The organism is Undibacterium hunanense, from assembly GCF_014284335.1.
Lineage (GTDB): Bacteria > Pseudomonadota > Gammaproteobacteria > Burkholderiales > Burkholderiaceae_D > Undibacterium > Undibacterium hunanense.
This window is the reverse complement of the sequence record NZ_JACOGF010000008.1, coordinates 230686-286849: the sequence shown is the minus strand read 5'-3', so window position 1 is coordinate 286849 and position 56164 is coordinate 230686. Positions and strand designations below refer to the sequence as shown.

Below are 56164 nucleotides of genomic sequence, written 5' to 3'. Positions count from 1 at the left end.
TTGGTCGGTGCATAATTTGACCATCGCCAACAGGAGACAGCCGTGACCATAGCTACCACTAACCGTGCAAGTACCGCCACCAAGGCAAACAGCGCTAGCCATCACGATGGCAGTATCGGCGGCGTCGGTTCACTGATCCGTGAATGGCGCACCCTGCGTAAATTAAGCCAGATGGATCTGGCGCTGGATATCGACATCTCGCCACGGCATTTAAGCTTTGTCGAAACCGGGCGGTCCATACCCGGCGCTGACTTGCTGATGCAGATTGCAGCGCAACTGGATGTGCCCTTGCGTACCCGCAATACCTGGCTGCTGGCGGCTGGTTATGCGCCCCGTTATAGCGAGCAGGGGCTGGATTCGGCACGCATGGCGCAAGCCAGGGCAGCGGTGCAGCGTCTGCTGGATACGCATGACCCTTACCCAGGCGTGGCGTTGGACAGGCACTGGAATGTGGTCTTGCATAACCAGGCCGCCGCTGCGCTGATGGCTTTGCTGCCTGCCTCTTTAAGCGCACAGCCGATGAACATGTTCCGCGCCAGCCTGCATCCACAGGGTTTTGCCGCTTACACCCAGAATTTTGATGAATGGGGCAGCTACCTGCTGCAAGTCTTGCAAAGGCTGATGTTGAACGCCCGCGATGAAAGCATTGTCGCCCTGGTGGAAGAAATCAATACCTACCCAAACGTACAGGCCCTGAAACAATCAGCGCCTGGTAGTGCCATGGCGGCAGCTACAGAGCCAGCCTTGCTGGTACCCTGTGTGCTGGATTTGCACGGCCAGCAATTGTCCCTGTTCACCACCCTGACCACCTTCGGCAGCCCGCGTGACATTACCCTGCATGAACTGTGTGTGGAATTGTTTTATCCGTCTGACATGCAGACGGAGGCATTTTTGAAAGGGCGGGTTTGACAATATCGCCTGCATGGTCTGATGCGGTAAAAACTTTGTTATGATGCTTTTTCTGACTTCATTTGTGAGGAAAAACCATCATGTATAAACTGTACGGTCTGTGCCAGTCCGGCAATGCCTATAAAGTCGCTTTGTTGCTGCAAGCCCTGAACCAGCCGTGGCAGCCTGAATTTGTGGATTTCATGAATGGTGTTTCGCGTGAAGTAACATGGCGTGAAAACAGTAATGAAATGGGGGAGGTGCCGATACTGGAAGATGGTGATTTGCGTCTGACACAATCTGGCGTCATCCTGACTTATCTGGCCGATAAACATGGTGCCTATGGCGGCACGACAGCAGAAGAAAAGCGCGACATCCTGCGCTGGATCTTGTTTGATAACCATAAGTTCACCAGCTATTTTGCCAGCTACCGCTTCATGAAAGCCTTTGGTCCGACGGCGCCAGATACGAATGTCATGGCCTGGTTGCGCCCGCGTATCGACAATGCCTTCCATATTGTTGACAAACATTTGGCCAGCCGGCCCTATATGGTCGGTGACAGTCCGACGATTGCGGATATGTCCCTGTGTGCTTATTTGTTCTTCCCGGAAGAAGAATCAGGCTACCCTGTTGCCGGTCGTTTTAATCACATCAGTGCCTGGCTGGACAGGCTGCGCACATTGCCGGGCTGGGCTGATCCGTATGCCTTATTGCCGGGTGAACGCATTTTGCCTAAATGGTAAATTGCTGACGTTGGTGGCGTGCACAGATCAACTGGCGCGCCACCAGTTTTGCTTCATGGCTGAACAATGACTAGACCAAATCTCAAACATGTTGGACTGAAAGCAGGGGGGCTTGCAGTAGTGCTGGCATGTGTCTGCCCCTTGCTGATGGCAAACCCGGCGGAATCAGCCAATGCACCCCCAAAAGAGGTGCGAATGATACCGAACGTCAAGCCAGTCAGTTCTTTCAATTTTCTGGAAGTGAAAGAACTGGCGGCACGCGGCTATCTGAACGAACAACTGATGATGGCAGAGATGTACGAGACCGGGCGCGGCGTGAGGCAAGACGATGCCGAAGCCTTCAAGTGGATACTGAAAGCAGCACAGCAACGCCATGCGCCATCGCAGAATACAGTCGGCGTCAAATATGCAATGGGTACAGGCACGCCACAAGACATGGTCAAAGCCTATATGTGGTTCACTTTGGGTGCTATGGGCGGTGAGATGTCTTCAATTGAAAATCGTTTCATTGCTGGCAGGCTGTTAAAGCAAGAACAGAAAACACAGGCTGAAACCATGGCGGTTAGCTGTTGGAACAGCAGTTTCAAGAATTGTCCCTGATTACTCATGATTGCCCCTGATTGCCCATGATTCATATTGGCCCGTCCTGTGTTGGCTTCACCGGAGATACGATGAATAAAATAATCAAGCCAGCTTCCATCCTCTTGATGACGGTGCTGGCTGCGTTGATTCAGCCCAGCCTCACCTGGGCAGCAGGCAACGGTAATGAGCCGGCTGCAAAAAAACAGCAGGCCTGGACCCTGGCTGAACTGAAAACCGAGGCAGCTAAAGGAAATGCCTGGGCGCAGAATGATCTGGGGTACCGGTATTCTGTGGGGGACGGGCTGAAAAAGGATGAGGTCGAAGCGCTCAATTGGTATCAAAAAGCAGCACTGCAAGGCTATGTCACCGCGCAATTCAATATCGGCACCATGTTTGAAAAAGGACGTGGCGTGCCGCAGGATTACCTGCAAGCTGTCAAATGGTATCGCCTTGCTGCATCCCAGGGTCATGCTGGCGCGCAGACCAATCTTGGCGTCATGTTTGTGAATGGCACCGGCGTGCCGCAAGACTATGCCGAAGGCATTAAATGGTATCGCCAGGCTGCCGCCAAGGGACAGCCGGTTGCGATGTATAACCTGGCGACCCTGTATGAATCCGGTAAAGGTATCAAACAGGATTTGAAGGAAGCTTTCAACCTGTACCTGCAGGTCGCCGAAAAAGGTGATGATGATGCTCAGTTTTCTGCTGGCCTGATGCTGGACAAGGGCCGTGGCGTGAATCGTGATGATGCCGCTGCCGTGAAATGGTATCAACTGGCGGCAGATCAGGGCAATACCAATGCCCAGACCAATCTGGGTACCATGTATGAGCATGGCCGCAGCGTAAAGAAAGATTATGCAACGGCGATGAGCTGGTACGCAAAATCGGCTGCACAAGGTGCTTCCAGTGGCCAGGTGGGTGTGGGATGGATGCATGAAAACGGTTTTGGTGTGCCGCAAAATTATGCCGAAGCCATCAAATGGTACCGGCTTGCTGTGGCCCAGGGCAATGCCGGTGGGCAGACGAATCTTGGTTATATGTATTCAACCGGCAGAGGGCTGCCGCTGGATGCAGCAGAAGCGGCCAGATTGTACCGCATGGCGGCAGAGCAGGGCGATGCGCAGGGGCAGAACAACCTTGGGTCAAAATATGACAAGGGCCAGGGCGTGGCGCAGGATTTCATGCGTTCATACATGTGGTTCAAGCTGGCGATGGAAGGTGGTAACACCGATGCTGCCAATAACCTGCCTATTGTGAAACAGAAGATGACACAGAATCAGATTGCCCGAGCCGATATCATGGCGGTGGACTGCCGCAAGCGTGACTTCAAGGGGTGTTGAGTGGAGGCTTGATGGCCAGGGATATTGCTCCGGCTTTCTATAGCTTCATCCGCCGTTCCTGCATTGTTGCAAGGAACGGCGAATTGTTGATGACATACAGTATGCCAGGCCAGATTATTACTTGCCTGCTACAACTGTGACGCATGCTGAATAAGGTGAGCAAGCTTTATCAACTTTGATTCGTCAGCTTGAATTTATTACCTTTAATTCACCATCTTTTACTCACCAGCTTTAACTCATATGCCAGCCATGGCTGACGGTAATGGATTGCCCGGTCAGCGCGTTGGAACCGAATGATGCCAGGAACAGCGCTGTCTGTGCCACGTCTTGCACGGTGGTGAATTCGCCATCGACGGTTTCTTTCAACATGACGTTTTTAATGACTTCGGCTTCTGATATACCCAGTTCTTTTGCCTGTTCCGGGATTTGCTTGTCCACCAGCGGGGTACGGACAAAGCCGGGGCAAATGACGTTGGCGCGGATATTGTCTTTGGCACCTTCTTTGGCGACCACTTTGGCCAGGCCGATCAAGCCGTGTTTGGCGGTGACGTAGGGGGCTTTCAACGGCGATGCTTCGTGTGAATGCACTGAACCCATGTAGATGATGGCACCGCCCTTGCCGCCCGCTATCATCGCGCGCATGCAGGCACGGGTAGTGAGGAAGGCACCGTCAAGGTGGATGGCGGTGAGTTTTTTCCAGTTATCCAGGCTTAAATCAACGATGGGGCTGATGATCTGTATGCCGGCGTTGCTGATGAGGATGTCCACGCTGCCATAGGCAGCAACGGCGTCTGCAACGCCTTTATCGACCTGGGCTTCGTCGGTGACATTCATGGCTACAGCCATGGCAGTGCCGCCAGACTGTTCAATTTCTTTGGCGGTGGCGGTGGCTGCTTCCAGCGCCATGTCGGCGATAACGATTTTGGCGCCTTGCTTGGCGTATTCGATGGCGATTTCTTTACCTATGCCGCTGGCGGCACCGGTGATCAGGGCAACTTTGTCTTTGAGTAACATGATGTTTCCTTTATGGATGAGAATCAGGTTTTACTGATTATTTGTTTGCCAAATAGTCGTACACAACGCTGCCATAAGGCAATGTCAGGTCGGCCAGAATATGAACTGCAGAAAGTACTTCACGCACCGGCAAGGCTGACACCGGGGCCAGTGCATGGGGAAACAGATCAAGTGCGCCGGGGCCACCCCAGGCACCCTTGATGGTGATGTCGGTCAGGTTGTATTGCACCAGCTCGCAGATGCGCGGTGTGCCATCCACATGCGGGATAATTTTAAGCAGGAAACTGGGTGTGGCCATGCTGGCTTTGACCTTATCTGTATCAAGCGTAGTATGTTTAAAGCCCATGGTGCCGGTTGCCACACGGATGTCGCTGTAATCCAGGCTGCCCACCAGCGTGTCTTTGTGTACCCGCAATTCGGGTTCGCCCAGTTTTTTAGGAAAGCCCCACAACTCGCGCCCGGCTGCAATCGGTGGGTGATCATTCAGGTACATGCTGTGTACATAACCACCGGCAATCCCATCCAGGGTGACAGGTATCACCTGGCCTGATTCACAATAATGGCCAAAGCCGGTCGAGTCAGGCATGTTGATGAACTCAAACTTGACCACCGGCTCTGTCATTTGCAGCGGTGCGGGAATGACTTTTCTTAATAAATCGGGGTCGGTGCGATAGGTGATGATCAGGTATTCGCGATCAGTGAAACGATAAGGCCCCGGTGGAAAAGCCGAATTGGTATAGGGCATGGCAAAGGCATTGTTGCGGATATCATCTTCTGTCATAACTCGTCCTGTTCTGCTGGAAGTTTGTGAATAACTGGCGGATGGGCACTAATAGGGGTTGGTCTGCACGGGCTGGGGAATCGTTGACCTCATGATTGTCTGGCTGCGCCTTTGTTCAATGGGCGTATCGGAACATGCATAGTAACTGAAGCTTGATTTATTTGTATTTCAGCTTTGTTACAAAGTGTTTGAATGTCGTGTGGTGCGATGGTTAATCTACAGATATTCAGGCGCTTGACCACCAAAATATTCCGGCTTACACTGGTTTCTGATACACGTCATCGTTGCGTCTGGATTGTGTCTGGATTGAGTCTGAATTGTTTCCTCAATGATGTCGTGAAGCGATAAAAACCCGTCAGTTACTGACGGGTTTTTTTATTTTCTGCTTTTGTTTTCCTTGCTGTTTTCTTCTGCAATTTCTGCATCTTCTGCATCTTTCTCTTGGTTTTACCTGCGCCTTGTCGTCGTTGGCAAAGCTTTTTTTTAAACCTGTTTTTCCAATTTTCTTAAAGGAATAAAAATGAAAAACGATCATTTTTTGGCTGCCCTGGGCAGTGTCGTTTTGTTGGCTGCCAGCTTGCTGTTGGCACCCCATGCCAGCGCTGCGGGTTGGAATCTGACTGATCTGGGTGCCTTTGCCGGTGGCTCCAGCAATGCCCGTGGCCTGACACCGGATGGGCGCGTGGCTGGTTTTTCACTGGAAGCCGATGGGCAGCCGTATCCGTTTTTAAGTAGCGGCGGGCAGATCGTCAAAGTGGGCAGCGGTATGGGTGCTACTGTGACGGTGAATGCGCAGGGGCAATCTGCCGGGGCGATATTGGGGGCTGACGGCAGTATGCATGTGGGGCTGTTTGTCGGTCAGACATCCACCGATCTGGGCAGTATTGATGGCGGCATCAATGTTGTATCCCGCATCAACAACAATACGCAAGTGGTGGGATACACCATTCTGGCGAATTACGATGAACGCGCTTTTGTCGCGACCACAAATGGCATCGTGAATCTGGGCACGCTGGGTGGGCGTTTTAGCCGGGCGATTGCCATCAACGGATCGGGCGTCATTACGGGTTATTCCACCACCAGCCCTACGAATAATCTGAATCGCTGTTTTGTGTCGTATGGTAATGGTCTGGTGAATATCGGTTCGCTGGCTTTGACAGGCAGTTGTCTGCCATCCGCTATCAATGATGCAGGACAGATCGTTGGTACGGCCTATAACGGTACTGCATCTCATGCGTTTTTGTATGACGGCTATCAGTTTCACGACCTCGGTACGCTGGGTGGTAACACCAGTGCCGCCAATGGCGTCAACCAACTGGGGCAGGTAGTGGGGCAGGCGCAAACAGCAAGTGGTGACATACGCGCCTTTTTGTATTCAGCAGGCCATATGACGAACCTGGGTTCGCCACGCGCAACGGGTGGTGTCAGCTCTGCCTATGCTGTCAATGGCAGTGGCCAGGCAATTGGTTATTACACTGTTCCGGGTGACAGCACTCGTCGCCCACTTTTGTTCAGCAATGGCAACGTCATCGAATTGAATACATTGTTGCCAGCGCTGACGGAAGTGGATGGCACTTTTATTTACCTCAACGATGCAGGACAAATCGCCGGCACAGGTAAAATCAACGGCGCACGACATGCATTTTTGTTGACGCCTGTTCCTTGAAGTGTATCGTTGGTCGGATGAAAATTTTGAAAATAATGTTGGAAGAAATTTTTTAAATAATTGTTTATAAAATGCTTGTCCGTCAAAATATTCCGACTTACACTGAATTCTGATACACGTAATAGCTGCGCCTAATTTAGATTAGAACTTGAGCCTGCCGAATTTTTTTGGTGGGCTTTTTTTTGTGTCTATTTTTAAATTGATGCAGATACATATTCAAAACCCCGTTGCTAACCCAACGGGGTTTTTCTTTTTAGGATAATCATGGCAACTCCGGTTTCGGTTTGTATAGAAATAGATGAAGACGGCAATATCAGCGTCGGCACACAGGATTCGGCTTCTGTGGATTCAAGTCTGTCTTCGTCTTCACCAGCAATGGGTATGGGAACAGATGCGTCATCTGCTGAGAATGATACTGACGGCACGTCCGGTATGCAGCCGGCAGACAGCATAGACCAGGCTCTGGCCGTGGCGCGTGAACTGTTGCGTAATGCTGCGCAAGCGGGGGCTGCCACTATCGGTGGTGAACCCGGTGGCGAAGGAGCGCAGGATGCGGCGGATGCAGCATTCAAATCACGTCGTGGCGACAAGGCGGGGTTTTGATGATGACGGAAGATGTTGAAGCAATGAATGAAAAAACTGTAAATGAAAAAACTGTAAAGCCGTCCAGCACAGATGTCATTGAAATGTCGGGTGATTTAATGGGGGCAGTGGCGCTGGCCTATGGTTCACCGGTGGATTTTGATGGCGTCACCATCAGTGTATTGCGTGAACCTGGCAGTAACCGCCTGCTGGCCCTGATTGTCAGCCCGGTGGACATGCATGGTGATGAACCGTTTGCCAGGTATCAGGTACATCCTGATCATGTGGCGAAGGCACGCCAGCGTTCGCTGATAGTGCCGGGCTGATTGTAAGCATGATTGTAAGCGTGACAAAGGGGAGGGTGCGAAGATGACTATGCCCGATGAAGAAAATAAGGCCAACAAAAAACGCAGCATCGACTGGGAATCCGTCGAACGTGATTATCGTGCCGGTGTGTTGTCCATACGCGAAATTGCCAGACTGAACAGTATTTCTGATGGTGCCATCCGCAAGAAAGCTACGGCCCAGTTGTGGGAACGTGACCTGACACAAAAAGTGCAGGAGCAGGCCAGGGCAGAACTGGTGCGGAGCGAATTAGGATACGGTGAAGAGCACATACCAACTGCGCCCAGCGAAAGGCAGATCGTTGAAACAGCCGCTGCCACGGTGGTGCAGGTGGTGCGTGAACACCGTGCCCGCATACGGCAGGGCCATGCGCTGGTGGAATTGCTGACGCAACAGTTGCTGGATGTGGCCGGGCGGCGCGATGAATTTGAGCAAGACATCGAAGTCGATTGCGCCGACGACAAAACCGGCACCCGCCAAAGCCGTTTGCTCAAGGCGGTGTCTTTATCCACCCATGCGGCCTTGGCAGTCAGCCTGGCGACTGCCACCAAGACCTGGATAGGGCTGGAACGCCAGGCATTCAATTTGCGCGAACTGGCACCGGCAGAAGATGAAATACCGGCAATGACGGATGCGCAACGCCGTGCCCGCCTGGCAGCTTTGCAGGAAAAATTATATGGCCTTGAGCAAGGATGAAGAACTGGAATTAATCGCGCTGCTGGAGCAGGAACAGGCGGCGCGGGCTGTAGATGACCTGGCGGTGTATGCCACCATGACGCTGGATGTGACACCAGCACGTCATCATGCCTTGTTGATCGCAGAACTGGAAGCAGTGGAACGCGGCGAGCTCGATATGCTGATCGTGACCATGCCGCCCGGTTCGGCCAAATCGACGTATGGCAGTGTGGTATTTCCCGCCTGGTATCTCGGGCGGCACCCGGAACGCTGTGTGATTGCTGCGTCGCATACGGTAGAACTGGCCGAACGTTTTGGCCGGCGTGTGCGCAATCTGTTTGGCAGCAACGCCCATGCACGGGCTTTTCCCAAGAGTGGTTTATCGGCACATAGCACCGCCGCCGGGCGCTGGGATACGGCGCAGGGCGGTGAGTATTTTGCGGCAGGCGTGGGCGGATCAGTGACTGGTCGCCGCGCTGACCTGGCGATCATTGATGATCCGGTCAAGAGCCGCGAAGATGCTGATAGTCCGACCATACGGGAAAAGCAGTGGGCATGGTGGCGTGATGACATGAGCACACGCCTGAAGCCGGGTGCCGCCACGGTACTGATCATGACGCGCTGGCATGAAGATGATCTGGCTGGCCGCATGATCGCTGATTTGAAACAGGCAGGGCAGCGCGTGAAAGTGCTGTCATTGCCGATGGAAGCACGGGAAGACGATGCCCTGGGCCGCGCCATTGGCGAACCTCTGTGGCCAGAATGGTTCACACCGCAGATGCTGGAAAACGCCAAGCGTGAACCCCGTACCTGGTCGGCCCTGTACCAGCAGGAACCGCGTCCGGTCGGTGGTGGCGAATTCAAGAATGAATGGCTACTGTATTACCAGCGCCAGCCTGCCACCAGCAACAAGGTGATCTTGGTGGACCCGGCCAGCGGCAAAAGCCGCACACGCGGTGATTTTACGTCGATGTGGGTAGTGGGGCGCGGCGCCGATGGCAATGATTATGTGCTGGACGGTGTGCGTGACCGCCTCAATCTGACGGAACGCACGGAAGCCTTGTTCACGCTGGTACGCCGCCATCGCCCTGCTGCGGTCGGCTATGAACAATACGGCCTGCAATCGGATATCGAACATATCCGCATCGAGCAGGAAAGACAGCAATACCGTTTCCGCATCCTGGAACTGGGTGGTGCGACAAAAAAGGAAGACCGCATACGGCGCCTGATCCCATCTTTCCAGCAAGGCCGTCTGTGGCTGCCCGCCAGCATGAAACGTCAGATGGCCAACGGCCAACTGCGCGACATCATGGGTGATTTTCGCAATGAATACGCCGCCTTCCCGGTCGGTGCCCACGACGATGCCCTGGATTGCCTGGCCCGCAAGGAAGAACCAGCCATACGCAAATTTCTACTCGCCCCGCGCGAGGAAGATGAATTCGAGGACGAAGCTTTTGTGCCTCTGGATTCGGAGTTTAATTATTGAGCAGATAGCATGTCGCTGTCTGCTCGCCTTTTAAGGAGTAAGACATGGCAAGCGTTAATCCCCAATTTTCTCGCGATATCGGTACCCGTGATGCCAGTGTCGTTTTGTTGAGCTGGGCCCTGAGTACGGCGAATGTCGATGGTTTGCCGTTTGAAATGCCGGAATGGGCCGACCGCACCTGGCAGGCGGTGGGTAGCTGGGGCGGTGCGACGTTAAGCCTGCAGGGCAGCAATGACGGCAGCAACTGGTTCGTGCTGTCGAATGCGGCTGGTGGTACTGCTGCCACGTTGTCTGCCAATGGCGGTCTGGCCAGCATCGAGTTGCCGCGTTATGTGCGGCCCAACCTGACTACACCCGGTAGCGGGGCGACGGTGACGGTGAGTCTGTGCGCACGTCGTGCCACGCCTTTGAGGAATTGACATGGCCCAGCATATACCAGTCAGAAAAGGCGGCGGAGGGCCGCGCCCACGTAGTTGGCAATGAATGTGGTGAAGACGATGAAAATAAAAAATCAGACTATGAATGCGGGCCAGGCTTTGCCTGAAGGGGCGCAGGTCCGTGCTGCTCGAAGTGGTAAAAAGAATGCGCAAAAACTTATTGACGACGATAGTGGTGATGGTGGCGATGCTGAAACCGGCGAAGAATTTGAAGACGAGCTAAGCGAAGCTCGTCTGTCGCGACTGGCGGCGTTTTCTTCTACCCTGCGCGCCATGCGCAATACGGCAATAGAAGCGCGCCGCCAGATGGGTATAGAAGAGCAGTGGCAGGAAGACGAAGACCATTACGAAGCGATAGACGACGCCAACCGTACGACATCTGCACGTATCAAGCCATATGACTTTGGTGGCACCGGCACCGGTGCGACACGTGCGCCAGATGCCAAGGCGACGCGCAGCACGGTCTTTGTACCGTTGACTCGGCCTTATGTGGATATGGCATCGGCCCTGATTTCTGATTTGTACCTGCCAACCGATGACCGGAACTGGGATGGTGAGCCGACACCGGTGCCGGATCTGGTGAAGCAGGCGAAAGACATGACGCCACTGATGCAGGCAGCGCAGCAGATGCAGTTGGGGCAGGATGGACAACATGGACAGCAGGGTCTGGATGGACAGGCAGGACAGAGCGGAGCAGCAATGCCCGCTTCCATGCTGGCACGTTTGCGTAATCTGTTTGTGAAACCTGGAGGGATGCAAGCTGCACAAACTGCTGCAACAGCAGATCCTGCAGCGGATATGACCGTCGCTGCACAATCAGCTGTACCAGCAGCAACCAACCCCATGCCAGGTGCCGGGATGATGCGGGGTGCACCTGCGGACATGGGCGTGCCTGGACTACCGGCAACACCAGCAGTAACACCGGCACCGCAGACCGTCGGCGAACTGGCTCAGCAAGAAATTGATGCCGCGAATGATGCCTGGAAAAAAGCCCGTACCCGTATCGACGACTGGCTGACCGCCTGTGCTTATAACGCAGAAATGCGCAAGGTGATCAAGGACATGGCGCGTATCGGTGTCGGCATTATGAAGGGGCCGTTTCCAAAAGCGAAATCTGCCAAGGCGGTGGTCAGGACGGACCAGGGCTATGCCATTGAGATACAGGAAACCGTGATACCGGCATCGCGCCGTGTGGACCCCTGGCGCTTTTACCCGGACCCGGCGTGCGGCGAAGATATTAACAACGGTAGTTATGTCTTCGAGCAAGACTTTATCACACGCAGCAAATTACGCGATCTGGTAAAGCTGGACAGCTATATCCCGGCGCAGATTACGCGTTGTCTGGAAGAAGGCCCCATCAGCGCCACTCACGGTGCCCGCAAGAGTGCTGCTGAACAGCAGGCGGATTCTGACCTGTTCGAGATCTGGTATTTTGAAGGTCAGGTGGAATGGCAGGACATGGCCGACGCCGGTTGTGAAGTGGACGGCGAAGCGGGCGATGTTTTCCATTCAGTGGTGACGATGGTAAATGACCATGTGATCAAGGCAGCACTGTCGCATCTGGACAGTGAAGAATTTACCTATGACGTGACGGTATGGCAGCGTAAATCCGGTTTGTGGATAGGTGACGGCGTAGCACGTCAGGGCCGTACAGCGCAGCGTGGTTTAAATGCAGCGGTGCGTAACCTGATGGATAATGCAGGCCGTTCTGCCAGGCCACATACGGTGATCAACCGCAAGGCGGTGGTGCAGGGCAATGACCCTTACACCTGGTACACACGGGGTGATGCGGATATTTCGCAGGTGGCGCATGCGATGATGTTTTTTAATGTGCCCAGCATGCAGGGTGAGTTGATGAACATCATCCAGTATTTTTCCAAGATGTTTGAAGACGCTACGGGTTTGCCAATGATGATGCAGGGCCAGCAAGGGGCTGCACCAGAAACCGTGGGCGGCATGCAATTGCTGATGAATAATGCCAGCATCGTCCCGCGTGACATTGTGCGGCGTATTGATGACTGCATTACTGAACCGCATATCGGCCGTTATTATGAATACCTGATGATCCACGGTGAAGACGATAGCGAAAAAGGAGATTTCAGTATTCATGCGCGTGGCTCCAGTGCCTTGATGGAAAGGGCAGCGCAAGACCAGTTTCTGGTGCAGATTGCTGCCTTTGCCACCAACCCGGCCTTTGGGTTGGACCCGGAACTTTTCATCGAAGAATTGCTGAAATCCAAGCGCATCAATCCGCAACGACTGAAGCTGAGTGACGCCAAAAAGCAGGAAATGGCAGGCCGTCAACCGCCAGAAGATGCCCGCATTACCGCTGCCAAGATCATGGCGCAGGCTGGTCTTGCCAAGGTGCAGGCACAGGCGCAGGCGAATGGCCAATTGCAGATGGCGCAGTCGCAGGCTGAGTTGCAGCGCATTGCGCAAGAAGCAGGCCATCAGCAACAATTATTGCGTACCGGTGGCAGCACGCCACAAATGGCCAATGCCAGCGCCCGTATCGAGCAGGAACGCATACGCGCGCAGACCGCACAGATGGTGGAAACATCACGTGCCAATGCCGAAATGGCACGCGCCGATAAGGAAATGCTGATCGCGCAACAGAATGGCGAATATGAAATGCGCAAGCTGGAATTGCAGCGCGAGATCGCTTTGCTGGATTATGCCAACAAGGAAAAAATCAGTCTTAACGACGCCAGGACGATGCTGGCCAAGTCGGCCATGGATAACCAGACCAAGCGCGAACTGGCAGCGGCTGAAATACAGTTGGCAAAGAATGAGGGTTTGCAGAATCGCTTGTTAAGCCTGCATACCCATCATACCAGCCTGGTACGTGATGAAATCAGTACGCCGGATACGCCATAGGATCAATCTATGAATGAAGAAGATTTTCAACTCAATAATGAAGAGCGGCACAGCCCGGTGTGGGCGCGCTTGCGCGAGCATCTGGAGCAGCGCCTGCAAAGCCTGCGTCAGCGCAATGATACCGATCTGACGCTGGAACAGACGGCAAAGCTGCGTGGCCGTATTGCAGATACACAGTATGTATTAAGTCTGGGAATCGCTAATCGCGATGTACCGGAACCATTGGCAGACCGCGACGAGTAATCGTTGCCCTGTCTGTAGTCTGACCCGCATTAGTGGACTCTTACTGGTCACGTATGCGGGTTTTGTTTTTTGGAGAAGAAAAATGAGCGGTGAAATCGAACAGGGTGGGCCAGCAGAGCAGCCAGTCCAGAGTCATCAGGATGCTGGCCGCAGTGCAGATAGCGGCAGCGGTAATACTGTTGGCGGTGGCGGCGAAGCCGCAGCAGCGGCAGCCGCTTTTGACCGGGCGCGCAGCGAAACATCCGTCGCAACAAAGGCAGAGCTGGATAAGGATGTCATTGCCGGGCAGGCCGAAGCGCAGGCAGCGCCAAGGATGCTGGCCGGTTTGACAGAACAGCAGATTGCCGGTTTGCTGGGTGAGATACCAAAGTACCGCAAGCAGATTGATCATCTGGCCGGTAACAACGGCAAGTTGAATGCGGCGATACAGCGTCTACAGCAAGAGGTGCCGCGCGGTCAGGCTGTCACGGTGAATGATGAAGATCTGGCAGAAATGCGCGAAATCTTTCCAGAACTGGCAGATCTGACCAAGGGGGCGCTCAACAAGATTCTGGGCAAACTCAATACACGCGGTACCGGGCCAGGGAATGGTTCAGAGGGGGATTCAGCAAATGGCAAGACCAAAACTGCAAGCCGCACACCGGACGACTATGTCGCTCTGGCTAAAAAGGCTGCAATGGAAGTCGCGTCGTCGGAACGGGTGAATACTCACGTTGAATTATTGCATGGCTTGAATCCTGGCTGGGATCAGATTATCGGCTTGCCGGATGCCGATGGTCGTCTGCCACAGACGGATTATCGCCGCTGGCTGGCAGCTCAGCCTATGGCTTACCAGACCAGGATGCACAACTCGAATAATGCGTTTGAGATCGGTGCTTCGATCAAGGCTTATCAGCAAGCCAGGGACGCTTTCGCCAAAAAATCGCAGCAAAACAAGAGCCGTCTTGCCAATGCCATGCAGCCGCAAGGCCAGGTGGCGGCACGCGGTGTCATTTCTGAACAATCTGCTGCCGACAAAGCTTTTCAGGCACGTCGGCAGCGCTAGGAGTTAATTTATGCCAGTAGCAAGTTATGCCAACGTAACTCAGCGGGTGGGCACGCTGAAAGGTGAAATCCTTTCGCATGCGGCACCGGTTGAAGTCTTGTCTTTGGTCGGTACCGACAAAGATAAAGTTATCCCAAAAAACAAATCGAATAATGTGAAGTTCCGCCGTTGGCTGCCATATGGTGGTGTGGATAATCAGTGGATTACTGCCAACAACGTCGCCACATTTGCATCCAGCCAGCAAGCCGTCGAAGGCGTGACCCCGACCGCTGACACGCTGACCCCAACCGATGTGACAGCCACGCTGGTGCAGTACCTGGTGCTGTACTGTGTGACCGATCAGATGAGCGATATGCATGAAGATGGCGACATCATCCCTGATGAAGCCAAACGCCAGACCGGCCAGCGCATGGGCCTGATTGGTGAAATGGTGCGTTACGGTGCTTACAAGGCTGGTACAACCGTGTATTACAGTGGTGGCACATCGCGTGCGACGGTATCGAACACGGTGACCATCAATATGCTGCGCAAGGTGGCCAAGACTTTGCTGGCCAACCATGCCATGCCTATCACGCAGGTGCTGGTGCCTTCCACCAATTTTGCAACAGCGCCGATTGAAGCCGCTTTCATCGTGTTTTGCCATACCGACCTGGAACCGGCGATCCGCGATTTGCCCAACTTCAAGGATATCGCCAATTACGCACAGCGCAAGCCTATCCATGATATGGAAATCGGTTCTTGCGAACGTTTCCGCTTTGTGCTGTCGCCTGAACTGGCCGGTTACCCTGACGCAGGTGCGGCGATTGGTGCAACCGGCATGACCAGTACCACCGGTTCGCTGATTGATGTCTACCCGATGATCATGATGGCGGATGAATCGGTCGGCCAGACGCATCTGGGCGGTGTCGAGAACTGGGATGCCTGGTACTTGCCGCCTTCGCAGCGTGACAAGTCTGATCCGGGTGGCCAGCGTGGTTACGTCGGTGCCAAATGGTATTACGCCGCCATTATCCAGAACCAGGGTCGCCTGGCTGTGGTGGAAGCAGGCACACCTTTGCTGAGCTAATGAAAGGAAACCTGTATGCCTGAATCCATCAAGCAACGTACCAATGCCATGGCGACCCATCGCGATGCCGAGGCAGTGCGTTTTCTGATCACCGCCCTGCGCGCTGACGTGGCAGCCCTGCGCACGGCGCTGATCGCTACCAATGCCAAGCTCGACAATGATGCCGGTGTGACTGATACCAACTATGGCGCGCTGAACAATCCACCAGCGCTGACCACCAACCTGTAAGGAAGCAAGATGCCTCAAAATATCGCTGGTCAGGTTCTGACCTATAACCCGTCCCAGGGCTCGGCTGCATTTGCCAATGGCCTGGATGTCTTTGATGGCACGGCCATCACCGCCACTGATTATGTGGAAATTGTCTGCGGCTTCAAACCCAAATACGTGAAATGGGAAAACCTGACAGACCGTGTCTGCGGTGAATTTTACGAAGGCATGGCTGCCAATAGCTGCGTTAAAACGGCAGCGAATGGGACCCGTACGCTGGAAATTACCGGTGGCAATGGTGGCATTACGCTGACGAACAACGGTTTTCGCGTATTGCAAAATGTCACGCTGGGTCTGGTGCTGGCATCCAGGACTTGCGCCTGGCGTGTACACGCGTAATTCAGTCACGTAGTATTGTTTTACTGAAAGGAGCATCGGTGGATGCTCCTTTTTTTATTTTTAAAAGGATTAAACATGTCACGAAGCAAGAACACGGCTGAATTACAGGGCCCGGTGGCACCGGATATCACCATGCCTGCCAGCGGCGGTTTCAGTCATGATGATGTGCCTGACATTGAAGTCGTCGCCGATGTCATGGCCGACAAGAAGGATTGGGCGGACAAGATGAATTTCATGAATGAAACTGTGTGCATACGCATACAGGAAACCACCAACCCGAACGAAGAGCCACGGGTGCCGGTGTGCGTGAATGGTGTCAAATCCCATCCTGTGTATGGCAATAACCTGCCACGCGGCATCGAGCTGAATGTCAAACGCTATGTGGCTGAAGCGCTGTTGCGTGCCAAGCCTATCAACGTGCGTACTGTCAAAACTATCGATCACGACGGCAATGACACGGCCAGAATAGTACGCAGCATAGGCACGGCCTATCCGTTTGAGATGATCAACGCCAAACCGCGTGATACAGAATGGCTGCGGTCCATACGCGCGCAGGCATAAATCATGAACTATCTGTCTATCGTCAATGCACTGCGCGAAAAATGTGGTGCTTCAGGTGCTGCACTGACCACGGTGACGGGGCTCAGTGGCGAATCATTAAAGTTTTGCAACTGGGTTAATGACGCGTGGATGGATATCCAGGGCATGGCTGAAAACTGGGAATTCATGCGTGCCAGTTTTTCATTCAATACGGTGACGCAGCAACAAGCTTATACCCCTGCGCAGGCAAATGCGGTGAATTTTGGTAACTGGAAAACGGATAGCTTCAGGCTGTATCAGACCGCACTTGGCCCGGCCAATGAAGTCTGGCTACCTTGTCGCGACTATGGGTATTTTCGTAATCTGTATCAGTTTGGTGCCATGCGTTCTGCTTATCAGCGACCGGTGGAATGGGCGGTCAGTCCGGCCAAGGCTATTCTGTTGGGCGCTGCGCCGAATGCAGCGGGTTATACCGTGACAGGTGAATATTATCTGGCACCGCAAGAGTTACAGGCTGCGACAGATGTGCCGTCTTTGCCGACTGAATACCATAGGGCGATTGTGTATCGAGCCATGATGTTTTATGGTGGCTACGAAGCGGCGACTGAGGTCTTTCAACTTGGTCAATCCGAATTTGAAAAAGTGCTGGCCAGGCTGGAATTGAATCAATTACCGCCTGTGCGTTTTGTGGAGCCATTGCTATGAAGATGCCTGTAGTACGTCAGGATTATTATCCGCTGGGCGGTGGGCTGGATCTGGTCACGCCATCCATCGCGATGGCGCCGGGCATGGTGATCGACGCCCAGAATTATGAGCCAGCGATCGGTGGTGGTTATCGTCGCATCGATGGCTATGAACGTTTTGATGGCCGGCCTTCACCCAGTGCTGCTGCGTACACGCTGGTGTATGCAAATACTACAGTTGGCATTGTTGTTGGCAATACAGTCACCGGTGCCAACAGTGCAGCAACGGCGCTGGTACTGGCTGTCTTCAACACTTACCTGGTATGCAGCAGGGTAAGTGGCAATTTTCAGGTCGGTGAAAATTTGCGGGTAGGAGCGACATCAGTTGCCACGATCACCGCATCGCAAACCAGCAATGGCGCCAGTTCAGTCAGTGATCATGCCGATTATGTCTTCCTGGCAGCGAATGATCAGCGTAGTCTGATACAGGTGGTGCCGGGTAGTGGGCCGGTACGTGGTGTGTGGGTCTTCAATGATGTGCTGTACGTTTTTCGCGACAATGTTGCAGGTACGGCCGGTACCATGTACAAGGCGACTGCTGGTGGGTGGGTGCAGCAGAATTTTGGTGTGGAAGTGCAGTTTACTGCCGCCACGGCAGAAATCAAAACGGGTGATACGGTCAGCCAGAGTGGAGTGACAGGTGTTTGCGTGGCAGCGATGTTGCGCACTGGCACCTGGACCAGTGCTGGTGCCGGTACTTTGATATTTGCATCATTGACGGGGGGTGTCTTTACTGCGGGTGCCTTGCAGGTAGGCGGTATCAGCAAGGTGAGTGCCGCAGGCGCATCGACTGCGATTACACGTTTGCCTGGTGGCAGGATGGAATTTTTCAATTATAACTTCACTGGTGCCAACAATGCCGGCAAGATGTATGGTGCTGATGGCGTCAATCTGGCGTTTGAATTTGACGGTAACAACTATATTCCCTTGCGCACTGGCATGGCGCAGGATACGCCGGCCCATGTACTTGCCCACAAAGGTTATCTGTTTTTATCCTTTAACGCGTCGGTGCAGTATTCCAGTTTGGGTGCTCCGTATTCGTGGACGGTGGTGACGGGCTCGGGTGAACTGGATTGTTCAAAACCGGTAACCGGGTTTTTGCCGCAAGGTGGTAACCAGGCCGGATCTTCACTCGCCATTTTTACTGCCGAGCGCACCTTCGTACTGTATGGCACCAGCAATGCGGACTTCAAACTGGTGTCGTCGATTTTTGATATTGGCTACAGCGCATTCACCTGTCAACAGGTATCGAATGATGCCTTTGGCATGACCACCCGTGGCATACAGGCATTGACCACGACGCTCAATTACGGTGACTTTGATTATGCATCCATCAGCCATATGATACAGCCACTGGTGACACGCAAGCGCGGTATGGAATGCGCGTCGACAACGCTGCGTACCCGCAATCAGTATCGTGTTTATTTTACCGATGGTACGGCACTGGCAGTTGGCCTGACCGGCGACAAGGTCAACGGTATGCTGCCACTGAATTACAACCGGCCGGTACGCTGCATTTGTACCGCCAATCTGAGCAATGGTGCCGAAGTCACGTATTTTGGTTCGGACGACGGTTATGTATATCAGGACAATACCGGTACATCGCAGGATGGTAATGCCATAGAAGCCTGGTGTCGTCTACCCTTTAATAACAATAAATCACCCCGTATACGAAAACGCTTTCGCCGCGTGGTATTTGAAGTGGTGGTGGACGGTTTTTCCAGGGTCAATATTTCTTATGATCTCGGGTATGGGAATCCAGCGGTACTGCCTTCGGCTCCGCAAAGCGATACCTCACTCAGCGGTGGTGGTGGTTACTGGGACCAGTTCACCTGGGATCAGTTTAACTGGGATGCAGCTTATGTCAGTAGTCCCTCTCTGTCCATCGATGGCACAGAAAAAAATATAGGCCTGCTGTTCTATTCGAATCGCAACCAGGACCAGTCACATACTTTGCAAGGGGTGACACTGATGTCCACACCGCAATTACTTCAACGTTCGTGAAAGACTGGCATGACGAATCCTTATTACGCGCAGACCGGTGCGCCGGTGGCGCAATCGCGTGGCGCATCGACGTCGATACGTTCCGAATTTGGCCTGGTTGCTACCGGCTTTGACAATGTGCTGGCGGCACTGACCACCAAGGGCAGCATTGCCGGACAAACCTGGGCTGGCACGCACGACTATAGTGGTACCACCCTGAAAGTGCAGACCCGGCCAGCAGCTGACAATTCGACCAATGCTGCCAGTACCGCATATGTCGATGCGGCAACAGCCGTACTGGCAGTGGCACAAGCGCTGCTGGCCAGTTTGAATTCACCGGCACTGACCGGCATACCAACCGCGCCGACGGCAGCACCAGGCACCAATACCAATCAGATCGCCACCATGGCAGCGCTGGCCGTACAAGCCATGAATGCCGCCTTGCCGGCGCAAAGCGCAGCAACGACAGGGCAGGTTCCGGTCAGCGATGGTGCCAGCGCCACCTGGGGGGATCTTAGCAATGTCGGTGCCGACATTTATCTTTACAATCATTACTAAGGAGGCGCAATGCCTGCGAATCAAAAACCGATATTTCCATTGAACCCCAAGGTGTTGATCGCACCGTTGATGACCACGGCCAATACCGCCCGGGACGGCACAGGTACTGTCGTGCAGATATCCACATCAGCAGGCGCCAATGGCAGCTTTGTTGAAAGTGTGGAAGCCATGCCGGTCGGCACCAATACCGCATCGGTATTACGCGTTTTTTTAAATAATGGTGCTGCTACCACGACAGCTACCAATAATCTGCTATGGGAAGAAGTCGGCCTGCCAGCCACTACTGCAACTGAAATTGCTGCTCAGGCCAAAGTAATCATTCCCCTGAGTCGCTCCATCCCCGCTGGTTATACCCTCTACGCTACCCTGGGCACCGCCGTCGCCGCCGGTTGGCGTGTACGTGTGCATACGGGAGATTATTGATCATGACAGGGTTTAGTGGATTTTTGGGCGCAGCACCAAGAGGCGCGGGCATGCAGGTATTCAGGACATCGGGGAATTTTGTTGTACCTGAGGCGGACTGGTTTATTGTGGATGTGTTTGGTGGCGGGGGGAGTGGGGGGGCCACAGATTATTCTGTTTCGGGCGGTGTATATTCCGGCGGTGGTGGTGGTGCGAGAAACCGTCAGTTACTGTCACGGAATGTACTCAAACCTGGAGTGCTGATGCCAATTACTGTAGGTGCGGGAGGAGCTGCGATTTCAGTCGCATCAGGTACGAGCGCCGTAGGCGTGAATGGTGGCAAGTCTGCATTTGGACATGCATTACTGGGGGTGTTATTGGAAGCCTACGGGGGATGTGGAACCGGTAGTTCAAACAATGGGGGGGGCGGTGTTTTCAGTGCGGGTACTTCGTATGGGTTGGGGGGAAATCCTTGCACTGCATATACACCTGTTTCGGGAAGTGGAGCGGTTACTAGCAATATAGCAAATGCATGCACTGATGGCGGAGGAGCATCAGTGATTGGTTTTGGTGGGAGTATCTATTTAGGCGGCTCCACCTTTGGTGGCGGCGCTGCTTACTCAATGGGAAATGCAAACGGTGGATCCGGCGGAAATAGCCTGTATGCAGGAGCCGGCGGCGCCTCCGGCAGTGGTCAAGCTGGATTCTCAGGCCTATTTGATAACAATGGTGCCAGCTTCAATCGGGCAACGGATGGTGTGATAGGCAAACTCATTGGTGGTGGAGGTAATGGTGGGCAATCCAATTTTAATGGAAGTAATCAAACCAGCTCAAATGGTGGTTTTCCGGCGGGCGGCGGAGGGGCAGTAAGTGTCCCGAATATTTTCTCCGGCAAAGGCGGCGATGGCCTGGTCATCATTTACTGGTGGTAATTTTATGAAATCAGCAGAAATTAAAAACGGAAAAGTCGTCAATATCATACTGGGCTGCATGGATGGCCATGTTCCTGTCGACGATGGTGTAGTGATCGGTGACTGCTATGACGGACTTTGTTTTTACAAACAGCCTCCGGACATCCCCGGCCTGAAGGCCAGCAAGAGTGAACGGATCAATCGCGACTGGAAAAATTCCAACAAGGCGACATTTGTTTATGCAGGTCAAAAAATTGCCTGTGACGATGATAGCCGTGCGGCGATGGATGTACTGGCAGGTGTGATTGCCATGACAGGTGATTTCCCGGCAGCGTTTTCGCGGATGTGGAAAACCCAGAACAACACGCAGATCAGCATGCCCGATATTGCCAGCTTCCAGAGCATGTACGCTGCCATGGCAGAACATGTCAGCAATAATTTCAAACAGGCACAAACCCTGAAAGCAGCACTTGAACTGGCAGAAAGCGCCACTGAAATAGAAGCAATCAATTGGCCCACGCCAGCATAGGTGTGATGCCATCACCAGACCTGGTGAGATATGGCAGTTCACTAGTAACTCCAAACACTTCAATACCGCACCACGCAAACAACAACCCGCGCAAGCGGGTTTTTTATTGCCTGACGAAAGATAAAACCGCATGCAACATCCACAATTTACGCATTGGCTTGATGCCCTGTCCATAGGGACGATGCTGGCCACACTGGCGGGCTGGCTACCTTCCCTGGCGGCCCTGGCGTCGCTGATCTGGTCATGCATACGCATCCTTGAAACAAGAACCGTGCAGGACTGGCTTGCCAGACTGCACAAACTCAGCAGAGAAAGAAAAAAATGAATCACTTCGAATTATGTATCGCCCCCTTGCTGGCGAATGAAGGTGGGGTGTCCAATCATCCGCTGGACCATGGCCGGCTGACTAAATATGGCATCAGCCAGCGCAGTTATCCGAACCTGGACATCGCCGCACTGACTATCGAACAGGCTAAAGCCCTGTACCGGCGCGACTTTTGGGATACCAATCAGCTCGATAACTTTCCACTGGCTGTTGCATTTGAATTTTTTGATTGTGCAGTCAATTGCGGTGCCGGTACAGCGGCCAGAATTCTCCAGCGTTCCCTTGAGATAGCTGACGATGGCATTGTCGGCCCGGTAACAATGGCTGCGTTAGTCAAAAGCGATCCGGAAAAACTGGCAAAACGCATGGTCGCGCATCGAATCCGGTTTTATACCAAATTATCCGGCTGGGCCAGTTTCGGTGCCGGCTGGTTGAACCGCCTTGCCAACAACATGCTTTGGGAATCGCAACATGTCTAACCCGGTCATTTCATTCAGCCGGAATATGGATGGCGATGCCCTGGTCCTGCTTGATGGGAAAGTACATGCCATGGCAAAAAATTGCGATGGCTGGCAGGAAACGATTGCCATCGCATCATTCAACGCTATCACAACTGCAGAAGTTCAGATAGCACGAGAGGAAGAATCATGTTTGAAAAAATAGGTGCTGTAATCAATTTGTTTCGCAAGGGAAGCGAGGTATCGAATGTCGAAGCCTGGAAAACCGGAGGCATTTCCATTGGTGTCCTGGCTGCCTTCTTTGGCGCAATGCTCAGCTTTGGGGATGCTTTTGGCCTGCATCTGGCGGTTACGCCTGAACAGATCAATGGCATTGCTACTGGGATTATTGCCCTGGTTGGCGTCGTGCTCCCCCTTGTTACTTCAAAGCGAGCCGGCATATTGCCGGCAAGGGCAGAACCAGCTCCAATTGAAGATCATTCAGTCATCAGCAGCGTGCCAGAAGCACCAGCGGTTGTGGCATCAGAACCAGTGCAGCCTGACCCTCACACCGCTGCGCGCGTCGGCGAACAATTCGTTGACTCAGACAATCCCCTTGCCGGACTCGATACCACTTATCGCGGCTGATTATATCCGGCATATCAATGGCATCAGCCTTTCCGCTACCTGTACTCATTAAATATTAAAGGAATCATCATGCTACAAATCGCCGCAAGTATCTTGCAGATCATCAACTTCCTGGCGCAAAACAAAGACCAGATCAGGCAATTGATCGTCACCATACAAAATCTGATCCCTGATGCACCCGGCAGTGAAAAAGCCCTGCAGGTTCGCCACTTCATCGCCGCCAGCCTCAACCTGGAAGAGCATATCGAACAGGTCTGGCCATTGGTCACACCCCTGTTCAATGCCCTGGTCGCCAATGTCAAAAAAGTACCTGAGCATCAATAGGGAAGGTAGCAGTCAGCAGAGCGGATTGTAATAAAAAACGCGCTCCTGCTACCTGCACCCTGCTCCCGCATTGATTTACATATATGCAGTCCACTTGAACTCATTTCATAAACAGGGATGCGTTCTAATCATTCCATCACTCGACAGAGGAAAAACATGGGTTGGAAAATCAAAGATGGCATCTCTTACTATGAAGCAGATACGCCCACCACATCCCAAATTGGCCAGAGCGGCCTGACCAGCGGCAACAACGGCAACAACGGCATTATCAACACACCCGGCACAACAACTGTTGCCAGTAATACCGCAGTCACCGCTCCGGCCCCAGCCCCGGCCTCAGCACCACCGCCACCAGACGTGACCCAAACTACCACCAGCGCAGCAAACAAGAACAATGTCAACGTTGCGGACTGGTACACCAGCACTCTCGGGCGTGTTGGTGATGCTGCCGGTATCAATTACTGGCAGGCGCAATTGGCCAATGCTGCCAATCCGGATGACGTGTACAAAAGTTTCCTGGCAGGGGCGAAGCAGAATAATGAAGCCATACACCTGCCAGCCGCGCAAAATTCAGCCAGTTGGTACAGGGAACTGGGTCACACCGGTGACGCTGCAGGCATGGCCTATTGGGATGACCAGATTCTGTCCAAAGGCTATGATGCCGCCCACCAGGCCTTTACCGGATCAGCCAAACAAAACATTGCCAGCGGTGCCGCAGTCGGCCTCAGTGCCACGGCACTGCCATCCAGTTATGCCAAGCTGAATGATCCCAATGACATCTATGGCACCGCGCACTACAACGAAGCCATGGGGCTGACACCGCTGACTGATGAAAATGGTATTGCCAAATCCAATACACTGGGTACGTTTTCCGGCAACAGCATCATGCCCACCATGGATTCCTTTACGGCTGGTGTCGATCCTCTTGCCGTGTACAAGGCCGCAGGTCTGGCCGGTCCTACCGGCTCATATAGCGGGCCGAATAATTCCTGGGTGCCGACCGGTGCTGCACGCAATGACACCATCGAGGCCAGAAACGCCCGCATCAAGGCCCTGAAAGCTGCCGGATTATCTGAAACAGCCGCCCAATTGGAAGCCGACAATGGTTTTTGGCAAGGTGGTGGTGGCAGCGGGCAGGCTATCACGCCTGGCATGTCAAGCTATCAGGTCAATGGCCAGCAGATTGATTCCCCCATTTATGCGAGCGGCTACAACACTGCCTTTGATTATGGTGGTGCGCAATACGGCAGTTTTGGTTCTACCGTGACGGCCAATGATGCGCTTAAAAATTATGCGCAAACACATGCCGCATTGAAGATTACCGACCCGGCCCGCTATAACCTGGAAAGCTCGCGTGTCTATGAAGCTGCCCAGATGGCAGCGATGACACCGCAGCAAAGAGCAGATTGGGATTTCAGTCAGAATAATCAACCTGACCAGGCCTACATCAACCAGAACGGCGCCTGGGTAGCCAATCCCAATTACAACCCCTATTACGAATTGCGCTACAACTCGGCACCGTCTCTGGCAGCCAAGTATGTGCCGGGCCAGACATTCAATCCAGATGGCACACTGCGTGGCAGCAGCGCAGGCGGAGGAGTAGGGGCAGCCGGAACAGCAGGAACTTCTGCTGCTGGTAGCACTGGTGCCGCCAGTTCAAATGGCAGCGGCATCATCAACCGCACAACAGGTGGTGCGGCACCGCCGCCATCGGCAGGGCTGGGCGGCAACGGCACATCCAATGTGTACCAGGGCGCAAGCGGCGCGTATCAATACAATCCAGCCCAGCTAGCCAATCCGGCAAGCTGGGCTGTCACCGCCGACCAGACCACGCAAGGGCAAATGAGCAAGATGATAGACCCGAACAATCCCTATTATCAGGCCTGGGCCAATGCCGGCGCACAAGATGCGGCCGCCAGAGGTTTTACCGGCAATAGTACGATACGTGACAGTGCGATCCTGGATGCCGTCATGCGCAATGCCACTCCGATTGCGTCGGCTGATGCCGCAACTTATGCCAAGGCAGCCGGGTACAACACCGATCAGTTGAACCAGAATGCATTGCAGAACTTTAATGCAGCCAATGTGGCTGGTCAGTTCAATTCTGGTCAAAGCAATACGCTGCTGAACAATATTCTGGGCATCAATTCCAACCAGTCCATTGCCAAGCTCAATTCTGATACGACCCTGGGTGTCGCTGGCATCAATGCCGCCACATCCAAATACAATACAGACAGCAATGCTGCGACCCAGAAATACAGCACTGACAGTAGCGCCAATACCTCGCTGGCAACGGCCAATCTTTCTGCAGCAACACAGAAATATATTGCCGATGTCAGCGCCGCCAGCCAGAAAACTATTGCAGGCATGAACAACGCCAGCCAGCAAACTCTGAACGCTGTGCATGATGCCAATTCTGCCGCGACTGCATCCAGTCAAATTAAGGCAACCGCCTGGAACAATTACATCAATGGCATTGCCACCATACAAATTCAGCCCGGCATGGATGCGAATGCAAAACTGGCAGCCGTGGCTAACCTGACCGCTGCAGCACGTGCATCCGGCTTGAATGTTGCACTGACCAGTGAAGAACAGAATGCCCTGGCCGGTACCGGCAATTATGTAGGGGCTGGTGGCGTCAGTAACACCAATAGTGGCGGTGCGGGTGGTACAGCAGGTGGAACATCGGGCGGAAGCAATTTTACCGGCCCGCTTACACCTGCACAACAAGCCGCAATTGATGCGGCCAAGGTCGATGTCAGTGACCAACTGGTGTTCCCATGAATGACATTACAGAAGCAAAACACATTACCCGGCGACAGGTGAATGAACTCGAAGCAGCAATGAAAGAACTGCCGCAGGTGGAATTAAAAGTCATCAACCATTTTGCCTGCGGTGTCTATGCACGTGAATTGCATATCCCTGCCGGTATCACCCTCACTGGTCGTATCCATAAATACGACAACCTCAACATCTTGTCGCAAGGCGAAATGCTGGTGACGACCGAGGCCGGTCTGGTGCATGTCAAGGCACCATTCACTGTCGTCTCACCGGCAGGCACCAAACGCATCGCCACAACACTGACAGACTGCATCTGGACCAGCATACACGGCACCGATGAAACCGACATCGACAAGATAGAACAGCATTTCACCGCCGGGGACGAACAGGAATACCTGGATCACTGTGAAACATTAACACTGGAAGGAAAATAATATGGCATGGGTTGTAACCGCCGTCGTAGCGGCATTTGAAGTGACAACCGTCGCCACCGTGTTGACAGCGATATCCGCCGTCGGCATGGCCACCACCGTGGTGGGGGCGGTCACCGGCAATAAAAACCTGATGAAGATTGGGGGCGAGATCAGCATGGTCGGCGGCATCGGCAGCCTGGTCAATGCCGGAATAGGCGCCCTGGGCGCAGCCGGGGCAGATGTGGCAGCGGGGCAGATAGGCGCAGAGGCAGCAAGCCAGGCAGCGGGTGACGCTGCTACAGATGCTGCCAGTGATGCATTAGGTGATTCAGTAAGTGATGCCGTTTCCGATGGGCTGGCAGGTGGACTGGACTCTGCTGAATTGATACCCAATGATTACTCGAAAATCTCGGGAATTGCCGATACAACACCCGGAACGCCAGGATCAGATATCGTTGGTAGCGATCTCGCCGGTAAAGATTTGATCGGCAACCAGGCAACAGTGGCAGGTGCAGATACAGCAAATACCGTTGCGCAGACCACTCCGATAAATACTGCACCTATGCAGCCCCCTCCGATTGATGATGCAATCACAGGTGCACCAGTTGATGACGTACTTAATCCAGCAAGTGGAACAAATGGGCTACGCCAGCCCGGGCTTCAATTTAACACAAATGGGACAGTCAACACTACGACCAGCAACAAGTTTGCCGTAGCTGGCGAAGATTTGGCAGGTGGTCTGGATTCTGGTGAGCTGATCCCTAATGACTACTCAAAAATACAGGGTGTGGTTCCTGGCTCTGGCACGCCACAAAATCAAAGCTTCCTCGACAAACTCGGTAGTAAATGGGATTCGCTTTCCCCTGGGCAGAAGATGGATTTCGCCAAAATGGCATTATCAATCCCTGGGAGCATCCAAAACCAGCGTAACCAGCAAGCTGCGCTTGACATACAGCGCCAGAAACTGGCCCAGACCAGCTACGGCAGTGACGTCCCGCGTTTCGGTATCATCAACTCAGTACGGAGAACATAATGCTCGGCCAAGCTTCCAATTCCATGCTCGCACAGGCCGAGCAAGGTATTCAGTCCAAAGTACCACCGCAATTTCAAAGTGCCTTGTCCAAAGTCGTCAATGCCGGTTTGACGATCATGTATGCACCGCAGAATAAAGAAATGCGACTGCAACGCATGGCACAGGCCGGCAACCCAGCCAGGGATGCCGGCGCAGGGGCTGCCCGCATGATCAGCAACCTCTATGCCCAAAGCAACAAGCAGATGCCGCTGGAAGTGGTTGTTCCTGCCTCCATGATCTTTGCATTTGAATATCTCGATCTGCTGGTCAAAGTCAAACGCCTGGCCATCACACCCGACCTGATCGCCGCTACCACCCAGGCCGTGGCAGACGCCGTGCTGCCAATGTTTGGTGTCAGCAAAGACCACATGACACAACTGGTGGCCTATGCCAAACAGCAGCGGGCCAGACAGAACAGGGCACGTTAGCCCCATTTAGTAAACGCAAGAGGAAACACACCATGTACACAAACTACAGAAGCCCATATTCGAACGACCCCTATGCGAATGACCCTGATGCCGACGATGAAAACGGTGATGCAGATCAGATGCCCGATCAGTCGCAGGATGCAGATCCACAAAATGACCTGGCAGGGCAAGGCCAACAGGATGGACTGACACAGAACAAAACAAATGCCGTCGACGAATTGATGCGCACGCTCGCCCTGAACATTCCCGTTGGTGACGGCATTATTTCCCGTGCGCCCGGGGCAAATTTGCTGTCACTGGTCAATGAGAGCGACAGCAGCTATCCAGCGTCTTCAGATTCTGGCTATGACACTCCCGATGATGAACAAGTCCCAGAGCAGACGTCTGAACCGCAACGGGCAAGTGAACCGCGCACCATCAGCCCTGCCATCCAGAAAGAAATTGACCGGGTGAGAGGTGCATCCTCCGCTTCGCTCAAAGACAAATATGCGGCTTATCTGCTGGCGACCAGAAATCAAGATCAAATCAATCATCTGCAATCCGCAGGCATACCGGATGACGAATTGCAAAACGATGTTAATACGCCAGGATTTGCCGCCTTCAATCGCCAGCTTGATGCCGGCAATGTGAATATCAGTGGCCTGTATGACAAAGCCAAAAAAATCGCTGATCGCCTGAATGCGCCACCAGACTCCAGAGAATTCACCGATTCCCGTTACGAAGCAGCGCAACAACGTACACCGGAAGAAGCCAGGGCATTCAAGGAAGAAATTGCGGCAGCAACAGCCCGTCATTTCTTTGACCTCCTGAAACCAGAAACACCAAGGGATACGGATTTTAACGACAGACGTTTTGACAGCCGGGGTGAACCTGATGCCGAAGAACTGGACAGAAGAAATACGAAAAAACTGCATGACGATATCGGCAGTATTGTCCAGAAAATTGAGCCATTGTCTTCGGACAAAAAGGATGAAAAAAATCCGCTTCCATCAATTGAACTCAACAAATTACCAAAGATAAAATCACCCAAATCCAATGGAGATGGCTTTAAAATAATTGATGGATACAGCTCCTATTTTGACTCTGCCGTAGAAAAGACTGATGTTGACGGAGCGAGTCTGAGAGCCATGGCCAAGGTGGAGTCAGGAGGAACAAACGATCCTGCCACATCCCGCGCAGGGTCAAGCCCAGGCGCAGCGAGTGGAGTCATGCAGGTGATAGGAGATACATGGAAAGGGACTGTAAAAAAACACAAGGAGCTGAGTCAATACAGCGACTTTGCCAAATACAGATCAGACCCAGAGGTGAATATCCTGGTTGGTGCCTATGCTTTCCAGGATATCCGAAAAGCAATCAATATTTCAAGCAGTGATCCGAACTTTGAAAAATTATCTTTTGCTGCCTATAACGCCGGCCCGGGCACGATCAACAAAGCCATTGCCAATGCGAAAGAAGACAATCAAAGTGACCCGGCAGCGGCTGCACTGAATCCCAAATATCTTGCGCCAGCGATAGAGGATACCGGCATATACAGCTATTACCTGAAAGGTGGAGGTAGTAAATATAATCCCTATCTCCCTGGCAAGCCTGGTGCTTCAGCAGAAAAAGCGGAACAGTGGGCAATTGATGCCAAGCTGAAAGAGGTTTCTGAATATGCGAAAAAGGTGTTGGGCTACAGAGAAAAAGAGTAATAGCCCTTTTCCCTTGCTCAATTAGACTGCTGTGAACTCCTTTCTTCAACATCTTACCAAACAAGTATTTTCATGATTACATGAAGCCCTCGCTCCCCATGCCCGTATCATCTGGCAGGGGAGTAGTCACCCAGACTTCATACCGATCTCCCTACCACCACAGGCTTGCATTGCCTCGTTTGTTCATAGGCTCGCTGGTGGGTATATCCATGCATCACTCGCTGACATCACTCGCTGCAACAATAGCGACTACCCATTAAACCGCGCCAGACAAAGCAAGCTGCGGTAGTCACCGGTTGAGAAAACGCAAGAGGAAACACACGATGTACGCAAACCACAGCGTCCCTTATTTCCTTGACCCCTATGCCTTCGATGACAACGTCGGTACTGAACAAATGCCAGAACACGCCTATCCACAAACAGATGTCACTGCGCAAGACCAGCAAGAGGCATTGACCCAGAAAGCAAATGTTATCGACGATTTTCTCCGTCAGCTCGCCATGCACATTGCGGGCGGCACCGGTATTAATTCAAGGCCATCGGGTGCAGATCTGCTGATCCGCGACTATGCAAGTCCTGGCACCTCCCTCACTTCATCCGAAGTTGATTCTGAAGATGCGGGTGACAGGCATAACTCCTCTGAAGATAAACAAACACCAGAGGAAATATCTGACACTCCGCAGGCAAATAGAGCACGCATCATCGGCCCAGAGCTACGCAATGAAATCGACAGAGTAAAGGGAATCAAGCCTGATGAGATGAATATCTACAATGGAGCTAGCGTTGACGAGGTAATGAACAGTTTGCCAGCTATCATTGTGGCCAGTGGTGACAGTAATGTTGCCACGACCAAAGATGACCTGATGCGATCAGAAAAAGCGTCCGACCAGGCTGGCAACTTTGATGGCCGCGATGTCACCGAATCAGGCGATACCCTGACCGACTTATTCAAACGCAATTACGGCTACACCCCAAGTGAAGATGAACTGATCCAGTACGCCAATTACAACAACCTCAGCAGCGCGCACGACCTGTCGGTCAATCGCGTTATCGAGAGCCCCAGTCTGGATATACTCAGACAGGCAGACATGACAGACCGGCAGAAGAATAATTACCTGGCAAGGGATGCACAATATCAAGCATTGTATGCATCAAAGGCAGAAGAAGCAGCACGCCAGCCCCGCACCGTGAGCCAGGAAGCAGCCGACGGGTCGCGCAAAAAAATGGGCGGTCGCAATTCAGAAGCAACAGGACCAATTACTTACCGTCCTGACGGAGGGAATGATACCCCAGCAATGGCATCGCGCCCAATCTATGATGCGATGGGTAACTATTCAGGTACTGAGTGGGTACCGGTAGACAATACCCCTGTGCGTGATCCGGTTGGCGAAGCCATCGTGCGCGCATCCAGGGCCGCTGGTAAGGCTCCGCTGGAAGCCGGTAAGGGATCGTTGAAAAGCATCTTGAATGTAGGTCCTGGTCTAATTAATTTGCCCATCGCGGGTACCAAGTTGGCTACCGAAGGATATATGGCAATTGGCAACCAATTCGGACTGGTACCAAATGACATCTATCAAACCTTCCGCAATTCGCAACCCTGGCAATTGCATACCTGGACGCCAAGCAATGATGCGCAACGCTTCGGGCAGTATGGAACCGACGCAACCATGGCTGCCGCAGGAGGGTCTAATGCCTGGAGTAATGCTGGTAAATTAAGTAGGGTACATGGCGCGGAAAAGTTGGCGTCGTATGGGGCAGATAAAATTGCCTTAGATAATTCGGGTGATTTTACAACTTTCTATCATGGTAGCTCCCCTGCAAGCATAAGCTCGATTAGGATCTCAGGAATTGATTTGTCTAAATCAAAACCGCTCAATGACTTTGGCGCGGGATTCTATATGACTATATCAAGAGCGGAAGCCATCGAATCCGCTACAATGGTAAATAAAGAGCAAGCCTTGGTTGAATTTAGGATTCCGAAATCGGAACTTGAAAAAGTTGAATAGGTTGAAATTTGATTCGCCAAATCAAGAGTGGGAAAATTTTGTCAGCATGAATAAAAAATTGGATGTACCTTACTTGCTACCTGCTGAATGGGCATCGCCTAAATTTGACTTAGTTGAAGGACCTTTATTTAAGCGGCTTGGTAAGAATGGTGAGGTTCGAAATTGGGAAGGGCGTGCAAATCAGACCAGTATTCATACTGATAAGGCCGTAAATCTGTTTAACAATTATATGGTGAAGTAGGAGTTGTGAAATGCTATTGAATGTATCTTCCGACGAGGACGAGATTTATTTATTTGAGCGAGTTGTTTCTCATCTTCAATCTCGTTATAAGTATTTGCCGGATGACGCCGTTGAGTTAGTGAACGCCTATTATGCAAATTTTACAAATCCTGTTTTTTGTGAAAAATTCGGCATTCCTGTTCAGAATGTTGATTTTTTCTGTCACATGGAGGCGAATGCAATGGCAGATCGGATTCATTACTATCAAGGACTCGCTCATATTCCAGATGAACGCGCTTTCATCGACTGGCAAAAAAAATTTGGACTTGATTTATTTGGAGAGTGAAAATGGCAGTTCTGATTGAAGCAATATCTGTTGTGCTTCGTTGTGAGTCTATAGTAAATAGGTTTTCTGGTGGTGTTGAACATTTTATGTCTTCAATTCCCAATAAAACCCTTTGCTCCGATGGGGAACTGGCTTCCGTTAGTTTTATGGTCCCAGCAGATGTAAAGAGCTACGTTGAATATTTAGTTAGGCAAGGCTTGGTTTTTAAAAATGACGGAATCGCTATGGACTTGGTTGTAGTAGATCAGAGACGTGGTATGACGTCTGATTGTGATTGGGCCATTTTTGGGGAGGCAGATTGGAATAATAATCCGAAATGCCCTATTTCCGTTTGTTAATATTTTCAAAGTAATATCAAGCATGTCGTTGTGCCAGAAGGATGGGATTTTGCGTCTTCTTTGAGCGCGGCTAGTCACTTTGTTGATGGAGAAAATATCGCCTCCAGTTTAAAGTTTGTCCGGCGCGAGAGAGATTCGGACGTACTCTTTGATGAAAATACAAGACAAGAGTTTTTTGTGAGACGGTCCTAAGAAAATAGATGAGGCTGCTATGCGTATTATGAGTAATTTGAAAAATGAGTCTAATGAGTTGATGATTGATGAGCAGTTAGTTATGGTCCCAAGTCTCAGGAAAAGAACGTCAATTCAATGTGCAAAAATCACTTGCATATATTGAAAATGCAACTGGCTTAAAAGGCAGCCCGGCAGCATTCAATGAGCCACTCGCACATGCCGGTCATTATGCGGTATTCCCTCGCGTAGCAACCAAAGGTAACGGACATGTGATTTATGGAGAGATTCTACCGAACGGTGAAAGATATTTATATGATGCCCAAACTGGTAAGACGATGAGTTGGGAAGAAATGCTTAAGACTTATAGTGGCGGTGCCAAAACATTTCTTCTTAAGGGGAATTAAGTATGAAAATAATTTGTGATATTTGTGGTAAATATTCAAAAAGCGATATGACCTGCACAAATTGCGGTAGTGTAATTGTTTCTGAAGACGAAATTCCTCACTTAGCGTTACCTGCCCGATGGGGGTGGGCATCTTTTAGATTTGATATGGACAGCTTATTACTCAAAGAGGAAGCAATAAATTATTTGCGCGAAAAATGGATTGCACTCGAAGAGTTTACGGTGATGCATCTTTTAAATTCACAGGTTTCGAGATTTCGTTCTGATGTTAATGAGATCAAAGTTATGGTGAGAGAGGATTTTTTTTCTTCAATATGGCAAAACGTTTCAAATAAGTTTGAAGGCGTATCTGCAGAATTTGAACCGATATATTTCTTTGATAATGCAGAAGATGTAAATCGTTTGTTGAATGAGGAATTAAATAAAAAATAAACGGCCCAAACACCCGAAGCAGTGAGGTGTACTGTCAATAGCGGATACTCATGTTCTAAGCTGTCTGAGATTGCTGATTGAAATTTCAGCAATCAAGGCTGGCGATAGATTGCCAAGACGCGAGTGACGCACTGAGTTTTTGATACCTTGCATCTTGCCAAAAAAGTATTTTCATGATTACATGAAGACCTTGTTCTTCATGCCTGCGTAGTCATGGCGGGGAGCAGCAAACCTGTTCATTTTATTTTGCCCGGACTTCATGCGCCCCATCCCCCATATCAGGATTTTCCTGCCCCATTTATTCGCCAGCTTGCTGGCGGGTATATCCATGCCATCACTCGCTGACACTAGCAGCAGTGATCAGGCCAACGTTCCAACTCCCAGTACTCCGCATCTGCGCCATCTGGTGACCGGTACACTCACACGTGAGCATATCGCCGCGCTCGATGCAGCGTTGGCAGCAAAGCCGGATTTGAAAGAAATTGAACTCATCGACATCCCCGGCGCATCCGGCATCGCGCCAGAGATCGCCTATCAGTTTCAGTGGCGCATCAATCAGCATCAATTACATACTTTTGCCCGTGGCGAATGTGCATCTACTTGTGCCTATATTTTTCTGATGGGGCATGAACGCACATTATTGCCCGCCAGGATTGGGGGCGAAACCGTCTTGCTCATGCATTCTATCCATTCTGCCGCCACGGGTGCCTTTGAACGTACCTACAATGATGACCTGATTTCCATCGTGCATCAGCGTAGCCAGGGCAAACTGCCTTTGGATTTGCTCAATAAAATGTATGACACCACTGACAGAAGCGGCGGTATCTATATTTACCGCAAGCCCATCAGTACTGGCGGCCACGTCTTCTTTCAAGCGCAATACGGTGCCAAACGCATCAAGATCAGCGATGCCACACCCGCAGATTTAGGAATCAAGATCGATGAATAAGCATATCTATATTTCCAGCTACCAGGGTCACCGCCTGTCTACACATATTGCCAGCTTATGTCTGGCAGTCAGCATGCTGATATCCAGTAGTGGTGCTTTGGCGCAAACACCATCGCCTGTATCGGTATCAGCAAACTCAGAAAATACTACACAGTCCACGGTGCTTGCCCCAGCGCCGTCAGCGTCATCAGTGACAGCCCAGCGCTTTCGCATAGAAAACAAAATCGACCAGGCCGTGCTGGAAAAATTCGATGCTGCTATCAAAGCCAATCCTGCCATATCCATACTTGAATTCAATGGCGTGATGGATTTCTCTGGCATTGATATCGACGCCATCATGGGTTTGCATGACAGAATAAAACAACATCACCTGTCCACCACTGCCCGTGGTTTGTGTGTTGGTTCCTGTGCATTGCTATTCATGACAGGGTACACGCGCACGATATTGCCCGCAGCGAATAATCGTTCCACCCGAGTGGTGTTGCGGCCCATTACCAACCAATATCATGAGTTTCTTGTTGAACAGACCGATACACTGATAGAAGAAATCATCACACGCAGTGACGGTAAAGTTACCAAAGACTTCATCAGAAAAATATACCTCGTCCGTGATGACGTTGCCAGCATCATGATCCAATACCTTGCCGGCAAGAGCGATATTCATGTCAGCTTTATTGAACGTGCCGGTCAAAAATCCCAGCCGCTAGAACCAGCTACGGCAGAAGGGCTGGGGTTGAAGATAGGTGAATAAATTAAATAATCTATTCTGTAATGGAATAGTTGACAGTCTTCACTCACACCATAACGCTCACGAAAGCATGCAAGCACCATCTATTTCTTTGAAGCACGATTTTCTTCCCAAAGCGGATACCTTGTTCATGCAACTCAAGAATGAAGTCGTCTGGGATGAAAGGATGCGCGCTCGCAAGACAGCCAGCTTTGGTGTTGCCTACGATTATTCGCAAATAAGGTATGCACCCAATACCATGCCGGGTTTTTTGCAGATTGTTTGCAAAGCGATAGAAAACGAGTTGGGTTTTTTGCCGAACAATTGCCTGTTGAATTTCTATACCGACGGCAATTCATCCATGGGTTTTCATTCGGATTTCACTGGCGATTTGGCTGAAGGAAGCGGTGTTGCCATTATTTCTCTCGGCAGCCAGCGCCAAATCGTTTACCGAAGCAAAGCTGACAAAAGCCAGGAATTTGCCTATCCGCTACCGCCAGGTAGCCTGTTGTATATGTCAGCAGCCATCCAAGATGACTGGTTGCATGCGATTCCCAAAGAAGCCGGGGCGGGTGAAAGGATCAGTATGACTTTCAGGAAAATTGTCCCGTAACGTGATGCGTGAGATTTTCCAGCATCTTGCTTTAAGACTGCGCACAAAATTTCCGTAAAGCAGGCATTTCATTTGGGGTGTGCCAAAATGCTATTGTTGATCATACTACCTCGATCGGCTTTGTAACGGTCTTCTTTACCAACAAACTTTATTAATTCTATGCATTGGGTCATACAAAATAACATTTTCTCCGAAACGGGCTGGGATCATTTGTTGCAAACGATTGACAGGTTTGGGCTTGCTCACTCAGTGCACAAAGTGGTGCCATTTGTTGGCGAGCTAGAGCCGCCTGCTGCGCTTGATCATCGCAATGTCATCTGCATTGGCTCGTATTCCATGCGTCATATTGCAAAACGTAGTAGTTGGGAACCCGGGGTATTTGATTTGTTTGAACAGGATTTTGAACAGCAATTGAAACATTGGGGCGAGCATATGCTCAATGCAAGCTCTGTCATCAGCAGCTTCCAGGATGCTGTATTTACTGAAGAGTTGATGTTTGTGCGACCAACCAACGACTCCAAGTATTTTGCTGGGCGTGTATTTTCGCGGGATGAATTTGAGACTTGGCAGCGGCTGGTCTGTGATTTGAAACTCGAAGACGGCAGTAGTTTGACGCCGCAGACCATGATACAAGTCGTCAAGCCCATCGTGATTTATTGCGAAGCGCGTTTTTGGGTGATTAAGGGCAGTATCATTACCAAGTCCATTTATAAACGTGGTGACCGTGTAGTTTACTCTAGCGACGTAGATGATCGTTTAACATCCTATGTAGAAGAGCGCATAAAGGAATGGCAGCCACATGACGCTTTCGTCATTGATGTGTGCGACACCGAAAATGGTCTGAAAATAGTAGAGATCAATACACTCAATTCATCCGGTTTTTACGCAGGGGATGTGCAAAAGCTGGTGTTGGCATTGGAAGAAGCGTTTACCATTTGAATTAATGATGAGCGCTGCATACAGAAAAAATCGTTCTGTATGCAGACTTTATTACGACGACCAAACGTATTACAACGCCGTCCTCAAAGCAAACAATTCCGGGAACAGGACTACATCCAGCATCTTGCGCAGGTAGCTGACGCCGGCGGTGCCGCCGGTGCCGGTTTTGAAGCCGATGATGCGTTCTACTGTGGTGACGTGGCGGAAGCGCCAGATGCGGAAGGCGGTTTCCATGTCCACCAGCTTTTCTGCCAATTCATACAATGACCAATATTGTTCTGGTGTTTGATACACCTTCAGCCAGGCAGCCTTGACCGATTCATTGGCGACCACGCCTTGTGACCAGTCGCCTTGCAGGCGTTCTGCGTCTATCGTAAAGCCCTGGCGTGCCATCAGCATGATGGCTTCATCATAGATGGATGGTGTGCGCAATGCGGCGTCCAGTGTGGCGTGGATGTCGGGTTTGCTTTCATGTACCGCCATCAGGGTGGCTTGTTTATTGCCGAGCAAGTATTCCAGTTCACGGTATTGATGTGACTGAAAACCGGATGATGCCCCCAGGTAAGGGCGGATGGCCGTGTATTCGCTCGGTGTCATGGTGGACAGGACATCCCATGCATGCACCAATTGATCCATGATGCGGGCGACGCGTGACAGCATCTTGAATGCCGGTGGCAAATCGTTATTGCGGATGTGCTGGCGTACGGCATGCAGTTCATGCAGCATCAGTTTGATCCACAGTTCACTGGTCTGATGCTGGATGATGAACAGCATTTCATTGTGGTTGGGCGAACGCGGGTGCTGGGCTGTCAAAATCTGGTCCAGACCCAGATAATCACCATAGCTCATGGATTCGCTGAAATCCAGTTGCGCCCCATGCCAGGACATAGGACATTTACCAGACTGTTCGTTATTACTCATGATGTTTCCTTAAAATTTAAAACTGAAGACCTTTTAGGACCATTAACCACAGAGACACGGAGACACAGAGAAAAGCAAGAGAAAAACAAAATCATCTTCTGTTTTCTTTTTAGGGTTTTCTCTTTGCCTTTCTCTGTGTCTCTGTGCCTCTGTGTTGAGAGGTCTTAATCGAGAGGTCTTAATAAATCAAGTCACAGCATTCCGCTGCGCCGTTGTATCGTAATCCTTGCTATCGAGAATATCGCGCAGGCCTTCGGCTGCGTCCCAGACATCGACGTAGCGGGTGTACAGTGGCGTAAAACCAAAGCGCATGATGGCGGGCTCACGGTAATCGCCGATGATGCCGCGTTGTATCAGCGCCTGTATCACAGCATAGGCATGCGGATGCTTGAAGCTGGCCTGGCTGCCGCGTTGCTGGTGTGGGCGGGGTGTCACCAGTTCCAGCGGATGCGTGGCGCAGCGGGTTTCTACCAGGCTGATGAACAGGTCAGTCAGTGCCAGTGATTTTTTTCGTATGGCTTGCATGTCGGTCTTGCCGAAGGTATCCAGGCCGCAGCCCACCATTGCCAGCGAAGTAATCGGCTGAGTGCCGCACAGGGCGCGGCGTATACCTGGGGTGGGAGTAAATCCGGGGTTCATGGCAAAGGGGCTGGCATGGCCCCACCAGCCGGATAATGGATGGTGAAATGCTTCCTGATGGTGAGCCGGTACCCAGATAAACGCGGGTGAACCGGGGCCGCCATTCAGGTATTTGTAGGTACAGCCGACGGCAAAATCGGCATTTGCCACATTCAGGTGCACAGGCACGGCACCGGCAGAATGTGCCAGATCCCACAACATCAATGCGCCATGCTGGTGGGCGAGGGCGGTGACGGCAGCCATGTCATGCAGATAGCCGGTACGGTAATTCACATGCGTGAGCATCACCAGTGCCGTGCTGTCATTGATGACGTTCGGCAGTTCATCTGGCGAATCGATCAGGTGAATATGGTAGCCGCGATCCAGCCAGCGGGTAATACCTTCCGCCATATAGATATCGGTAGGGAAGTTACTGCGCTCGGTGATGATGGTCTTGCGCCGGGTCTGTGGCGCCTGTATCTGCAAGGCGGCAGCAATGGCCTTGAACAGGTTGACCGATGTGGTATCCGTCACCACGACTTCATTTGCTTCGGCACCGATCAAGGGTGCAAGCTGGTTGCCCAGCGTGGATGGCAAGTCAAACCAGCCAGCCGTGTTCCAGCTCTTGATGAGGTCAGTTCCCCATTCTTTGGTGATGACATCCTGCGCTCTTTGCAGCGCGGCTTTGGGGCGGGCACCCAACGAATTACCGTCCAGGTAAATCACCCCGGCGGGCAAATCAAATTCTTCACGCAGGGCGGCCAGCGGGTCTTGCTGATCCAGTTTTTCGCAATCGCTACGGGTTGTGGTGGTTTGTGTCATTACGGCAGACTCCTCAGTATGGCGCGTACCGGGCTGGCATCCAGCCCGGCGAGTTTTAATGGTAGACAAATCAATTCATAATCCCCGGCGGCGATGTCATCGAGGACTATGCCTTCCAGTATCGCCATTTCATGTGCTTTCACACGCAGATGGGCATCCAGGGTTTTGGATTCTTGCGGGTCCAGCGAGGGGCTGTCTATGCCTATCAGGCGCACGTCATGCTGGGCAAGCAAATCGATGGTGGCCGCTGCAACGCTGGGGAAATCGCTATCCCATGCCATCTGCGGTGCCTGCGTGTAAGTGCGGAACAATACCCGCTGAGGTAAGGGCGTCAACTGCGCTAAAAATGGCTGCACGTGTTCCGGCAAAACCTGAGCCACACCGATGCAATGGATGACGCGACAAGGGCCGATATAGGTGCTGATCGCCACTTCATCGATGGATTTGCCAGCAGCATCGTAATGTGATGGGGCATCGCAATGCGCGCCGGTATGGGTGGACATGGTGATCTTGCTGACCTTGACCGGGCAACCATCGGCAATCTGCCAGGTGGTTTCGGCGCTATAGGCACTGTCACCCGGCCAGACTGGTATGCCAGGTTGTATGGGCGGGGTGATATCCCAGATCTGTGGGGCGGGTAGAGACATGCTGACTCCTGTAAAAACATGCAGAGATTTTATGCCGTTTTGCCTGAATAGTTCTTGCAAATTGCCAGTTTAAAAACTATATTTTCAGAATAAACTGCGCCAAATAAGTGAAATAGTGGTGGATAATGCAGAAATGGCTTTGTGCATTGCGCAAAAGCACCATGTTGTTTGTGTTTTTGCAATTATTGGGTAGATTGATATCCAGTAATCATAATAATAGAAAAAAACCTCTCACCACAGAGGCGCTGAGGAAGGAAGGGCTGCTTGCAAGCAGCCTTCGTTTCGCAGGCATGCGGCATGCCGCATGAATTCCCTGCTACACCACAGAGAAAGGCAAAGAGAAAAACTAAGTAGAGAGATGAGGACTAGTTTTCACGCATTGAAGAGTTCTCTTGTTTTTCTCTGTGGCATCGTAGGGAATTCATATTGCATGCCGCATGCCTTCGTGACGAAGGCAGCTTGCAAGGAGTCACCCTCCCTCTTTGTTTTTCTCTGTGCCCCTCTGTGCCACCTCTGTGTCTCTGTGTTGAGAGGTCTAGCACTTAAACCCTGAAATAACAGGAGACACTGATGCAACTCGATGCAACCGACTTGAAAATCCTCCAGCAATTGCAGGCTGATGGCCGCATCAGCAATCAGGATCTGGCTGACAAGGTTTTCCTGTCGCCTTCGTCTTGCCTGCGCCGCGTGCGTATGCTGGAAGAGGGCGGTATCATCCATCACTATTGTGCCGTGATAGATGCCGCTGCCGTTGGGCTGGAAGTGGATGCCTTTGTCCAGGTCACCATGCGGCGCGATGTCGAACAATGGCATGAGAATTTTTCGCAGGCCCTGCAACAGTGGCCGGAAGTCGTCGGTTCTTACATCATCACCGGCGACGCCAATTACCTCTTGCGTGTGCGGGCACGCAATCTCAAACATTATTCTGCCTTTGTGCTGGAACGTCTGTACAAAACCACAGGCGTACTCGACATTCGTTCCAACATCGTCTTGCAGACGCTCAAGGATACGCAGCAGATCGCCACCAGCTTGCTGGTCGCTACAGAGTAATCTTGGTCAGCGCACAAACAAGTTTATGATTTCTTTTGACATTGACAATTACCGCTATAACCTGCGTGCTGCCGCCCTGATACTCAATGGCGACCGTGTTTTGTTGCATCAGATAGAAGGTGATGATTTCTGGTTCGTGCCGGGCGGCCGCGTAGATGCCGGTGAACTTGCTGCCGCTACCGTCGTGCGAGAGATGCAGGAGGAACTGGCAGAAGTGGTGACCTGTGAAAAACTGCTGTGGACCGTGGAAAATTTTTTCACCTACCGGGGACAGAAACATCATGAACTGGGTTTGTACTTTCTCACGCATCTGAAGCCAGAATCGCGTTTGCTGACCACGGCTGGCCCGTACACCGGCACGGAAGGCAAGTTGAAATTGCATTTTGACTGGTTCAGGCTGGCAGATTTACATCAACTGGATATACGTCCATCTTTTCTGGCCCAGGCCTTGACCGGGCTGCAACTCAATACGCAACTCAATAAGCAACTCAATAAGCAACTCCCTGTACAACATATTGTGCAGCATGAAATCGAATGATACCCTCTCAATAAATCGTAAAAAGCGGAGTGTCGATGATTATCGTCTGGGGGAAAAAACATGTTTTTAGCAAGCTTGGCTATGTTGCCGATTTTTGTCCCATCTGCCGCAAGCCCAGGGCGTTTGAAGTCAGGCGTGTAGGTCTGGCTGGCCATCTGTATTACATCACCGTCAGCCAGGGTGATTTGATCGGTTATGAGCGTACCTGCCAGAAATGCAAGACCATTCTTAACGCTGACCTGTCGGATTACGCAAGCGTTCCCAAAAAGAATGAGCCCATGCCGGCACTGGTCAAAACCTCGAATCCGCACATGTTCGAGGTATTGAAGGACCGACTGGCGCTGGAGGAAATCGTGCGTAAATCGCCTGAATCCTTAAAGGATGAAGTCCGGTTTTCGCTGATCAAGACCCCATTCTATCTTTTGTCCCCCATGGTGGAGCGGCGACTTGCCAAGGTCACGCTTGATCTCGAATTCTGCCTTGCGGTTGGTGCCAGCATTGTGCTCTTCAAGACCGTGCCCAATCTGGCAGAGAGGTACATTCCGCAATATGCCGACAAGGCGCTGCTGGCAACCATGGTGATCAGCCTGCTGCTGGTGTTTTGGCAGATACTGACGTCCGGTAGCCGCTATGTGCGAAAACAGATCGTTCCTGTATTGGCGATTTCACTGAAGCCTTTGCGCCCCAAAGTCAGCGAATTGAATGTCATCGTACGTGAAATGAAAGCGCAGAAACACAAGTTGGGGCGCAAGATCAGGGTGGCGGATATACAGCACTATCTCAAGCAAAATTAAGACCTGATAAAACCGGGCAAAGAGCGACTCCATGGCAATCTGATGGCAAGCATTTGCTGCGACAAGGGATAAGAAAATGCGTCTAAAAAATGGATTGCAAAAAGTGGGTATTGCCCTGGCCATTGCCTGTGGTGCGCTGGCTATCAGTTGCTCTGCCGTCGCAGCCGTCTGCCAGCCAGGCAAACTCGTGGTACAGGTATTGGGCTCGGGCGGGCCAGAACTGAGTGACCAGCGTGCTTCCACTTCTTACCTGGTCTGGGTCGATCAAAAGGCCAGGATACTGATCGATTTTGGGAGTGGTGCAGCACTGAATTATGAAAAATCCGGAGCCAATCCAGCAGATCTGGATGCGGTCTTGTTTTCGCATTTTCATGTGGATCATACGGCGGACTTTCCTGCCCTGGTCAAGGGTTTGCCATTTACAGGCTATAACAAGGAGTTGCGCGTCTTTGGTCCCGCCAAACGCGGCGTTTTTCCCGGCGTCAAAGAGTTTGTCCATGCACTGTTCAACCGCGACAGCGGTGCATATGCCTATCTGGCAGACTATGCCGACCCGGATGTCAGCAGCCAGTTCAAGATGGAACTGGAAGAAGTCGCCCCCAAGGACAAGGAAATCAAGCGCTATCACATCGGTGATGGCAATAGCAGCGACGATGTGCGGGTCAGCGCGGTCGCGGTCTTGCATGGCCCCGTGCCGTCACTGGCTTGGCGGGTAGACAGCAAGGATTGCAGTGTCACCTTCAGCGGCGACACCAGCAATAGCGACCAGGCGCTGGATCAACTGGCGCAGGGCACTGACGTACTGGTTGCCCACAATGCCGCCCGCGAAAATGATCCTGATGAGGTCGCCCGCCTGCTGCACATGATGCCAACAGAAATCGGCCGCATCGCCGGTGCAGCCAGGCCAGGCAAGCTGGTCCTGTCACACCGCATGAAGCGTACGCTGGGTCACGAGATGGAAAGCACTGCTGCCATACGCAAGAATTATGCAGGCACTATCTTGTTTGCGAATGATATGCAACGCATTATCGTTGGTGGTAAATGAAGGACTTACACAAAACAGCTCCAGCTGCGTTGCAGCTCCCGCATGTAGCAAGTTCGGTACTAGAACTCATTTCATAAATAGGGATGAGTGCGAGCAAGGCGATTCGGGATGCAGTGCAAGGCGTCAAGGGTGACACTTGCAGCTAAGGCTGGTGCCTTAGCAAGTGCAATGTCACCACCTCGCGCTGCAATGCGCCCGCGAAGTGTCAATGCGGCCAGCTCCCGAAGGGTTTGCCTCATAACGCGTGCTGGACTGCAAGGTGTGAACAATTCGACTCGTTGTCAATAGACCCGCTATTGACTGCCTCGTCCAGAGTTTTACCATTGCCAGCCCACGTTATGAGGCAAACGCATCTCACCCCTATTTATGAAATGAGTTCTAAAGTACTGTCTACGTCTCTGCGGTGGAGTTGGGGTTTCAGGTAACATCTTGCCTGCCAACGTAACGAACCTCCCTTGCAGGGGAGGTTTCCTAAAAGCGACACAGCCTTGCTGGGACAATTTTGCGTAAGTCCTTTTTTGTGGATTCAAATCTGGTGCATGAACATTTTTAGCAACACATGAGCCCCGCGTGGAATCCAATTGCGCTCGCGCTTAAGATCGTAAGCAGGTTCTAAGGATTCAAAGGTGCATGCGGCATGAAAGCCCCGCTTTTGAAAATGCTATAAGCAATCATCGCTGCGATCATGCTGTAGATAACACGCGGTATCCATTCTGCCACCAGCCTTTGTTGCTGTTCCAGTTGGATACTTTCTGTTTTTGCATAGCGTGTCAGCATCTCGGGCAAGCTACCGCTGGCTTCGCCGGTATGCACCATGCCCATCAGCGTATGGTCAATGATTGCTGGCATAGTACGCAAGGCGTCGCTCAGCGTCATACCCTGTTGCACCAGCGGCAGTATGCGCGCCAGTTCCTGCCGTATCAATACATTGTCTGCCGCCTGCATCGCCAGCGGCAGGGCATCAAACATAGGCAGGCCGGCTTCCAGCAACAAGGCCATGCTTTGCCAGAAATCAGCCAGGTTACGCCGCCTGTGCATGGCGCCAAGTACCGGCAGGCGCAGCATCAGATGGTCTGACCAGGATGCAGATGCATCCAAAGGCCGCATCTGAAAGCGTCGCAAGCCGTACTGCCCAGCCATGACCACCGCTGCCACCAGGCCCAGCGCCCGCAGTGCCTGCCACAGATAGGCACCCATCGTCAGCGTCCCGGCCACCAGTTGGGGCAGGGGTGTCACAAATAAAAACATCACAAACGTAAATGCCGGCATCATCAGACGTGAACGTATGCCGGATAGCTGCCGGGCCTTCTCTGTGTAATAGTCAGCCATGCGGCGGTACATCGGTGTCGGGTCACCGGCGGCCAGTGCTGCGCCCAGCAGACCGGCTTCCAGTGGCGTCCACAAGCCATGGCGCAATCCGGCCTGGGCAATATTCTGCCCATTCTGCATGGCGCGCCGTGTGCCATCCATTCTGGCCTGATACCTGCCCGGCAGCCTGATCATGGGCATTGCCTGAGCAGGCGCTATACCGGCTTTGCTGAGAGCGGCCATCTGCTGCAACATATCGGCACGCATGCCTATCGGCATCGGTAAATGAGGGGTGCTAGTCATAGATGACATTGTGCCATGAAACAATTTTGTGCAAGCAATGTCTTTTGTGGACAAGGTCTCGTAAAAAAGACGAATAATCACGGTTTCGCACAAAGAAGACTTGATGCAGGGCTACAAGCTAGTAAAATGATGCCTGAAAGATATTTTTCGATCTTGCTTTTGTTTGTGATTATTTATTTGTTGTCGCCTATTCGTTGATGACTATCAGTGCAAGACCTGATCAAGCATCAGTACAGCAAATCGCCGGGGAACCCACCATGTCTTTATCCAGATTATCCATCCTTACGCTTTGCGGCACCCTGTGTGCTGCCTGCTGCGGATCAGCGATCGCGGCCGACATTCTGGAACTGCAGGACTATCATGCTTCGGAAGCAAAAACCGATAGCAAGGGCCCCTGGCTGGGTTTGCAACAGGCCGATCATGGCTGGCGGCTGGTAACGGTCAAGCCGCATTTCAAAAAAATCCCTGACCCCATCACCAAATCCGGCATACGCGTATCGGCCAATATCAGCAATGCCCGCATGATCCTGTCTGCCCCCGGGCTAAAACCGGGTGCGGTCGTCTTGTCGGATGAAGCCAAGGTCGTCAATGGTTCCATCGACGAAGAATTTGAATTATCCACCTTGCCACCCTTGGGGCAAGAAAGGCTCATGCATTTGCAGGGCAATGAATACCACCTGCAAAACCGCGAAGGCCGCATCTATCTGGAATTGAACGGCGTGGCCCAATACCTGTTTGATTACACAGAAAACAAAGAAGACAACAATGCCAAGATCATCTGGGTGGGAGATCTTGATCATGATGGCAAACTCGATTTCATCTTCGATGCGTCCAGCCAGTACAACGTCACCGAATTGCGCCTGTATTTGTCCGGCGGCGCTGCCAAAGGCGAATTGTTGAAGCTGGTTGCACAGCGTAAATCTACCGGCTGCTGATAAATTCATGCAACCGATCCTTATTGATGGATGCGCTTAGTGATTGATGCTTAAAACCTGTTTACGATCTGTAGCGAGCGTCAGCGGGGCCGAAGAGCAGCGCAAAAAACGGAATGTACTTTAGAACTCATTTCACCAATAGGGGTGAGATGCGTTTGCCTCATAACGCGGGCTGGCAAGGCGGACGAGGCAGTCAATAGCGGGTCTATTGACAACGAGTCCAACGCAGTCCAGCACGCGTTATGAGGCAAACCCTTCGGGAGCTGACGATTCGGGCGCATTGCAGCGTTGCGCCGCTTGCCAAGGCACCAGCCTTGGCTACGCGACGCGCCTTGCACTGCATCCCGAATCGCCTTGCTCGCACTCATCCCTATTGATGAAATGAGTTCTTGTAAATGAGTATTTTGAGCAGCACATGAGCCCCGATCACGTTCGCGCAGTAAGATCGTAGACAGGTTTTTACAAATGCTTACTTCTGTAACACCCTGTCCGGTCTCCTTTTTTGCTGGTCCATGCGTTAATGGGGCAAGCACTACTTTTTTCCATCATCAGGAGATCAATATGGAACAAGCACAAACAGGCAAGCAAATTCATCCTCTGGTCGCTGGCGCAGCCTGCTCGGTCATACTGGTCAGCTTACTGGGTGCAGCCGCCATCACCGGTATTTTGCCCAGCTCGCACAGTACGACAGCACCAGCAGCCGCTACGGTTGCTGGTGCTGACAATTTCAATGGCAGCAGCCTGGCCAGCAATGGCAACGGTACATCTGGCATGAATACCATGCAACCTGCGCCACAATATGCAGCACCAGTCAGCCACCCTAAAGTGGCACAGAGCAGCCACAGCAGCCAGCCAAGAACCTATTCCAATGGCAATAGCTATCCTGCCCAGGCGCCTGTACAACCTGTAGCCCGCGCCAGCCAGAACAGCCCGGTCGGCATCGGTATCGGTGCTGTTGTCGGTGGCTTGCTGGGTAGCCAGGTCGGTAACGGCAACGGCCGTACCCTGGCCACTATCGCCGGTGCAGTCGGTGGCGGTTATGTTGGTAATGAAGTGGCCAAGCGTAATCCCTAATTTCTAAACTGATCTGTTCGATTCTGTGTGATTATGTGTAGTACGGGGGAGCCAGGCTCCCCCCTAATTTTTTATTCTTCCTGAATCGCTTTCCCCAAAATCTGCAACACAACCATCGCCGGGATTGACGTGCCAAGCGTCTGCTGGCACACTCTGCCTTGCGACGATGACACGTGATTGCACGTCGTCAAGCACCCAACCATCAACCACCCACAGGAGACAACACCATGCGTACAAATGATATTGCCACCCTGTCGGCTGCCTGATCCCGCTACACCCTCCATTTTCTGTATCTCCGTATTTGTCGATACTGATGTGCTGAGCTGCGGTTGATCCCGCGCCGACCTCCATTTTCTTTTTAAGTCCCTGCACGTTTAGCGTGCGGGAAGCTATCGTGCGTGCCCAGGCATTGCACGATCACCGGATTTGGATATTTACATCATGATCGATTTCGATTTTGCAGCACTGCGCCGTATCGGCCTGACACAAGTCATCGCCAACCAGCTTTATACACTCTCACTAACCCTGCCTGACGCCAGTGCGTTGCAGGCAGGCCGCATTACCGAAGTACACCGCGACTGGTTCACCGTTCACCAGGGCGTGACCCCATTGCATGCGCGTTGTCAACCCAGTCTGTTGCAGGCACTTGATGACAACGACGCCAGTCTGGCCGTAGGCGACTGGGTATTGATGGACCAGCATGAACCGCCACGCATCATCGCCCGCATGCCACCGCTGACCCACCTGGCACGCCGCAGCAATGACGGGCGGCGGCAGGCGCTTGCCAGCAATGTGGATACTGCATTGCTGGTCATGGGGCTGGATCATGATTTCAATCTGCGCCGTCTTGAACGCTATCTGGCACTCGTCCATGCGGCAGAGGTGGACCCTGTCATCATCCTCACCAAGGCAGATGTCAGCCCGCAAGCAGAAGCGCACCTGGCTGAAGTGAATCAGCGCCTGTCCGGCAACGTGCCGGTGTTTGCCGTCAATGGGCAAAGCGCAGCAACGGCAGAGCTGCTTGCACCCTGGATGGCGGCAGGGCAGACCCTGATCTTGTTGGGTTCATCCGGCGCTGGCAAATCCACCCTGACCAATACCCTGGCCGCCAGCACGCAAGACACGGGCGAAGTACGTGCTGGTGACAGTCGTGGTCACCACACTACCACGGCACGCTCATTGCACTTGTGCCAGCATGGTGCCTGTATCATCGACACCCCGGGTTTGCGCAGCCTGCAACTGGATCTGGATGAAATCGCGCTCAGCGCCAGTTTTGAAGACATTGATGTGCTGGCAACGCAATGCCAGTTCCGCGATTGCAGCCATCAGGCCGAACCCGGCTGTGCCGTGCGGGCAGCGGTGGATGAAGACCGCCTGCATAACTATCAAAAACTACTGCGCGAAGCGCGCCGCAATCAACAAACGCCACTGGATAAAATCGCCGCCCGGTCAAAGTGGAAAGTGCTGATGCGATCCGTCAAGGAAAGGGACAAACAAAAGCGCGGATAGTGTCATTTCCAGAATAAGCTGCACTGCGCTGTTGATCGCAACGCCGTGCAGCCATCATCCAATTTTTACCAAATGTAATTACGCTATTTATTCGGCATGCAAAATGTATACTGGAACACAATTCTGGAACCATAAAGCCATTGATGATTTTCTCCACGCGCCAGCTTTCTCTTTTTGCCTGCACCAGCCTGCTTTTCTGCCATGCCACCACCCATGCCAAACCGATGGAAGTGCATGCGCGGCTGGCACCACAAGCAAGGGCAGAAAACAAAGTGGCCCTGACCCTGGATGCCTGCTCTGGCCGTTTTGATGAAGACTTGCTCGCCTTCCTGATACGCAAGCGCATACCCGCCACCATCTTTGTCACTAAAAAATGGCTGGATAAAAATCCCCGTGGCGTTACTGTCATCAAATCCAACCTCGATTTGTTTGCTGTCGAAGACCATGGCGAAAAACATATTCCCGCCATCATCGGCAGCGGCAGAACCGTGTACGGTCTGGCTGGCGAACCCGATATCGCCCACCTTCAACGCGAAGTCACCGAAGGCGCCAAAGCCATCACCAGCACCATAGGCATTGCCCCACAATGGTATCGCGGTGCCAGCGCCAAATATGATGCAGAAGCGATTACAGAAATTAATCGCCTTGGCTACAAGATCGCCGGTTTCTCGTTCAATGCCGACCACGGTGCCACCTTGCGAAAAAAAGCCATCGTCGACAAATTCAAACGCCTGCAGCCAGGCGATGTCATCATCGCCCACATGAACAAACCCCAATCCGATTCCGCCCAGGGATTGTCATCCGGATTGAACGACGCCCTGAAACAAGGTTTTGTTTTCGTACGCCTGGATCAGGTAGAAATGCAAAAAATGCCGGATCAAAAAACAAAGCGCGACAAATCCTGAGTGCTGCTTATAATACGGTGTGGCGTAGGGGTGGGCACGCGCACCATCCATACAATAAAGGGTTTGGCAGCCGGTGCGCGCGGCGCACCCTACGTGACGTTATCCGGTGCGGATAGTAAGCGTTTTTTTGCCGCGATCAAATATCGCTGATATTCTTCAGATATGTAGATCCCTGGTAGGGTGCGCCGCGCGCACCGTCCACGCAAAAGGGTGCGGTATCCGGTGCGCTCAGCGCACCCTGCGCGGCATTGCGTGCACTGCATAGATACGATGTACATTCGCTTTAATTCAACCGGAGCAAGCAGCCACGATGGTCATTCGCCGTACCCGTACCGAATTCTGGGGCGCTGGTCCGCAGGGGCGAGAAACACCAGGCTTCAGCTTTCACCTGCTGGCAGCCAATCCGCCTGAAGATGAAGTGCAGACTCATATGCATGAAGAGGCGCATTTTGTGCTGGTACTGTCTGGTGCATATATGTCGTCGGCCAGACATGCACCCGCCATGTCCAATACGCCGCTGCTGATCTTCAATCCTGCTGGCACCACGCACCGCGACCGGTTTTTGGGTGGACGTGGCCGCTTCCTGGCCATATCCGGTGGTGATGCCGCAGGTTTTGGTTTTGCCACATCTCTGCGTGATCTGTATGCCTTGCAGGTGGCCACACGCATCGCCGCCGATTTTCAAAGAAAAAATCTCAGCCAGTTGCAACTGGAAGGTGGCGCGCAACAACTGCTGGCCGCCTGCAGCCCGTTGACATCGGATGAAAGCCGTCACGCATCGCAGCCACCAGTCTGGCTCAAACAGGCATTTGAAATGATCTTCACCAGCGACGACCCCGGTCTGAGCGTTGCCGATGTCGCCGCCTTTGCCGGTGTGCATCCGGTTCATCTGGCGCGAGTGTTTCGCCGTTATCTGCATTGTTCGCCGGGCGATTATTTGCGTGGCAGGCGCCTGGAAAGAGCGGCTGCCGTCATCGGTACTGCCACTGCATCCCTGGCCGATGCCGCCTTCGCGACTGGCTTTGTCGACCAGGCCCACCTGACCCGCAGCTTCCGCCAGACCTTTGGTCTTACCCCAGGTGCCTGGCGTGCAAGGGTGCAGGGGCGTCCGGACGAGCAGGGCAGGATGTTGCGCCGATACAAGCCAGTTAGATAAATAGCTTCCATAATCAGGGTTTGCCATTTTATTGTCTGGAGACCTTCCATGCGATTCCACCTCTGTACACGAGCGATATACCTGCTCGCAGTTGCCAGTGCCATGCTTTGTCCACTGCAAGCACAGGCACAAACACAGGCACAAACACCCCGGCCCGATAACAAACTCAACACCATACTGACGCAATGGGATCAGGACGAGCATAAAGATTTACGCAGCGTGCTAGTGCAGCAACACGGCAAAATCATCGCTGAACGTTACTACAACGGTGCAACGGCAGATGGCTTGCATGATGCCCGCTCGGTCGGCAAAAGCATTACCTCTCTGTTATTGGGTGCCGCGCTGAACCGTGGCAGCATACACAGCGCCAGTGACCCGGTGTGGCACTACTGGCCTGCCAGCAAAGGCAGCGCCGCTGGCGAGGCCACCCTGGCCCAGGTGTTAAGCATGCGCTCTGGCCTGGCTGCCTTTGATGAAGATGTTGCCTCGCCTGGCAATGAAGACAAACTCGATGTAGCCCCCGATCCGCTGGCCTTTGTGCTGTCACTACCGAGGGACACCAGCGCTTGCGCAAACTACCGCTACAACTCCGTCACCGCCTATCTGGCGGGCATCGTCGTCGAAAAAGCGACTGGGCAGGACCTGGAAGTATTCGCCCGCACAGCCTTGTTCCAGCCACTGGGTATCAGCCACTGGCAGTGGGGGCGTGATGTAGCTGGGCATCCCAAAGGCCAGGGCAACCTGTCGTTGACTGCCCGTGACCTTGCCAAAATCGGTCAACTGGTGCTGGATAAAGGCATGTTTCAGGGCCAGCGTGTCATCAGCGCCGCCTGGATAGACGCCATGCTGACACCGCAGGTAAGCATTGCTGCTGTAGATAATTATGCCGATAGCTATGGCTATTTCTGGTATGCCAAAGTGCACACAATTAAAGTGCCGACGACCAAGGAGCAACCCATCCCCGTCTTTTTTGCATCCGGCAACGGCGGCAATAAAATTTATGTCATCCCCTCTTTGCATGCCGTCGTCGTTGTCACCTCCAGCGCCTATGGAAAAGGTTATGGACAGCGCCGCTCAGAAAACATCCTGAAGGCTATCCTGGCAGAAAAAATGAACCAATGATGCGGATGGTGGTCAGTATGGCAGTCACTCTCACATCGCCGATTGATTTCACCATAGGGTAAGCCATGACACACTGGACCAGACGCCACTTCATGATAGGCAGCGCCGCTGCGCTATTGGGCAAACATGCTTTTGCCGGCAGTGGCAGTGGTAATAGCATTGGCATTGGCAGCAGCGACGTCATCGGTGCCGACAACCCCGTCGTCGACGCCTTCGTCAAAGCCCAGCCATTCTATGGTGTCGTCATGCTGGGCAAGCGTGGCAAGCCCACCTATGTGCGTGCGATAGGCATGGCCAATATCGAAGAACAAAAGCCGCTGCGGGCAGACACCCCGTTTGCCATCGCCTCTATTTCCAAATGGCTGACATCGGTCACCGTGCTGCGGCTGGTCGAAATGGGCAAGCTTGATCTGGATGCGCCTATCAAACGCTACCTGCCAGCACACCGTGCCGATACCGGCAGCAAGGTCACGCTGCGGCATTTGCTGTCCAACGCCAGTGGCATTCCCAACCAGTTTATCAGCATGATCAAGGCCGATCGCAGCCTGTTCACCGCCAGCATGACTACCACGCAGGCCATGCAGCAGTTTTGCCAGGGCGAATCCATCTTCCCGCCTGGTAGTAAGTTCGATTATGCCCTCACCAATTGGATCATCGTGGTGGGCATAGTCGAAGCAGTCACCGGCCAGCCGTTCCAGCAAGCCATGCGCAATATCACGCTTGACCCCTTGAAACTGTCTGCCACCCGTGCAGATCAGGCCTATGCCGACGATGCCGCCACTGCCGTGCCCTATGCCACCATCAACCCGCCAGCCCGCAAAACCGATGTGCGGCAGCCCTATATGGCTGCCGCCGGTGGCTATTACAGCACCGCAGACGATTTGATGAAGGCAGCACAAGCCATCTTCAACCAGGGCTTCATCACGCCTGCATCGCTGGCGCAACTGACCCATATCGAAGTCGACAGCGAAAACTATGCTCTGGGTGGCCGCGTCAAGAATCTGCAAATCGCTGGCCAGACCCACCGCTTCGGCTGGGAAACAGGCCGCACCACAGGCTACCGCTCCGTACTCGGGCACAGGCTCGATGGAGAAGACACCGTCATCATCCTCAACAACACCGACATGTCACAAAAAACGATGGATGAATTTGCCTATAGTTTGCTGGGCGCAAGTCAGTTGCCAGCGGTGTAGCAAATAGATTCGAACGCAGAAGGTAAGTACGATTAGCGAAGCGTAATCGTACGCATGTTTATCACGGCTTGCTATATTCAACCGCTGATTGAATGTCTTCGCCATTGCAAGGCACAACATACGTACGATTACGCTTCGCTAATCGTACCTACACACTGAAGCTCCCATGCATCCGAAACGCAATCAGAACGGATGTATCCACCTCGTCCGCGCAGGTCAAATTTAAAAAACAGATATTCAAGCTCGTAATAATTCGTTTTTCGAATAAAAAATATGCGCTTAAATCTGCAGTGTATCGCTGATCATCAGCAGGACAAGAGACAAAATACACTGGAGTTAGTTTAGAAACTAGCACCGCAATCAAAAAGGTAAAGGGCTAGCAATGAAACTGACATCCCACCGCATAAAGAAAATACTACTGCTATCAATGACCATATCTACCGGAGCATTTGCTACTGACGGTTATTTTTCGCATGGCTTCGGCGTCAAGTCACAAGCGACAGGTGGTATCGGCATCGCTCTACCGCAGGACAGCCTGGCGGCGGCCACCAATCCAGCGGGGACGGTATTGGTGGGGGACAGGGTTGACGCAGGTGTAAGCTGGTTTGCCCCCAGGCGTGGTGCAGACATTACCGGCAATGGCGCGCCAGGTGCCAATGGCAGTTATGACGGTAATGACACAGGTAATTTTTTTATTCCCGAGATTGCCTATACAAGGCAATTGTCCGCTGCGGCAGCAGTTGGCATCGCCGTCTATGGCAACGGTGGTATGAACACCGACTACAGCAAGAATCCATTTGGCGCGTTTGGCAGCAAGGGGCGGGCTGGCATTAACCTTGAACAACTGTTTGTTTCACCATCGTTTGCCTACAAGCTCAATGACCAGAATGCGATAGGCATCAGCGCAAATTTCGCTTACCAGCGTTTTTCTGCTAATGGACTGAGCGTATTTTCAAGCAATTCTATCGATGCGGCTAACCTGACTGATCGCGGAACGGATGCGTCAAACGGATGGGGCTTTCACCTGGGCTGGAATGGCCAGATCACGCCAGAACTCAGTCTTGGTGCCACATGGGCTTCCAAAGTAAAGACCGGCAATTTTGAAAAATACCGTGGCTTATTTGCCGACCAAGGTGGCTTTGACATACCAGAAAACTATGGACTGGGAATCGCCTTCAAGCCAGCACCAGGCCTGACACTGGCGGCAGATGTGCAAAGGATTAAATTTGCCGGTGTCAAATCCATTGCCAACCCTCTGGCCAATTTATTTGCGGGCAACCCGTTGGGGTCAGCAAATGGACCAGGTTTTGGCTGGCGTGATATTACGGTGGTAAAAGTCGGTGCGATTTACGAGTACAATAAAGCACTGGACTTGCGCGCTGGTTACAATCATGGCGGGCAGGCAGTACAAAGCGATCAGACTTTTTTCAATATTCTTGCGCCAGGTGTCGTGCAAGACCATCTGACTTTTGGTGCTACGTTTAAAAATACGCCGAATACTGAAATCAGTTTTTCTTACTCGCATGGCTTCAAGAAAACCATCAATGGCGTGAATTCTATCCCCGCTCCGTTTGGTGGTGGCAACGCGAATGTCAGTCTGAGTGAAAATATTGTCGGCATTGCATTCGCCTGGAAACTGTAAAAAATAATTGAAAAACGAAGCTGTCAAAACAAGTAAGCAGAATGGGCAATTAGAATAAGCAACCGAGTTGTTGGGCCTGTAAATACAAGATATAAAAGAATGACTAACCTGGCTATTTATACTTCTTTGGCGGGCGGCGCATTGATAGGCATCTCTGCCGCTTTGTTGCTGTGGGCCACGGGCCGCATTGCAGGCATCAGCAATATAGCGGGCAATTTGTTTGCCGCCAGTTCTGGTGAACGCTGGTGGCGCGCGCTGTTTTTACTGGGCCTGATAGGCGGCGCGGGCATTTATTATGTCGTCGCTGGCCATGCACCAGCTGCACGGGAACATTTTCCACCCTGGTTACTGGCCGTTGCTGGCTTGCTGGTTGGCTTTGGTACCTCGCTGGCGAATGGCTGTACCAGCGGCCATGGCGTGTGCGGGATAGGGCGCTTGTCGACACGCTCATTCGTAGCCACACTCCTGTTTTTATCGACAGGCATCGTTACCGCGCTGGTCGTTCGCCATCTTTTCAAGGTATTTTGATGACATCCTTAGTGTTCAACCTAAGCAGCCTGGTGGCGGGTCTCTTGTTCGGCTTGGGGCTGGCGATATCCGGTATGACCAATCCCGGGCAGGTCCTTGATTTTCTTGATCTGGCGGGCAACTGGAATCCGGATTTGCTATTCGTATTGGGCGCTGCCGTCACCGTGACTGTCATTGCATTCAGGTGGATACTGAGCCGGAAAAAACCACTGTTTTCAGATCATTTCAATCTTCCAACACTAACGGCGATTGATCGCAATTTGGTCGCCGGGTCCATTATCTTTGGTATCGGCTGGGGAATCAGCGGGTATTGCCCCGGCCCTGCCATCGCCTCTTTGGCCAACCCCAATTGGGAGACATGGGTATTCTTGCCAGCCATGTTGGTGGGTATGTTGTTGCAGCGTCGCTTGCAGGCTGCCAAAATTAAAAAACAGTAGTGCTTATCTCATCCGGCATGGGCTGGATAATCGACTTGATGCACCGCACATATCGTCCCAGTACATAGCTGTTACTGACTAACCGGAAACGCCAGCACCACATCACCCGCACCCTGAATTTTTAACTGTTCTTCAAATTGCCACTGGCGGTAATAATGGGCCTTTACCGGAATGATCGTTCTGGGATGAGGCAGTGCAACCCATACCGCGTGGTCGCCCGACTGTGACATCTTCTTGTGAAACTGTGGTTCGAACTTGATGGTCATCATGTCTCCTCTGTTTTTAGCGTCCCACTGTAGATGACAGCAG

General features: G+C 52.3%; 65 protein-coding genes. 57 read left to right on the top strand and 8 right to left on the bottom strand.

Going from position 1 to position 56164, the window contains the following annotated elements; genetic code table 11:
• The first annotated feature begins 42 nt into the window (after window positions 1–42).
• The 4 genes from H8L32_RS16955 to H8L32_RS16940 all read left to right on the top strand — a co-directional run bounded on the left by H8L32_RS16955 (window position 43) and on the right by H8L32_RS16940 (window position 3553).
• Complete coding sequence (locus tag H8L32_RS16955; protein ID WP_329605194.1) at window positions 43–909, top strand: helix-turn-helix domain-containing protein; 867 nt, start codon at window positions 43–45, stop codon at window positions 907–909.
• A gap of 80 nt (window positions 910–989) precedes the next feature.
• Complete coding sequence (locus H8L32_RS16950; RefSeq protein ID WP_186948443.1) at window positions 990–1631, top strand: glutathione S-transferase family protein; 642 nt, start codon at window positions 990–992, stop codon at window positions 1629–1631.
• A 195-nt stretch (window positions 1632–1826) separates the two neighbouring features.
• Entirely contained in the window at window positions 1827–2231 is a 405-nt protein-coding gene (locus tag H8L32_RS16945) for a tetratricopeptide repeat protein (RefSeq protein ID WP_186948442.1), read from the top strand.
• A gap of 71 nt (window positions 2232–2302) precedes the next feature.
• Window positions 2303–3553, top strand: coding sequence for a tetratricopeptide repeat protein (locus H8L32_RS16940; protein WP_186948441.1), 1251 nt, complete (start codon window positions 2303–2305; stop codon window positions 3551–3553).
• A 231-nt stretch (window positions 3554–3784) separates the two neighbouring features.
• Here the strand turns inward: H8L32_RS16940 and H8L32_RS16935 are convergent, their stop codons facing one another.
• Window positions 3785–4567 (bottom strand): 3-hydroxybutyrate dehydrogenase, encoded by a 783-nt coding sequence (locus H8L32_RS16935; protein WP_186948440.1) that lies wholly within the window; start codon window positions 4565–4567, stop codon window positions 3785–3787.
• Between the two features lie 37 nt (window positions 4568–4604).
• Complete coding sequence (locus H8L32_RS16930; protein ID WP_186948439.1) at window positions 4605–5348, bottom strand: acetoacetate decarboxylase; 744 nt, start codon at window positions 5346–5348, stop codon at window positions 4605–4607.
• A 520-nt stretch (window positions 5349–5868) separates the two neighbouring features.
• Between H8L32_RS16930 and H8L32_RS16925 the strand changes: the two genes are divergently transcribed.
• From H8L32_RS16925 to H8L32_RS16755, 35 genes are all read left to right on the top strand, one after another.
• Window positions 5869–7014: a hypothetical protein gene (locus H8L32_RS16925; RefSeq protein WP_186948438.1), complete on the top strand. Its 1146-nt coding sequence runs from the start codon at window positions 5869–5871 to the stop codon at window positions 7012–7014.
• Window positions 7015–7278: 264 nt separating this feature from the next.
• On the top strand, window positions 7279–7617 hold the full coding sequence (locus H8L32_RS16920) for a hypothetical protein (protein WP_186948437.1): 339 nt from the start codon (window positions 7279–7281) through the stop codon (window positions 7615–7617).
• Between the two features lie 23 nt (window positions 7618–7640).
• Entirely contained in the window at window positions 7641–7922 is a 282-nt protein-coding gene (locus H8L32_RS16915) for a hypothetical protein (RefSeq protein WP_186948436.1), read from the top strand.
• A gap of 43 nt (window positions 7923–7965) precedes the next feature.
• Window positions 7966–8637 (top strand): hypothetical protein, encoded by a 672-nt coding sequence (locus H8L32_RS16910; RefSeq protein WP_186948435.1) that lies wholly within the window; start codon window positions 7966–7968, stop codon window positions 8635–8637.
• Window positions 8618–10102, top strand: a complete 1485-nt coding sequence (locus H8L32_RS16905; RefSeq protein WP_186948434.1) for a terminase large subunit domain-containing protein — start codon at window positions 8618–8620, stop codon at window positions 10100–10102. The genes H8L32_RS16910 and H8L32_RS16905 overlap by 20 nt, the downstream gene beginning before the upstream one ends.
• A 44-nt stretch (window positions 10103–10146) precedes the next feature.
• Complete coding sequence (locus H8L32_RS16900; protein ID WP_186948433.1) at window positions 10147–10521, top strand: hypothetical protein; 375 nt, start codon at window positions 10147–10149, stop codon at window positions 10519–10521.
• Between the two features lie 78 nt (window positions 10522–10599).
• Window positions 10600–13416, top strand: a complete 2817-nt coding sequence (locus H8L32_RS16895; protein WP_186948432.1) for a portal protein — start codon at window positions 10600–10602, stop codon at window positions 13414–13416.
• A gap of 9 nt (window positions 13417–13425) precedes the next feature.
• Window positions 13426–13659, top strand: a complete 234-nt coding sequence (locus tag H8L32_RS16890; RefSeq protein WP_186948431.1) for a hypothetical protein — start codon at window positions 13426–13428, stop codon at window positions 13657–13659.
• A gap of 82 nt (window positions 13660–13741) precedes the next feature.
• The gene (locus H8L32_RS16885; protein WP_186948430.1) at window positions 13742–14704 is read left to right on the top strand and encodes a hypothetical protein; all 963 of its coding nucleotides are present in this window, start codon (window positions 13742–13744) and stop codon (window positions 14702–14704) included.
• Window positions 14705–14714: 10 nt separating this feature from the next.
• Window positions 14715–15770, top strand: coding sequence for a N4-gp56 family major capsid protein (locus H8L32_RS16880; RefSeq protein WP_186948429.1), 1056 nt, complete (start codon window positions 14715–14717; stop codon window positions 15768–15770).
• Window positions 15771–15785: 15 nt separating this feature from the next.
• Window positions 15786–15998 (top strand): hypothetical protein, encoded by a 213-nt coding sequence (locus H8L32_RS16875; RefSeq protein ID WP_186948428.1) that lies wholly within the window; start codon window positions 15786–15788, stop codon window positions 15996–15998.
• A gap of 9 nt (window positions 15999–16007) precedes the next feature.
• On the top strand, window positions 16008–16376 hold the full coding sequence (locus H8L32_RS16870) for a hypothetical protein (protein ID WP_186948427.1): 369 nt from the start codon (window positions 16008–16010) through the stop codon (window positions 16374–16376).
• A gap of 75 nt (window positions 16377–16451) precedes the next feature.
• On the top strand, window positions 16452–16937 hold the full coding sequence (locus H8L32_RS16865) for a hypothetical protein (protein WP_186948426.1): 486 nt from the start codon (window positions 16452–16454) through the stop codon (window positions 16935–16937).
• A gap of 3 nt (window positions 16938–16940) precedes the next feature.
• Window positions 16941–17621, top strand: a complete 681-nt coding sequence (locus H8L32_RS16860; protein ID WP_186948425.1) for a phage adaptor protein — start codon at window positions 16941–16943, stop codon at window positions 17619–17621.
• Window positions 17618–19663 (top strand): hypothetical protein, encoded by a 2046-nt coding sequence (locus tag H8L32_RS16855; RefSeq protein ID WP_186948424.1) that lies wholly within the window; start codon window positions 17618–17620, stop codon window positions 19661–19663. Before H8L32_RS16860 ends, H8L32_RS16855 begins: the two co-directional genes overlap by 4 nt.
• A gap of 9 nt (window positions 19664–19672) precedes the next feature.
• Window positions 19673–20200 (top strand): hypothetical protein, encoded by a 528-nt coding sequence (locus H8L32_RS16850; RefSeq protein ID WP_186948483.1) that lies wholly within the window; start codon window positions 19673–19675, stop codon window positions 20198–20200.
• A 9-nt stretch (window positions 20201–20209) separates the two neighbouring features.
• Window positions 20210–20623 carry a hypothetical protein gene (locus H8L32_RS16845; RefSeq protein WP_186948423.1) on the top strand — a complete coding sequence of 138 codons (414 nt, stop codon included), beginning with the start codon at window positions 20210–20212 and terminating at the stop codon, window positions 20621–20623.
• Window positions 20624–20625: 2 nt separating this feature from the next.
• Window positions 20626–21534 carry a glycine-rich domain-containing protein gene (locus H8L32_RS16840; protein ID WP_186948422.1) on the top strand — a complete coding sequence of 303 codons (909 nt, stop codon included), beginning with the start codon at window positions 20626–20628 and terminating at the stop codon, window positions 21532–21534.
• A 4-nt stretch (window positions 21535–21538) separates the two neighbouring features.
• On the top strand, window positions 21539–22042 hold the full coding sequence (locus H8L32_RS16835; RefSeq protein ID WP_186948421.1) for a DUF4376 domain-containing protein: 504 nt from the start codon (window positions 21539–21541) through the stop codon (window positions 22040–22042).
• 130 nt (window positions 22043–22172) lie between these two features.
• On the top strand, window positions 22173–22367 hold the full coding sequence (locus tag H8L32_RS16830) for a hypothetical protein (protein ID WP_186948420.1): 195 nt from the start codon (window positions 22173–22175) through the stop codon (window positions 22365–22367).
• On the top strand, window positions 22364–22846 hold the full coding sequence (locus H8L32_RS16825; protein ID WP_186948419.1) for a glycoside hydrolase family 108 protein: 483 nt from the start codon (window positions 22364–22366) through the stop codon (window positions 22844–22846). Before H8L32_RS16830 ends, H8L32_RS16825 begins: the two co-directional genes overlap by 4 nt.
• Window positions 22839–23030: a hypothetical protein gene (locus H8L32_RS16820; RefSeq protein WP_186948418.1), complete on the top strand. Its 192-nt coding sequence runs from the start codon at window positions 22839–22841 to the stop codon at window positions 23028–23030. The genes H8L32_RS16825 and H8L32_RS16820 overlap by 8 nt, the downstream gene beginning before the upstream one ends.
• Complete coding sequence (locus H8L32_RS16815) at window positions 23015–23452, top strand: hypothetical protein (protein ID WP_186948417.1); 438 nt, start codon at window positions 23015–23017, stop codon at window positions 23450–23452. The genes H8L32_RS16820 and H8L32_RS16815 overlap by 16 nt, the downstream gene beginning before the upstream one ends.
• Window positions 23453–23521: 69 nt before the next feature.
• A complete protein-coding gene (locus tag H8L32_RS16810) occupies window positions 23522–23776 on the top strand; it encodes a hypothetical protein (RefSeq protein ID WP_186948416.1) in 255 nt (84 codons plus the stop codon).
• Window positions 23777–23932: 156 nt separating this feature from the next.
• Entirely contained in the window at window positions 23933–26560 is a 2628-nt protein-coding gene (locus tag H8L32_RS16805; protein ID WP_186948415.1) for a hypothetical protein, read from the top strand.
• The gene (locus tag H8L32_RS16800) at window positions 26557–26991 is read left to right on the top strand and encodes a hypothetical protein (RefSeq protein WP_186948414.1); all 435 of its coding nucleotides are present in this window, start codon (window positions 26557–26559) and stop codon (window positions 26989–26991) included. The genes H8L32_RS16805 and H8L32_RS16800 overlap by 4 nt, the downstream gene beginning before the upstream one ends.
• Before the next feature lies 1 nt (window position 26992).
• Entirely contained in the window at window positions 26993–28003 is a 1011-nt protein-coding gene (locus H8L32_RS16795; RefSeq protein WP_186948413.1) for a hypothetical protein, read from the top strand.
• Complete coding sequence (locus H8L32_RS16790) at window positions 28003–28470, top strand: hypothetical protein (RefSeq protein ID WP_186948412.1); 468 nt, start codon at window positions 28003–28005, stop codon at window positions 28468–28470. The genes H8L32_RS16795 and H8L32_RS16790 overlap by 1 nt, the downstream gene beginning before the upstream one ends.
• A 32-nt stretch (window positions 28471–28502) precedes the next feature.
• A complete protein-coding gene (locus H8L32_RS16785; RefSeq protein ID WP_186948411.1) occupies window positions 28503–30161 on the top strand; it encodes a lytic transglycosylase domain-containing protein in 1659 nt (552 codons plus the stop codon).
• 323 nt (window positions 30162–30484) lie between these two features.
• Window positions 30485–32167 carry a DUF3990 domain-containing protein gene (locus H8L32_RS16780; RefSeq protein WP_186948410.1) on the top strand — a complete coding sequence of 561 codons (1683 nt, stop codon included), beginning with the start codon at window positions 30485–30487 and terminating at the stop codon, window positions 32165–32167.
• 46 nt (window positions 32168–32213) lie between these two features.
• Window positions 32214–32408, top strand: a complete 195-nt coding sequence (locus tag H8L32_RS16775) for a hypothetical protein (RefSeq protein WP_186948409.1) — start codon at window positions 32214–32216, stop codon at window positions 32406–32408.
• Window positions 32409–32418: 10 nt separating this feature from the next.
• Window positions 32419–32733, top strand: a complete 315-nt coding sequence (locus H8L32_RS16770; protein ID WP_186948408.1) for a hypothetical protein — start codon at window positions 32419–32421, stop codon at window positions 32731–32733.
• Window positions 32734–32735: 2 nt separating this feature from the next.
• Window positions 32736–33071: a hypothetical protein gene (locus H8L32_RS16765; RefSeq protein WP_186948407.1), complete on the top strand. Its 336-nt coding sequence runs from the start codon at window positions 32736–32738 to the stop codon at window positions 33069–33071.
• 311 nt (window positions 33072–33382) lie between these two features.
• The gene (locus tag H8L32_RS16760) at window positions 33383–33649 is read left to right on the top strand and encodes a hypothetical protein (protein WP_186948406.1); all 267 of its coding nucleotides are present in this window, start codon (window positions 33383–33385) and stop codon (window positions 33647–33649) included.
• 2 nt (window positions 33650–33651) lie between these two features.
• Complete coding sequence (locus H8L32_RS16755) at window positions 33652–34080, top strand: hypothetical protein (RefSeq protein ID WP_186948405.1); 429 nt, start codon at window positions 33652–33654, stop codon at window positions 34078–34080.
• A gap of 177 nt (window positions 34081–34257) precedes the next feature.
• Here the strand turns inward: H8L32_RS16755 and H8L32_RS16750 are convergent, their stop codons facing one another.
• On the bottom strand, window positions 34258–34410 hold the full coding sequence (locus H8L32_RS16750) for a hypothetical protein (protein ID WP_186948404.1): 153 nt from the start codon (window positions 34408–34410) through the stop codon (window positions 34258–34260).
• Here H8L32_RS16750 and H8L32_RS16745 point away from each other — a divergent pair.
• From H8L32_RS16745 to H8L32_RS16730, 4 genes are all read left to right on the top strand, one after another.
• Window positions 34409–35029: a hypothetical protein gene (locus tag H8L32_RS16745; protein ID WP_186948403.1), complete on the top strand. Its 621-nt coding sequence runs from the start codon at window positions 34409–34411 to the stop codon at window positions 35027–35029. The genes H8L32_RS16750 and H8L32_RS16745 overlap by 2 nt on opposite strands.
• Window positions 35022–35780 carry a hypothetical protein gene (locus tag H8L32_RS16740; RefSeq protein WP_186948402.1) on the top strand — a complete coding sequence of 253 codons (759 nt, stop codon included), beginning with the start codon at window positions 35022–35024 and terminating at the stop codon, window positions 35778–35780. The genes H8L32_RS16745 and H8L32_RS16740 overlap by 8 nt, the downstream gene beginning before the upstream one ends.
• A 67-nt stretch (window positions 35781–35847) precedes the next feature.
• Window positions 35848–36369: an alpha-ketoglutarate-dependent dioxygenase AlkB gene (locus H8L32_RS16735; protein ID WP_230412274.1), complete on the top strand. Its 522-nt coding sequence runs from the start codon at window positions 35848–35850 to the stop codon at window positions 36367–36369.
• A gap of 159 nt (window positions 36370–36528) precedes the next feature.
• Window positions 36529–37308, top strand: a complete 780-nt coding sequence (locus H8L32_RS16730; protein ID WP_186948401.1) for an ATP-grasp domain-containing protein — start codon at window positions 36529–36531, stop codon at window positions 37306–37308.
• A 69-nt stretch (window positions 37309–37377) separates the two neighbouring features.
• On the opposite strand, the gene kynA is transcribed toward H8L32_RS16730, so the two are convergent.
• The 3 genes from kynA to kynB form a co-directional block, all read right to left on the bottom strand.
• Window positions 37378–38229, bottom strand: a complete 852-nt coding sequence (gene kynA, locus H8L32_RS16725; protein ID WP_186948400.1) for a tryptophan 2,3-dioxygenase — start codon at window positions 38227–38229, stop codon at window positions 37378–37380.
• A gap of 186 nt (window positions 38230–38415) precedes the next feature.
• A complete protein-coding gene (gene kynU, locus H8L32_RS16720) occupies window positions 38416–39669 on the bottom strand; it encodes a kynureninase (RefSeq protein ID WP_186948399.1) in 1254 nt (417 codons plus the stop codon).
• Window positions 39669–40316, bottom strand: a complete 648-nt coding sequence (kynB, locus tag H8L32_RS16715) for an arylformamidase (RefSeq protein ID WP_186948398.1) — start codon at window positions 40314–40316, stop codon at window positions 39669–39671. The genes kynU and kynB overlap by 1 nt, the downstream gene beginning before the upstream one ends.
• 570 nt (window positions 40317–40886) lie before the next feature.
• On the opposite strand from kynB, the gene H8L32_RS16710 reads away from it, so the two are divergent.
• The 4 genes from H8L32_RS16710 (at window position 40887) to H8L32_RS16695 (ending at window position 43743) form a co-directional block, all read left to right on the top strand.
• Entirely contained in the window at window positions 40887–41366 is a 480-nt protein-coding gene (locus H8L32_RS16710; RefSeq protein WP_186948397.1) for an Lrp/AsnC family transcriptional regulator, read from the top strand.
• 25 nt (window positions 41367–41391) lie between these two features.
• Window positions 41392–41904: an NUDIX hydrolase gene (locus tag H8L32_RS16705; RefSeq protein WP_186948396.1), complete on the top strand. Its 513-nt coding sequence runs from the start codon at window positions 41392–41394 to the stop codon at window positions 41902–41904.
• 35 nt (window positions 41905–41939) lie between these two features.
• Window positions 41940–42698, top strand: coding sequence for a hypothetical protein (locus tag H8L32_RS16700; RefSeq protein ID WP_186948395.1), 759 nt, complete (start codon window positions 41940–41942; stop codon window positions 42696–42698).
• Between the two features lie 76 nt (window positions 42699–42774).
• Entirely contained in the window at window positions 42775–43743 is a 969-nt protein-coding gene (locus tag H8L32_RS16695) for an MBL fold metallo-hydrolase (protein WP_186948394.1), read from the top strand.
• Window positions 43744–44355: 612 nt separating this feature from the next.
• Here H8L32_RS16695 and H8L32_RS16690 read toward each other — a convergent pair.
• A complete protein-coding gene (locus H8L32_RS16690; RefSeq protein WP_186948393.1) occupies window positions 44356–45354 on the bottom strand; it encodes a type II secretion system F family protein in 999 nt (332 codons plus the stop codon).
• Between the two features lie 257 nt (window positions 45355–45611).
• Between H8L32_RS16690 and H8L32_RS16685 the strand changes: the two genes are divergently transcribed.
• From H8L32_RS16685 to H8L32_RS16640, 10 genes are all read left to right on the top strand, one after another.
• Window positions 45612–46289, top strand: coding sequence for a hypothetical protein (locus tag H8L32_RS16685; protein WP_186948392.1), 678 nt, complete (start codon window positions 45612–45614; stop codon window positions 46287–46289).
• A 561-nt stretch (window positions 46290–46850) separates the two neighbouring features.
• Window positions 46851–47363: a glycine zipper 2TM domain-containing protein gene (locus H8L32_RS16680; RefSeq protein ID WP_186948391.1), complete on the top strand. Its 513-nt coding sequence runs from the start codon at window positions 46851–46853 to the stop codon at window positions 47361–47363.
• Between the two features lie 441 nt (window positions 47364–47804).
• On the top strand, window positions 47805–48872 hold the full coding sequence (gene rsgA, locus H8L32_RS16675) for a ribosome small subunit-dependent GTPase A (protein ID WP_186948390.1): 1068 nt from the start codon (window positions 47805–47807) through the stop codon (window positions 48870–48872).
• Between the two features lie 143 nt (window positions 48873–49015).
• Window positions 49016–49777 (top strand): polysaccharide deacetylase family protein, encoded by a 762-nt coding sequence (locus H8L32_RS16670; RefSeq protein ID WP_186948389.1) that lies wholly within the window; start codon window positions 49016–49018, stop codon window positions 49775–49777.
• Window positions 49778–50087: 310 nt separating this feature from the next.
• On the top strand, window positions 50088–50933 hold the full coding sequence (locus tag H8L32_RS16665; RefSeq protein WP_186948388.1) for a helix-turn-helix transcriptional regulator: 846 nt from the start codon (window positions 50088–50090) through the stop codon (window positions 50931–50933).
• Window positions 50934–50981: 48 nt separating this feature from the next.
• Window positions 50982–52055, top strand: coding sequence for a serine hydrolase domain-containing protein (locus H8L32_RS16660; protein ID WP_222619389.1), 1074 nt, complete (start codon window positions 50982–50984; stop codon window positions 52053–52055).
• Window positions 52056–52120: 65 nt separating this feature from the next.
• A complete protein-coding gene (locus H8L32_RS16655) occupies window positions 52121–53248 on the top strand; it encodes a serine hydrolase domain-containing protein (RefSeq protein WP_186948387.1) in 1128 nt (375 codons plus the stop codon).
• Between the two features lie 427 nt (window positions 53249–53675).
• A complete protein-coding gene (locus H8L32_RS16650; protein ID WP_230412273.1) occupies window positions 53676–54890 on the top strand; it encodes an OmpP1/FadL family transporter in 1215 nt (404 codons plus the stop codon).
• Window positions 54891–54989: 99 nt separating this feature from the next.
• Complete coding sequence (locus tag H8L32_RS16645; RefSeq protein WP_186948385.1) at window positions 54990–55418, top strand: YeeE/YedE family protein; 429 nt, start codon at window positions 54990–54992, stop codon at window positions 55416–55418.
• A complete protein-coding gene (locus H8L32_RS16640; protein ID WP_186948384.1) occupies window positions 55418–55855 on the top strand; it encodes a YeeE/YedE family protein in 438 nt (145 codons plus the stop codon). The genes H8L32_RS16645 and H8L32_RS16640 overlap by 1 nt, the downstream gene beginning before the upstream one ends.
• Before the next feature lie 71 nt (window positions 55856–55926).
• Here H8L32_RS16640 and H8L32_RS16635 read toward each other — a convergent pair whose 3' ends face one another.
• Window positions 55927–56121, bottom strand: coding sequence for a hypothetical protein (locus tag H8L32_RS16635; RefSeq protein WP_186948383.1), 195 nt, complete (start codon window positions 56119–56121; stop codon window positions 55927–55929).
• Window positions 56122–56164 lie beyond the last annotated feature (43 nt).

Bases quoted from the DNA above. Each gene is read 5' to 3' on its own strand.
- H8L32_RS16950 (WP_186948443.1), top strand. From the start codon at position 990: ATGTATAAACTGTACGGTCTGTGCCAGTCCGGCAATGCCTATAAAGTC.
- H8L32_RS16945 (WP_186948442.1), top strand. From the start codon at position 1,827: ATGATACCGAACGTCAAGCCAGTCAGTTCTTTCAATTTTCTGGAAGTG.
- H8L32_RS16940 (WP_186948441.1), top strand. From the start codon at position 2,303: ATGAATAAAATAATCAAGCCAGCTTCCATCCTCTTGATGACGGTGCTG.
- H8L32_RS16935 (WP_186948440.1), bottom strand. From the start codon at position 4,567: ATGTTACTCAAAGACAAAGTTGCCCTGATCACCGGTGCCGCCAGCGGC.
- H8L32_RS16930 (WP_186948439.1), bottom strand. From the start codon at position 5,348: ATGACAGAAGATGATATCCGCAACAATGCCTTTGCCATGCCCTATACC.
- H8L32_RS16925 (WP_186948438.1), top strand. From the start codon at position 5,869: ATGAAAAACGATCATTTTTTGGCTGCCCTGGGCAGTGTCGTTTTGTTG.
- H8L32_RS16920 (WP_186948437.1), top strand. From the start codon at position 7,279: ATGGCAACTCCGGTTTCGGTTTGTATAGAAATAGATGAAGACGGCAAT.
- H8L32_RS16915 (WP_186948436.1), top strand. From the start codon at position 7,641: ATGAATGAAAAAACTGTAAATGAAAAAACTGTAAAGCCGTCCAGCACA.
- H8L32_RS16910 (WP_186948435.1), top strand. From the start codon at position 7,966: ATGACTATGCCCGATGAAGAAAATAAGGCCAACAAAAAACGCAGCATC.
- H8L32_RS16905 (WP_186948434.1), top strand. From the start codon at position 8,618: ATGGCCTTGAGCAAGGATGAAGAACTGGAATTAATCGCGCTGCTGGAG.
- H8L32_RS16900 (WP_186948433.1), top strand. From the start codon at position 10,147: ATGGCAAGCGTTAATCCCCAATTTTCTCGCGATATCGGTACCCGTGAT.
- H8L32_RS16895 (WP_186948432.1), top strand. From the start codon at position 10,600: ATGAAAATAAAAAATCAGACTATGAATGCGGGCCAGGCTTTGCCTGAA.
- H8L32_RS16890 (WP_186948431.1), top strand. From the start codon at position 13,426: ATGAATGAAGAAGATTTTCAACTCAATAATGAAGAGCGGCACAGCCCG.
- H8L32_RS16885 (WP_186948430.1), top strand. From the start codon at position 13,742: ATGAGCGGTGAAATCGAACAGGGTGGGCCAGCAGAGCAGCCAGTCCAG.
- H8L32_RS16880 (WP_186948429.1), top strand. From the start codon at position 14,715: ATGCCAGTAGCAAGTTATGCCAACGTAACTCAGCGGGTGGGCACGCTG.
- H8L32_RS16875 (WP_186948428.1), top strand. From the start codon at position 15,786: ATGCCTGAATCCATCAAGCAACGTACCAATGCCATGGCGACCCATCGC.
- H8L32_RS16870 (WP_186948427.1), top strand. From the start codon at position 16,008: ATGCCTCAAAATATCGCTGGTCAGGTTCTGACCTATAACCCGTCCCAG.
- H8L32_RS16865 (WP_186948426.1), top strand. From the start codon at position 16,452: ATGTCACGAAGCAAGAACACGGCTGAATTACAGGGCCCGGTGGCACCG.
- H8L32_RS16860 (WP_186948425.1), top strand. From the start codon at position 16,941: ATGAACTATCTGTCTATCGTCAATGCACTGCGCGAAAAATGTGGTGCT.
- H8L32_RS16855 (WP_186948424.1), top strand. From the start codon at position 17,618: ATGAAGATGCCTGTAGTACGTCAGGATTATTATCCGCTGGGCGGTGGG.
- H8L32_RS16850 (WP_186948483.1), top strand. From the start codon at position 19,673: ATGACGAATCCTTATTACGCGCAGACCGGTGCGCCGGTGGCGCAATCG.
- H8L32_RS16845 (WP_186948423.1), top strand. From the start codon at position 20,210: ATGCCTGCGAATCAAAAACCGATATTTCCATTGAACCCCAAGGTGTTG.
- H8L32_RS16840 (WP_186948422.1), top strand. From the start codon at position 20,626: ATGACAGGGTTTAGTGGATTTTTGGGCGCAGCACCAAGAGGCGCGGGC.
- H8L32_RS16835 (WP_186948421.1), top strand. From the start codon at position 21,539: ATGAAATCAGCAGAAATTAAAAACGGAAAAGTCGTCAATATCATACTG.
- H8L32_RS16830 (WP_186948420.1), top strand. From the start codon at position 22,173: ATGCAACATCCACAATTTACGCATTGGCTTGATGCCCTGTCCATAGGG.
- H8L32_RS16825 (WP_186948419.1), top strand. From the start codon at position 22,364: ATGAATCACTTCGAATTATGTATCGCCCCCTTGCTGGCGAATGAAGGT.
- H8L32_RS16820 (WP_186948418.1), top strand. From the start codon at position 22,839: ATGTCTAACCCGGTCATTTCATTCAGCCGGAATATGGATGGCGATGCC.
- H8L32_RS16815 (WP_186948417.1), top strand. From the start codon at position 23,015: ATGTTTGAAAAAATAGGTGCTGTAATCAATTTGTTTCGCAAGGGAAGC.
- H8L32_RS16810 (WP_186948416.1), top strand. From the start codon at position 23,522: ATGCTACAAATCGCCGCAAGTATCTTGCAGATCATCAACTTCCTGGCG.
- H8L32_RS16805 (WP_186948415.1), top strand. From the start codon at position 23,933: ATGGGTTGGAAAATCAAAGATGGCATCTCTTACTATGAAGCAGATACG.
- H8L32_RS16800 (WP_186948414.1), top strand. From the start codon at position 26,557: ATGAATGACATTACAGAAGCAAAACACATTACCCGGCGACAGGTGAAT.
- H8L32_RS16795 (WP_186948413.1), top strand. From the start codon at position 26,993: ATGGCATGGGTTGTAACCGCCGTCGTAGCGGCATTTGAAGTGACAACC.
- H8L32_RS16790 (WP_186948412.1), top strand. From the start codon at position 28,003: ATGCTCGGCCAAGCTTCCAATTCCATGCTCGCACAGGCCGAGCAAGGT.
- H8L32_RS16785 (WP_186948411.1), top strand. From the start codon at position 28,503: ATGTACACAAACTACAGAAGCCCATATTCGAACGACCCCTATGCGAAT.
- H8L32_RS16780 (WP_186948410.1), top strand. From the start codon at position 30,485: ATGTACGCAAACCACAGCGTCCCTTATTTCCTTGACCCCTATGCCTTC.
- H8L32_RS16775 (WP_186948409.1), top strand. From the start codon at position 32,214: ATGAATAAAAAATTGGATGTACCTTACTTGCTACCTGCTGAATGGGCA.
- H8L32_RS16770 (WP_186948408.1), top strand. From the start codon at position 32,419: ATGCTATTGAATGTATCTTCCGACGAGGACGAGATTTATTTATTTGAG.
- H8L32_RS16765 (WP_186948407.1), top strand. From the start codon at position 32,736: ATGGCAGTTCTGATTGAAGCAATATCTGTTGTGCTTCGTTGTGAGTCT.
- H8L32_RS16755 (WP_186948405.1), top strand. From the start codon at position 33,652: ATGAAAATAATTTGTGATATTTGTGGTAAATATTCAAAAAGCGATATG.
- H8L32_RS16745 (WP_186948403.1), top strand. From the start codon at position 34,409: ATGCCATCACTCGCTGACACTAGCAGCAGTGATCAGGCCAACGTTCCA.
- H8L32_RS16750 (WP_186948404.1), bottom strand. From the start codon at position 34,410: ATGGATATACCCGCCAGCAAGCTGGCGAATAAATGGGGCAGGAAAATC.
- H8L32_RS16740 (WP_186948402.1), top strand. From the start codon at position 35,022: ATGAATAAGCATATCTATATTTCCAGCTACCAGGGTCACCGCCTGTCT.
- H8L32_RS16735 (WP_230412274.1), top strand. From the start codon at position 35,848: ATGCAAGCACCATCTATTTCTTTGAAGCACGATTTTCTTCCCAAAGCG.
- H8L32_RS16730 (WP_186948401.1), top strand. From the start codon at position 36,529: ATGCATTGGGTCATACAAAATAACATTTTCTCCGAAACGGGCTGGGAT.
- kynA (WP_186948400.1), bottom strand. From the start codon at position 38,229: ATGAGTAATAACGAACAGTCTGGTAAATGTCCTATGTCCTGGCATGGG.
- kynU (WP_186948399.1), bottom strand. From the start codon at position 39,669: ATGACACAAACCACCACAACCCGTAGCGATTGCGAAAAACTGGATCAG.
- kynB (WP_186948398.1), bottom strand. From the start codon at position 40,316: ATGTCTCTACCCGCCCCACAGATCTGGGATATCACCCCGCCCATACAA.
- H8L32_RS16710 (WP_186948397.1), top strand. From the start codon at position 40,887: ATGCAACTCGATGCAACCGACTTGAAAATCCTCCAGCAATTGCAGGCT.
- H8L32_RS16705 (WP_186948396.1), top strand. From the start codon at position 41,392: ATGATTTCTTTTGACATTGACAATTACCGCTATAACCTGCGTGCTGCC.
- H8L32_RS16700 (WP_186948395.1), top strand. From the start codon at position 41,940: ATGATTATCGTCTGGGGGAAAAAACATGTTTTTAGCAAGCTTGGCTAT.
- H8L32_RS16695 (WP_186948394.1), top strand. From the start codon at position 42,775: ATGCGTCTAAAAAATGGATTGCAAAAAGTGGGTATTGCCCTGGCCATT.
- H8L32_RS16690 (WP_186948393.1), bottom strand. From the start codon at position 45,354: ATGACTAGCACCCCTCATTTACCGATGCCGATAGGCATGCGTGCCGAT.
- H8L32_RS16685 (WP_186948392.1), top strand. From the start codon at position 45,612: ATGTCTTTATCCAGATTATCCATCCTTACGCTTTGCGGCACCCTGTGT.
- H8L32_RS16680 (WP_186948391.1), top strand. From the start codon at position 46,851: ATGGAACAAGCACAAACAGGCAAGCAAATTCATCCTCTGGTCGCTGGC.
- rsgA (WP_186948390.1), top strand. From the start codon at position 47,805: ATGATCGATTTCGATTTTGCAGCACTGCGCCGTATCGGCCTGACACAA.
- H8L32_RS16670 (WP_186948389.1), top strand. From the start codon at position 49,016: ATGATTTTCTCCACGCGCCAGCTTTCTCTTTTTGCCTGCACCAGCCTG.
- H8L32_RS16665 (WP_186948388.1), top strand. From the start codon at position 50,088: ATGGTCATTCGCCGTACCCGTACCGAATTCTGGGGCGCTGGTCCGCAG.
- H8L32_RS16660 (WP_222619389.1), top strand. From the start codon at position 50,982: ATGCGATTCCACCTCTGTACACGAGCGATATACCTGCTCGCAGTTGCC.
- H8L32_RS16655 (WP_186948387.1), top strand. From the start codon at position 52,121: ATGACACACTGGACCAGACGCCACTTCATGATAGGCAGCGCCGCTGCG.
- H8L32_RS16650 (WP_230412273.1), top strand. From the start codon at position 53,676: ATGACCATATCTACCGGAGCATTTGCTACTGACGGTTATTTTTCGCAT.
- H8L32_RS16645 (WP_186948385.1), top strand. From the start codon at position 54,990: ATGACTAACCTGGCTATTTATACTTCTTTGGCGGGCGGCGCATTGATA.
- H8L32_RS16640 (WP_186948384.1), top strand. From the start codon at position 55,418: ATGACATCCTTAGTGTTCAACCTAAGCAGCCTGGTGGCGGGTCTCTTG.
- H8L32_RS16635 (WP_186948383.1), bottom strand. From the start codon at position 56,121: ATGACCATCAAGTTCGAACCACAGTTTCACAAGAAGATGTCACAGTCG.